This is a genomic window from Sulfurimonas sp. HSL-1656, from assembly GCF_039645585.1.
Lineage (GTDB): Bacteria > Campylobacterota > Campylobacteria > Campylobacterales > Sulfurimonadaceae > Thiomicrolovo > Thiomicrolovo subterrani.
In genome coordinates this window covers 2214124-2271794 of the sequence record NZ_CP147915.1, presented here as the reverse complement: position 1 = coordinate 2271794, position 57671 = coordinate 2214124, and the positions used below count along the sequence as shown (strand labels likewise).

Below are 57671 nucleotides of genomic sequence, written 5' to 3'. Positions count from 1 at the left end.
TGAGAATGTCCATTTCTGCCTTGAAATGGGGGCAATGGATTCATTTTTACACATGGTCTATGCGGATTTGCTGATTACGAGCAAGAGCTCGTTTTCGTACAAACCGGCGCTGCTCTCAAACGGCATCAAGGTATGCCCCGACAACTTCTGGCATGGCTATCCTAATTCGGAAGATTGGATTTTGGCGGATGACAACGGAAAGTTTGACGGTGGCCGTTTGCGCGAAGTCGTCGGAGAAAAGCAATGTTGAAAAAGAGGCGTGCGGAGTACGATCGGGACTTAATAGAATTTGATGTTTGGGGAATTTCATATTGTTCGACCAGGAAGGACTTGCAGTGGGATTTCTGAGACTCTTTTTGGCCATAAGTGTCGTTGTAGCTCATGCGGGGCCGTTGATGGGTTATACGTTTATCGGCGGGGTGGCCTCCGTTCAAATTTTTTTTATTATTTCTGGATTCTATATGACGCTGGTGCTAAACAAAAAATATGTCGGTGTTAGGAGTAATTACCTGTTCTTTTCAAACCGTTTTTTGCGATTGTTTCCGATCTATATCATTGTTTTGCTTCTGTCGCTTCTGGCGTCACTTTTATCAGGAACACTTTTTGGCAAATGGGTCTTCCTGAAAGCGTATGTAAACTACTTTGATGTCATAAATGGCTACACATTTTTGTATCTTATTGCAACGAATATTTTAATCTTCGGGCAGGACGTCGTAATGTTTATGGGGTTTGACCCATTAACTGGTGCAATGTTTTTTACGGAAAACTTCAAAAATTCAATACCGCAAATGCATAGTTTTCTTATCATACCGCAGGCTTGGAGTATTGGAGTGGAACTGCTATTTTATCTGGTTGCACCCTTCCTCCTTAGAAAGAAATTGCGTTATATTCTGATTTTTTTGATAGCAAGTTTATTTTTAAGGGGAGTAATCTATTACTGTCTTGACTGGATGAATGATCCATGGTTATATAGGTTTTTCCCTACCGAATTGGCATTGTTTTTGTTGGGGAGCATTTCATTTCATTTTTATGAATACCTAACTAATAATCAAAAATGGATCGGATTGCAGAATTATTTTATTTTCTCTTATCTACTTTTAATCCTCTCATATCCACTTATATCGACAGAGACAATTGATTTAATACAGATAAAAAACTGGACATTATATATTTGTACAGTGGTCGTAATTCCGTATCTGTTCACGGCGACAAAAAGTTCAAAGATTGACAATTTTATCGGGGAATTGTCATATCCTGTTTATCTCATCCATGTTCTAATGATTTTTATGCTGAGGGCGTTAAAACTAGAGGCATCTTTAGTGCCGTTTGCCGTAGTGTTGTCAGTAATAGGTGGAATAGTACTGGTGAAATACATTGATATGCCGATAGAAAAATATAGGCAATCTCGTGTTAGTGCAATAAAATGAAAACATTTATGCAACAAAGAAATTATAGCGGTACAAACTTCGTGACTGGGTTGAGATTTATTGCAGTTTTTTTAGTATTTCTTATTCATTCTGGTGGTGCTGGATTAAGAGAATATTCTTTGTGGACGAGTGATTTTGTAAGTTATGGACAAAATGGTGTTGAGGTATTTTTTGTCATTTCAGGATTCACTATTTTTTATCAGATTTTTGAAAAAAATTACGAATTCAAGAAGTTTCTACAAGTTCGAATTATTCGTATCAGTTTGGTTTATTTTCCAATATTACTTTTTCTATATGTAGTTTACAAAACAACTGGAGTAATAGTTAGTGATTTGTCGTATAAATTAAATAACGGTGTGATTTCGCTAGAGAATTTATTAGTGCACATGGTTTATTTGGGTTTTCTTGATGTCAAGTATGCGAATACGATTATTGGTGTAGAATGGACTCTGAATGTTGAAGTTTTTTATTACATTCTATTAGGTTATTTGATTTACAAAGGTCTATTAAGAGGTGAAATAAAAAATACGGTTTATTATTTAGTGGTTTTTTTACTCTTATCTTTTATCGTTGCAATTATTTCGTATAAGCATATGATTGACCCACTTTGGGTTAATTGGATGCCCTTCTATTACGGTTATATGTTCATTCTGGGAGGTTTCGCATACTCATTAAGAAAGCATATTACTGAATCTTTTAATTCTACTAATCTATCCTTGATATCAAATTCTGCTACTGCTATCGCCATTATTTTATGGTTGGGTCTTGCATTAAACCATACTTATTTTCCGGCAAAGGTCTCAGGGGGGTTGACAGCATTAATAGTTTTTATTCTGCTGCTATTTACTAGAGATAACAGTGTTTTTTCTTTCCTTTTAAACAACAAAGTTTTTATTTTTATCGGCTCATTGAGTTATTCGTTCTACTTATTACATATGATATGTATATATGTTGTGAAAGAGTTTATCATTGAACCTTTCGGAGTTTTTTTGGTTAGTTTTATGATGACATTGTTTGTTTCCTATATTTCATATGAGTTACTTGAAATAAAGGCATATATAAAACTAAAATCATTTGTTTTAAAGAAAAGATGATTATGTTATTGGCAAATATAAAGGAAAACATTGAATAAGTTAACGATTCTATTGTTGAAAGCTTTAAGAAGAATATACCTTTCTTTGAAGAACTTGTGTTATCCCAACACTCTATCGAATTGTGAAAGAGATCCTGAAACAGCAACAACGCTTATATATAACACATTACGAGCTGATGCTCCTTGTATGATAGCCCGTTTTGGAGGTTTTGAATTAGCATCTATAGTCAATTACATTGGCGTATCACAAGGTAAAAAAAACTTTATTAAGTATATCAAGGGAGATGAAGGCGATTGGGAATGGAATTATTCTTTAATTTCTTCCATGAATACCAATGCCGGTTTCTTTCCTCCTGAAATTGAAAAAGTTGAACGGTTTTGTCAATTAATGCTTAATGACATGTTAGAGGTAGATATTCTGGGATCATGGTTAGCTGATGAGAAAAAAATTGAAAATCATATGGGATCTGTAACGAAAGTGTACTTGCTTCTATTAGATCCATATTGGGTTAAGGAGCCTTGGACAAGAGCCTTGGAAGGTAAAAATATTTTAGTTGTGCATCCTTTCAAAAATACTATAGAGAGCCAATATGAAAAAAGAGAATTTTTGTTTCAAAATAAGGGCATTCTACCTAAATTTAAATCTTTAACCGTCATAAAAGCGGTACAAAGCCTTGGTGGTGAAAACACTGAATTTAGAGATTGGTTCGAAGCGTTGGATTTCATGAAGGCGGAAATTGACAAAGTCGACTATGATATTTGTTTAATTGGTGCAGGAGCTTATGGATTCCCTTTGGCGGCACATGTAAAAAGACAAGGTAAAAAAGCCGTACATTTAGGTGGTAGTTTACAATTGTTATTTGGTATCAAAGGAAAAAGATGGGAAGACCCCACTTATAATCCAACTTATAATTATTCATCTCTTATGAATGAATATTGGGTTCGACCATCAGAAGAAGAAACTCCTACCAAGTCAAGTAATATTGAAAGTGGATGTTATTGGTAAAAAAATTATCTAATCAAACAAGAAAAAGAATGCATATACTCATATTGTCACCATCAGATAGATCTTATATACATAAGTTTTTGCCAAATATAAAATATGACAATTTACCGGAAGGTTATTCTGGAGCTATATTTATTGGAACAATCATTGAAGAGTTATTAGCCAGGGGACATAGAGTAACAGCGATTACAACAACCAGAGCTGTAGATGGAGACTATGAAATAAAAAAATTTCATTATCAGAATTTTACATGGATAGTTGTTCCGTATAGACCTCATTCTTTTAGGTTTAACAATTGGATGCTAGGAAGAATTCTAGATTTCTATTCTTATGAAACAAAAAAGATAGTAAGTGAAATTAATAAATTAACCCCAGATATTATCCATGCACATTGGTCTTATGAATTCGCAAAATCTGCTTTAAAAACAAAATATAAAAGCTTAATTACTATTCATGACAATGCGTATAAAGTTCTAAAGTATACAAGAAGTATATACAGGTTTTTCAGATTGATTATGTCTGAACTAAATTTTAGAAACATTCAATATGCTTCAACAGTCTCTCCTTATATGCTTGAATATGCACAAAAAAGGATTGACAATGTTAGGGTTATTCCAAACCCTGTTCCAATCAAATACACTGAGGAACAAATATCATCATTTATAAAATTAAGAATTAATAATATGGATAAACTAAAAATTATAATGATAAATAATGGTTGGAATAGCCTGAAAAATGTAATGGAAGGAGTGAAATCATTTGAAATTTTTCACAAAAAATTTCCTCAAGCAGAATTACATTTAATTGGAAGTGGCTATGAAGAAAACGGCATTGCACATAAGAGTATTTCATCTTTGAAAATAGAAAACATATATTTTCATGGGAAATTGACTACTGAAGAGTTGTTGCATGAATTGGAAAGCGCACACTTACTTCTTCATACAGCAAGAGAAGAATCTTTTGGTGTAGTTTTAACAGAGGCCATGTCTTTAGGAGTGCCAGTCATTGGAGGGACAACATCTGGTGCCGTTCCATGGGTAATCAATGAAACTCGTCTTTTGGTAGATATAAATAATCCTGTTGACATTAGCGATAAAATGACTGAGGTATTCTCAGACAAAAATCTATATACACATTTGTCTGAAAAATGCTATAAGCATGTTGTCGAGCAGTTTTCATCAAAAAGTGTTGTTGATGGCTATTTGGATTATTATTACGAAATAATAAACCAGGAATCAATATGAAAATAATTTATAAAGCTATATATTTTTTGATAAACAAAGTTATTAATGCTTTGTCAAAAGTGGTTGTACCTATATATTTTCGTTTGAATGGAATTTGTTTTTCTGAAGGATTAGACTGTAAAGGTTTGCCTTATTTAAGCATTCAAGGGCAATTCAATATTGGCAAAAACTTTAAAAATAATAACCGGTTGTCTTCAAATCCAATAGGCGGCACATACAGATCTTTGTTTGTAGTCAGAAAAAATGGGGTATTGATAATAGGTGAAAATACAGGATTGTCAGGAGTTTCGATTGTTTGCCATAGCAAAATTACAATAGGTGACAATGTCAAAATAGGCGGTAATACATGTATCTATGATACAGATTTTCATTCTCTGGATATGAAGACGAGAAGAGACCCCTTTCATGATAAGCAAGGTGTCAAATCAGCTGAAATTTTCATAAGTGATGATGTCTTTATAGGGGCTCATTCATTGATATTAAAGGGTGTAAACATTGGGAAAGGCTCCATAGTTGGAGCAGGTTCGGTTGTAACTACAAGTATACCTGGGAATGAAGTGTGGGCAGGAAATCCTGCAAAGTTCATCCGAAAGATTAGTGATCAATATGACGATTAGCTACGCGCAACTTTTTTCTTATTTGTTCGCTTTTGTAACTTTTGAATCAATCCTGCAATGGAGTATTACTCCTAGTTTACCACTTCTTTTTTGGTGGGGTTTTAATAGCATTTTTTTAGCAGTAGCATTCATGTCAAAATCTATATATTACCAAAAGGCAAAAGATAGAACACCGTTGTTAATTGTAAAAGTATTTATGATGTGGTGCTTTTTAAGTTTTCTACGTGGTCTTTTTATAGCGGATAACTATTGGGAATGGAAAAACCTATTTAGTATTGCATTTGTTTATTCAATACCTCTATTTGTTTTTCTATTTATTAATGACAAATTATTAAAACAAATCATCTCTTTTTGGCTTAAATATATGCTAATAATTTTTTTGCTTTTTATACCGTTCATAGTAGATACAACTTTTATTGGCCAATACTTATCGCCATTATTACTTTTGCTATTGCTTCTGCCTGTCATACCATATAGGTGGAGGGTCTTTATTGTTATTATTACATTTTGTGTGATTATTTTCAGTTTGGAATCTAGAAGTACAGTAATTAAATTTAGCACTGCTTTCTTATTCGGTTCTATGTATTATGCGAGATTTTTTCAAATAGAAAAATTTTTTAAAATCATGCATATTAGCTTAATCATTGCTCCTATAATACTGTTTTTTCTAGCACTTACCAATACTTTTAATGTTTTTCATATGAAGGATTATTTGGGTGGCTATACTATTAATACTTCTAAAACTTCCGACGCCTCTCAGGGAGATTTGACAGCAGATACAAGAACATTTATCTATGTTGAAACTATTAGTTCGGCGATAAAGCATGACTATATAATCCAAGGCAGAACACCAGCTCGAGGTTATGATTCGGTATATTTCGGTGATTATCTGGAATACGAATTAGGTACAGGTAAAAAGGAGAGATTCGCTTCAGAAGTTTCTATATTGAATGTCTTTACATGGTTTGGACTTATCGGAGTATTTTTATATTTTCTTGTATTTTTCTATAGTTCATATTTGGCAGTTTATAGGTCAAATAATTACTTCATAAGGATTGTTGGCTTATTTGTGGCGTTTAGGTGGGCATTTTCTTTTGTAGAAGATCCTTCATCATTTGGAATACAAACTATTGTCTTGTGGATTTTTATTTCTATGTGTTTATCAAGCAGTTTTAGGAAGATGACAAATAATGAGTTTAGGTTCTGGATAAATGATTTATTGAATAGAGCAAAACTATTAAGATTGAGGACTTGAGCATGATATACATAGTAACTCCTGTATTCAACAGGAAAAAATTTACCAGAAATTACTTAGAAGCTTTATCGATTCAAACATGCAAAGATTTTAAAGTAGTCATTGTTGATGATGGCTCGACAGATGGTACAAAAGAGATGATCCTAAAAAATTTTCCTGAAGTCCATTACATTGAAGGCGATGGGAACCTATGGTGGGCTGAGGGAACAAATGTTGGTGTGAAATATGCGTTGGAACAGGGGGCCACTTATATTATGACACTGAATGACGATACGATCCCAGAATCAGACTATATGGAAAAAATGATGTATTGGTCTCAGAACAAGCCAGATGCACTTTTGGGTGCGTTGGCAATAGATCAGAAAACCGGAGATGTTGTCTACGGCGGTGAAAAGAGAAATTGGCGGACAGGAAGAGGGATTCCAATCATTGATAGTTTATCTCCAGCACAACAAAAAGGACTGCATGAAGTGGATTTATTTCCTGGACGAGGTCTGTTGATACCTGCCCAGGTTTTTGACGAAATTGGTTTTTATGATTCGAAGCATTTCCCTCAAACGATTGCTGATTTAGATTTTACCTATAGAGCCAAGAGGGCAGGATTTGGGATTTTTTGTAATTACGATGCAAAAATTGCAATTTATCCGGAAGAAAGCGGTGGGGTCGCGTTTCGCAAAAACAAAAGTTGGAAAAATTACTTTCAACACTTGTTCGGTATCAGAGGTGGAGGAAATCTTAAGTGGTTTGTCGTTTGTGCATTAAAAAATTGCCCAATAAAGTACAGATTCCAGTTTATTTTTATTGGCGTCATAAGACGAATATTTGGATATTGGATTAAATAAAAGGATTTGATTTATGCGGAATGAAAAGATTTTGGAGCTAATAAAAAAAACAGTGATATACAGGTGGGTGAGAGATAAACTGTATAAAGTCAAACCTAAAGATTACAATCAGCCGATACTAAGCGCTGCCGATACTGTTGATTATATTAAAGAGTTACTAGAAAGCAGTAACCCTTGTATGATTTCTAGACTGGGCAGTACTGAATTGAAAGTGCTGAAAACAAACTTCTCTAAAAGAATGTACAATGCAAATCTTAAGCATATAATTAAAGACTATTCGGGTGTATTCCCCGTGGATGACAACAGTTTAAATGAGTTTTCTGAATTATATTTTGATGAGATTGGTGAAATCGATCTTTTGGGAATTTGGTTCAATCCATTTGAAAATGTCATTGCCAATAGATTTTGTCCGAATGCAAAATTAACAAAACTAAGGAACTTGGAACCTTACTTCTCTGCACGTCCATGGTCATATTATTTAAAAGGCAAGAAGGTACTTGTTATTCATCCTTTTGCCAGGAGCATTGAACATCAGTATCTTAAGCGGGAGCAATTGTTTAATGACAACAGGGTACTTCCTGATTTTGAACTGGTCACCTATGCTGCAGTGCAGTCATTGGGGGGGGAGTCAAATTTCAAGTCATGGTTTGATGCATTGAACTATATGCAAAAAGAGATATCTTTGATTGACTTTGATATTGCAATTATCGGCGCAGGAGCGTATGGTTTGCCATTAGCAGCACATGTTAAAAAGATGGGGAAAAAAGCAATCCATTTAGGTGGATCGACGCAAATGCTATTTGGTATCTATGGAAGAAGATGGGAACTCAATCCTGACTTTAAAAATATAATCAATGCACAGTGGATTAGACCGTCGGAAGATGAAAAGCCCTCTAGTGCACAAAAGGTTGAAAATTCATGTTATTGGTAATTGATGCAAGTGAATAACAAACGCGCGCCGGTACTCCTTTTTGCATATAACAGATTAGATCATTTGAAAAGTACAACTCAAAAACTCCTGTTGAACAAGCTCGCTGATCAGTCAGAGATATTCATATTTTCCGACGCACCTAGGCAAAATAAAGATGAAGTCAAAGTACAGGAAGTAAGGTCTTATTTACGCGACTTGTCTGGTTTTAAAACGATCAACATTATAGAGCGGGAAGAAAATTATGGACTGGCGAAAAATATTATTGAGGGTGTTACAGAAATAATAAATAAATATGGCAAGGTAATTGTTCTTGAAGATGATCTTATTACAAGTACAAACTTTCTTTGCTATATGAATTCAGCTTTGGACTATTATAAAGACAGAAAAGACATCTTTGCAATTTCAGGCTATTCACCGAATTTAAAGTCTCTGATATGCTATGAGAATGAGACTTATCTTACATATAGACCATCGTCTTGGGGTTGGGCAACCTGGTTAGATCAATGGGAAAGTATTGATTGGGATTTGTCGGATTATGAAGATTTTATAAAAGACTGGAAATCCGTGAGAGCATTTAATCGCGGTGGCATTGATATGACACGCATGCTAAAGCACTACAAAGAAGGAAAAAATAATTCCTGGGCCATCCGATGGTCGTACGCCATGTACAAACAAGGGAAATATGCTGTTTTTGCAAAAAGTTCCAAAGTACAAAATATAGGTTTTGGATCAGAAGCAACCCATTGTTCTAATACGAATATTTATGAAACAGTATTGGACACAACTTCCAAATGTGATTTTGATTTTACAGATGAAATATTGCCTAATTCAAAGATAGCAAAAGAATTCAAATTTCAAGTCAGTTATACCAATAAGCTTATTAAAAAGTCTATTGCTTTTTTGAAGGGTTTCAAAAAATGAAATTTAAAACAAGAGTGAAATGATGAAGCTATGGAATGAAGTTTTAGAAGACGTACAAAATAACGACAATTTCAAAGGTAGAATCATTGTTGTCAGTTATAGAATAGCAAGCTTTTTCCGCAAAAAAATGACAGGTAGATTCACATATCTACTTTTTGCACCGATCATTCTTCTATACAAATTAGTTACTGATTTAGTATTGGGGTGCGAAATCCCGGTATCTACGAAAATTGGCAGAGGATTTATTATCCATCATGGGCGGGCACTAGTTCTTAATGCGAATGTAGTAATTGGTAATAATGTGACATTGAAACATAATACGACAATTGGCAATAAGCAGGGGCCTGATGGGAAAGATTTGGGATCACCTATTATTGAAGACAATGTTGTGATAGGACCGAACAGTGTTTTAATTGGGCCGATAAGAATTGGTAAGAACTCGATTGTTGGTGCAGGTTCTGTAGTGACGAAGGATGTTAAACCCAATAGTGTTGTTGCTGGTAATCCCGCAAAACTCATTAAGAAAATTTGCCTCGCTAATTGTGATGAAGAAGCTTAACTTACTCTGTATTCTTCACCTGTCGCCGCCTACACATGGAGCAGCAAAGGTCGGTGATTTTATTCATGAGAGCAGCTTGCTGAAGGATACTTTTGAATGTCGGTTTATTCCTATACGTTCATCCGAGACCATAGGCGAAATCGGTAAGGTGAATGTTAAAAAGTTCTGGTATTTCGTGGAACTCTTTTTCAAAGTGCTCTGGTCGTTGATCGTATTTCGGCCGGAGAAGATCTACTTTACGGCATCCGTAAAGGGGTTTGCTTTTTATCGAGACCTGCTGCTTTCGCCGCTGTGGAAAGTTTATAGCGCTATGACGAAATGTGAAATCTTCTATCATTACCATACCAAGGGAGTCGACGCTTTCGTCTCCGATTCGACGCGTAACCTCCAGCTGACCCGTTTTTTCCTAAAGGGGGTCAATCTCATACTACTTAGCCCTCTGCTGGAAAAGGATTTTGAACACGTTGCAACGTACAAGGGTGTCGCCTTTTTGCCGAACGGGGTGGAAGATCTGGCGGAGCCGAAAGGTTTCGAAACGCTTCTGCAGCACAAGTACGCCTCTATTGATGAAGTGCAGCTCCTTTACCTGTCGAATATGATCAAGGAGAAGGGGTACGTCGAAGTCCTGAAACTTGCCGATGTGACCAAAGGGGAGAAGATTCATTTCCATTTTGCCGGCGGATGGCAAAACGATGAGGACGAAAAAGAGTTTTTCGAGTTCATAAACGAAAAAGGGCTGCAGGAGCGGGTGACGTTTCACGGGTTTATGAAAGGCGATGATAAAGCATTTCTTCTACAAAATGCACATTTATTGTTGTTCCCGACTCGGTATAAAGCAGAAACTTTTGGGTTGGTAATCATTGAAGCGATGTCATTTGGTGTACCTACTATTTCCACAGATGAAGGTTCCATTCCCAATATTCTTGATGAAAAATGCGGAATTGTTTTGCATGACAATGCCGAACTATACAACTCATTACAGATTGCGAAGCAAAAGCTTTTAAACCCTGAAACAGCCAGGTATTGCCGTCAGCGGTATCTGGAAAATTTTACATTGGAGAAATTTGAACACAACCTTATCGGGATATTGCAGGGTGAAAAGTAGGATGCAAAAAAAGAGTGTAATTTCAACGTCGGTTAGTACCGGGCGGTACGGGGAGTTCATAGACAATCTCATGACACTGTCATCGGAGAAAAAGTCGAGCTATGTCTGTGTCGTGAACGTTCATATGACCATGGAAGCTCATCGCGATGCCGCATTTGGAGCCGTGGTCAACAATGCGGATATCGCCACGCCGGATGGGATGCCGATTGCCAAAGCGATGAAACTACTGTACGGCATCGAGCAGGACAGGGTGGCAGGCATGGACCTGCTGCCCGACCTCATGGGCGAATGCGAGAAGCGTGGGAAGTCAGTCTTTTTGTATGGATCGACCGATGAAATTCTCGAGAAGATCGTTGTGCGGGCCAAACAGGAACTGCCGAATCTCACTATAGACGCCTATTCACCACCGTTCAGGACACTGTCACCGGAGGAAAAAGAGGAAATAGTGTCGAGGATCAATGCGAAAAACCCCGGCTTCGTCTTTGTCGCCCTCGGGTGCCCCAAACAGGAGAAATGGATGGCGGAGCACCTGGGCAGTATCGATAGCTGCATGATCGGTCTGGGAGGTTCTTTCGAAGTCTATGCCGGGGTGAAAACGAGGGCACCCGATTGGATGCAGAAGTATTCGCTAGAGTGGCTGTACAGATTGATACAGGAGCCGGGGCGTTTGTGGAAGCGCTATTTGACGACGAATATCCCGTTTATTCTGCTGCTGATTAAACAATGGGCGCATATTTGACTGTTAAAAAAAGAGTCTTAACCAAAACGACTGCTTGTATTGGAATGTTTGTAGCTTTTTCGCAAACAATTCTGTTTGTCATGGAGGCTTAATTGTGGTAGGTGATCTAACATAAAATACACTGAATTTTTTCAAAAATGAATTGCAGATTCTGATGTAATTTGATAGGAGCGGAAATGGGAGTTGGTTATTACACTATGGTGACATTGTCGTACGTGATTTTGCCTGTTCTGATACTAAGCGGTATCAGGAGGAAGAAAAATACGGATGAGTTTATGTCCAGAGATATTTCTGATATTCTTAAGGGAGTTAGTATTGTTGTCATCATGTTACACCATATGTCGCAGACTTTTTCCCCGCCGGGCTTATTGGCACCCTATCAAAGTTTTGGCTACCTTGGGGTATCCATTTTTATTTTTCTTTCTGGTTATGGTTTGAGTAGTAGTTATTTGCAAAAAAAACACCTGGACCATTTTTTAAGAAAAAGGGTTTTCAGAGTCTATGTACCATTTTTTATTGTCTCACTTTTTTATGTTATCTTAAAGTTTATGTTCGGAAGTGGAATGGACTTGCGAGATGCATTTTTAGTGTCTTCTGGAATACGACTTGTTAGCGGGTCATATTGGTTCGTTATATTTATAATGATTGCCTATATATTTTTTTATTTTTCATTTAAAAAGTTTGAGCCTAAAAATGCGCTCTTGTCTGTGACATTACTTATTTCCTTATATTGGATTACTTGTTTGCTACTTGGATTAGGTAAATGGTGGTACACAACGTCATTCGCTTTTCCACTTGGAATATTGTTCGCAATCTACAAAGATGTATTAATTCCCCATATTTTTCAAAGACGTTTTATGTATTTAACGGGGATAATTATTGCACTCGGTATATCAACCGTAGTTGCATTGGCACCGTTTCCCCTATTCCCCAGCATTGGCAAAACATTCTCTTCTACAACTTTTGTTTTATTGATTGTTTTTATAAGTATATTTGCAAATATCCATTCAAAGATACTTAAATTGATAGGTGTTTATGCATATGAAATATATCTTTCACATGTGGTGTTAATAGTATTCTTACGCGATTTTAATTCGATAGAACATGTTGCCATATTTTTATTATTAGTGGCTGTTACAGCCTTTGGCCTTCACAAAATAACCGCAAGAATTAAGTTCTAAAATAATTGTTTGAAAGTAGCTGAGTAAAATGTTTGAGAGTGAAACGATAAAGGACTTGCAAGGTTAACTGAGTTGTTGGCGTGTGCTGCAAAGTGACATATTTTGATGTTACTCACTGGTCTTCAACCTGATGCGGACATCGCTTAAGTGGAGAATTCGCTGTGCTCTGGGAAGAGGCCTGATTCTGGAAAAGGCTACGCCTTAACGACGTGCTGGATACGGTCACTACAACATCGGGCTCAGACAGTGAAATAAGTTGTTACTTACCGGAGGGAATGTATTTGTAGGTGACCCCAATAGGCTTGAGAAAAGGTAATAATGTCAGAGAAGATGGCCGGGGAAAGAGTTGGTAGTAGTCCTTGATATACTGAAATATGTCGCCAGTAGATGCCTGGTTTTTTGGAGGTAGTATTGAGAATATCTATTTGGTAAAGACAGGGATGGCTTTGTATTTTCCGTAACCATCCTGTCGATATCGCAGGTCCATTTAAGTCGTTCCCAGGCATGTTTGGAACCGTGGAGGTAGAGGTAGACTAGCAGCATCTTCGTAGAGAGTGTGGCGGGGATGGACTTGCTGCCCGATCCATCTCATACGCGAATGAGAAAAACAGGGGAAATCCATCTTTTTATATGGCTCTACCGACGAGATCCTTGAAAAAATTGATGTAAAAGCCAGATAGGAGCTGACAAAGCTCACGATAGACACGTATTTAGCCCGTTTTTGCGCTGTCATCGGATGAAAAGGATGAAATTGTCTCGATGAAAAATGAGAAAAATCCCGATTTTTTCTTTGTCGCCTTTGGGTGCACAAACAGGAAAAGTGGATGGCGGAGCATCTTGGCAGGATTGCAAGCTGTATGATTGGTCTGGGTGGTGCTTTCGAAGTTTATGCCGGTGTGAAAAGCCGGGCACCCGAATGGATGCAGGATTTTTCATTGGAATGGGCATATAGGCTTATGCAGGAACCACGCCGATTGTGGAAACGATATCTAACGACGAATATTCCATTTATTTTGTTACTGATGAAACAATGGGCGCTAATACGGCTTCTTAAAAAAGATATTTGAGCTATAATTCAAATAATTTTATATTGTTAGGATTTATTGTGAGTTTTGTAATAGCTTTTCTACAATCTTTAATATATCAATATGTGACGATCAGAATAGAAAATAGATTCGGCTTCTTTACAGATTCTGATTTCAAAACTCACGCGGTTCACACAACTCCTACGCCAAGGGTTGGAGGGCTCGGTGTGTTTATTGCCTTCGCAATAACGGTGCTGTATGTGTTGCCAGAATATTGGTGGCTTGTGGCCGGTGGAGCCGTTGTCTTCGGTTTTGGACTTTTTGAAGACTGGCACGGTGATACCAAGAAAGAATATCGTCTCGGAGCGATGGCACTGGGTACCTTAATGGCCGTATATTTTGGCGGTTATGTGGCAGACAACAGTGAATTTTTCATCCTGCCATATTGGATAGCCGTCTTTTTTACTATTTTTGCAGTTGTGGGGTTAAGCAGCGCTATAAACTTCATAGATGGTTTGAATGGCCTGGCCAGCGGCATCAGTATCATAACCCTTCTGTTTTTTGCACTGCTGTCCTATCTGTATGATGACAATGCTCTTCTAGGACTATCACTGATCGGCATTGCTGCAACACTTGGCTTTTTTTTATGGAACTATCCTCACGGGAAAATTTTTCTCGGTGATGGAGGGGCATATTTTCTGGGATTCCTCTTGGCTATTCTTTCGATCATGTTGTCTGAACGTCATGCAGAAATCCCGCTTTGGTACCCGTTGGCAGCGCTCTCTTATCCCATTATTGAAACCTTCGTGACAATAGAACGGAGGATCAAGCGCAGGAAGAAAAAGGGTGTGCCGTTTTTTGAAGCGGAAAAGGTACATTTGCACACCTTGAAGTTTCGGCGAAAAGTGAGAAAGAATTACGGTGCAACCAATAGCCTGTTGCTTTTCCATATATTGATCAACATGCTCGCTTTTTCATGCTATCAAAATGTTTATGCTCTAATGCTTGTGATTGTATTCGCCTATGCAGTATATATTTTCAAATACCGCAGGATCATTCTTTTTGGCAGGAGAACGATTAAACGGTGTATCTCTTGTTTCTACAAGAGCTTTTTTTAGCCGTTTCATTTCCCGTAACGAAGGTATTTGTAGGCGATTCTCACGGGTTTAATGAAAATATATAGGAACTTCAGCGCCGATGGTAGCGGGTATTGCTGGCAGTCATTTCTTGAGATACTGAAATAGGTTGCTAGAAGGTGTTGCAGTTTTTTTGTCCTTGTATTTAGCAGTGCCATCTGGTACAAGTGGATCGTATTATATTTGGAATATCCCTCTTTCTTACACAAAGAATCCAGTAGTTTGTACGTTTGCTCGGTCAATTCAGCAATACGATTTTGATGCGTCATTGTCAAGAAAGATTCCGTTAGTGGAGTATTGAAAAGTTCATGGCAAAGATTGAGCCCGAGATACAGAGTAGTTGAAGTGTCCATGGCCTCTGCGATAGTACGTGTAATTTCCCAGTCGATGGGCTGCATGCGTATAAGTCTGTCGATATCACAGAGCCATTCCAAACGTTCCCAGGCATGCTTAGAACCGTGCAAGCAGAGATAGACCAGCAGCATCTCCGGCGATAGTGTTGCTATGGAAATACCGGAGATCACGGCGGAATGAGTGTGTTTGCTGATCTGCTCAAAATCGAGATGCTGACCGATCTTCTCCCTGAATAGACGCCAGTGAAGTTCTAGAAACACGTTGACGGAAGTATGTCTAAACCCGAGGTCGTTGATGACACCCCTGCAGGTTGCATTTTCGAGAATCTTTATAGAATATTCCGCTTGGTAACCGTATTCTGATAAAACGGTACCGGCAGGGACAATCTGTGTTTCGTTCACCAGGATGTCCAGATCCCCAAATTGCCGAAGCGTGATATCTCCGTAAGCAAGTTGTGCCAGCGTCGGCCCTTTGAACGCCAACGCCTTGATACCGTTTTCTTCCAACATTTTCATAATTCGCGAGAGTTCGGCAGTCATGAGCATATTGCGGCGGGCGATCTGCAGATAGGCATCTTTACAAGTAGTTAGCACTATATGTTTACTGTCGAGAAGGCCATCGTCAGCCAGTTTTTTCAGTGCCTTGTAGACGAGGGGAATGACACCATGGGCGCCTGCCAGTTCCAGCAGTGGTGGAAGGACTGAACCAGCTTTATGTTGGAAGGAAAGGATGAAGTCGAGATCCTCTTGGGATGGTTCCGTTTGGCAGCAGGCAATGAGGAATTGTAGATCAGGGGAAAGAAGTGGTACTGATGAGGACGGAAGGGCTTGACTCTTTTGCATGGAGTATTTTAGCGATTTTGTCCGATTTTGCTAAAAAGGCGAAGCATGAGCGTTTTCAGAGAGTACGACATCAGGGTATCATGCCGGGGGGAGCTGAACGAGACGACGGTGACGAAGATTGGGTTTGCATTCTCCGATATACCGTGGGGCCATGAAGACGATGACGGGGTTTGTGCTTAAGTAGGCTGGGCTCACGCTAAAGAGTTGTTAAAGTTTCTTTGGGCTAGCATCACTGTTACTTATACCTACTTAAAGGCCATGCATGAAAAAGAAGCAACCAAAGAATGTTGAAAGCGCTATAGATACGGCGAAGGAAGATTGTCACTCTTCCAGAAAACCTTACAATAAACCTGAACTTGTGGAGATGGGATCGATGGTCGATACTACGAAAGGTTCGATTGGCTTGGGCTCCGATCTGATTTTGTTACAGTCTTAAAAAGCAAAAATAGGACAGTGGAATTAGTATTTCTGGCGAAAGGATCGCGGTTCGATAATCGTGACGAACTGTGCCGTGATCTTTCCCTTGAAATTTCACAGACAAGTGATGAAACACTACTTGTAAAAGCAAAGGCACTCTGGGGGACTTCATGTCTTGAACGCATGACAGGTGATTTTGCTTTTGTTCTTTATGATAAATCAGAAGAGCGTTTTTTTTGTGCCCGGGATTCTTTGGGGATTAAGCCTCTTTACTACACATTGCAAGATAATCATTACCATTTTTCGGGTGATTTGGAACTGCTTTTTGAAAAATCGGGCATGAAAAAAAATCCCAACAACAGGGCAATCAGGTCATTGTTGGAACATGGCGTAATTGATTACATGGACACAATGTATGAAGGTGTTTTCCGTTTGCCGCCCGGCTGCTGGATGGTGATTGAAAAAAACGACAAGAGAATAACTCGATATTGGCATCCTGAGACGATAGCGATCAACTATGGGATCACACAGTACGAGGCAGTTGAACGCTTTCGAGAACTTTTTGAACAAGCGATCCATTCCCGTATTGATGACTATGAGACGACGGCTTTTGAGCTTAGCGGAGGACTAGACTCATCTGCTATTGTCTCTTCTCTGTGCTTTAGAAAAAAAAGACAGCCTCTTAATATCTATTCTATGCGATTTGGCGATCTCTCTTGTGATGAGGGAGAATACATAGACTCAATGGCATCGAAGTACGACATTCTTCCTAAATTCCTTCACATTGATCAAACTGATTATTCCAAAGATTATGATATGGCGTTTAGTTATAAGGTTAACCCCCATTGGCCCTTATTGGTTACTTTCACGCTGATGTTCCCGGCTGTTCATCAGATGAAATGTGATGGTATCGCGACGATCATTACGGGGCAGGGGGGTGACCATGTTATGGCAGGAAGTCCATATACGTTGACGCAATTGTTTAAGCAGATGCGCTTTTTGAGGCTTGCGTACGAGCTACGGCATATAGAGAATCGAAAGGCTGTAGTGAAAAGGTACCTTCTGGCTCCATTCATTAATAAAAGGACAAAGTACTACATAAAAAAGTTGTTAGGTAGTGATGTGGAAACACCCCGACAAAAGAAGCGCTCTTTTAGAAGTATTGTAGAGAAGCATCCACATCTTCCAAACGCATTTGCTTTGGATTTGGAGCGTGTATCGGGGCCAGTACAGGCAATGATGATGGATGCGGCTGCATTCCACGTGATTGAAAAATATTTTGGCGTAGAGTATCGTCACCCGTTTTTTGATGTCAAACTGGTGGAGTTTATGCTTTCTTTACCGCCGGAATTCAAATTTGGGCGAGGGCGTACGAAAAACCTGCTGCGATTGGCTATGAAGGGCATTCTCCCCGACAAGATACGCACACGCCAGGATAAAGCGGAGTTTTCCAGTGTATTGCAGCAGCAGATCGACGCCATCGACCTGCCGCCGCTCCTAGATGATCCACTGATTGTCCGTACGGGGTGGATTGACAAAGAGAAGATCGATGTGCTGTACGGAAAGTATAGTAATCGTCGGATTTCGCCCGCCGAAACCGTCACTTTCTGGCGCTACATCAATGTCGAGTACTGGTACCGGCGCACTTTCGCGCCGGATAAGTTCAGTGCTTAACGGTGTGTTCGCTAAAATGGCGCAAACGAAAAAAAGGCTATAAATGAGCATTTTCAGGGAGTACGATATCCGGGGCATTGTACCGGGGGAACTGAACGAGGAGACGGTGACGAAGATCGGGTTCGCGCTGGCCGGGAAGATCGACGGTGAGTACGTGGCCGTAGGCTATGATGCGCGGATGCATTCGCCGGAACTGTTCGGTTACCTGGCTGCAGGGCTCAATGCCGGGGGGAAGACGGTGCTTGCCATGGATCTCGTGCCGACACCGGTGAACTACTTTGCCAATTATCAAAGCTTTGAGGGGAAAACACCGTCTGCTTCCGTCATGATCACGGGCTCGCACAATCCCAGCGAATACAATGGCTTCAAGATCACTGTCGCCAAGGCCCCCTTTTTCGGGGAACAGATCTACGCCCTGGGCGATGAGGTCGCCGCGATGGGGCTGCCGCCAAAGGCGGAAACGCGGATCATCGAGGTCGATGTGAAAGCGCGCTATATCGACTACATGGTCGAGCAGTTTTCCCACCTCAAGGGGATGAAAGAGAAGATCGTCTATGACTGCGGCAACGGGGCGGCCGGCGTCGTCGTGCCGGAGATATTTTCCCGCCTGGAGCTGGATGCCAGAGGCCTCTATGTCGATCCTGACGGTACTTTCCCCAACCACCACCCGGACCCTTCCGTCGAGAAGAACCTGGCCGACGTCAAGGCGGCCCTGGCAGCGGAAGGCGATATCGCCTTCGCCTACGACGGTGACGCCGACCGCATCGCCGTACTGACGAAGAAGTACAATATCAAGGGCGACCAGATGGCGCTGCTCTTTTCCATGGGGATGGAGAACCCCACCGTTATCGGGGAGGTGAAGTGCTCGCAGGTGATGTACGACACCCTCAAAGCGCGGGGTGCTACCCCGGTAATGTACAAGACCGGCCACTCCAACCTCAAGGTGAAGATCAAAGAGCTCAATGCCGACCTGGCCTGCGAAGTGAGCGGGCATGTCTTTTTTAACGACCGCTACTTCGGTTATGACGACGCCATCTACGGCACCCTGCGGATGCTGGAACTGGTGCACGAAGGCATCGACCTCGACGCGGAACTGGACAAGCTGCCGCCGGTCTTTTCCACCGAGGAGATCAAGGTCGAGACGACCGAGCAGGAGAAGTTTCCGCTGATGGCGAAACTGGGGGAGATGCTGCAAAACCCGCCGGCGGACTTTCCGGCAATAAGCGAGATCATCACGGTCGACGGTGTCCGGGTCATCTTTGAAAACGGCTGGGGATTAGTGCGCGCGTCGAACACAACCCCGGTTCTCGTCACCCGGTTCGAGTCGCCGGACCTTGAAGATGCGAAGCGGTACGAAAAGGCGCTCAATGACCTGATCGCGGAGGCGAAAAAGGCGTTGAACGAGTAGTGTTACGTGCTATGTGCTACGTGCTACGATTTTTTATGGTTTTTTGAAGGTTGGAGAGCATGGATAGGATGTGGTCCGACTTTTCGAGCCATTGGCGGGCTTCATATTTGTCAAGATAGAGCCTACATCCATGCCGATAGAAACTTGCGTAGCGAATTCGGCTGCAGAACCTTTGGCAATTTCGAGAAAACGCAACTGCTCTTTGACGGATTCTTTTTCCATCCCCTCCGCGATATTACTGGGAATGGAGAGCCCGCGCGTGTAAGCTGGTCCTTAAATCCGTAATCTTTGCAAGGACGCAGTGCCTTGTAAACATCCGCGGAAAGTCGAGTGCTTTGTTTCCAAACATCAAGTTTTTCACATTTCATTGTTTTCTCCAATCATCGTAACACGTAGTACGTAGCACGTAGCACGTAGCACGGCGACAGCGCAACCGCGCTACGACCGCTCCGCGAGCAGCGCGTAGATATCCGCGATATGCCCTTTGAGACGGTAAATGCCGTTGATGTCTCCTGTCTGCAGGACATTGTTGAGGAGTGTGAGCATCTCCTGCAACTTTGCTTCGACCGTACCGGTCGGCGGGGGAGTGGCTGCCTTTTCCGGCACCGTCTGCTGTTCAGGTGACTCTGCCTTCAGCCGCTGCAGTTCCGCTTCGAACTCCTCTTTGATCCGCTCGATGTCGTAACGGTAGTAGGGCTCCCCGGTACGGCCCGTGTAGGCTTTGGCGATCCCGTGGACGACAGCCTGTTCATAAGGGAACCCTTTTTGCTCCGGATGTTCCGGATCACGGATCTTCAGCAGGTAAAGGATCTTGCCGACGCTCTTGGCGTCAACACCGTAGGTTCTGCCGATCTGGGTCATTGTCTGATACATAAGCCCGCTCCTAATATCAAGATGTTTCAAAATGCACAATACCTATAAAAAACATAAAATAATTGTAATATTGCATATTGAAATATATATAGTTAAAATATATTTAAAACTATTTTAGTACGATTACGGAAGGGTACCTGGAATTTTTGAGTAAAAAGGAGTTCTAATGGGATTCGTGAAAAGAACGGCAGCCGTGTTGGCTGCCTTGGTGATGAGTATGCCGCTGCTTGCCGGTGTCAACCTCAATACGGCGACGGCTGAAGAGCTGGAAAGTCTCAAAGGTATCGGCCCGTCGACGGCGGCGAAGATCATCGAATACCGGAACGAACACAGGTTCAACAGCATCGAGGACATTATGAATGTCAAAGGCGTCGGCGAAAAAACGTTTTTGCAGATCAAGGACGAACTCGAGGTCTGACCCTCCCTTTGCCGGGATCAGCCCGGCAGATGGCTTACAGGCAATTGTGAAAACCCTGTGCGGTGTGCGAGGGCATGGCCGGCGGAACCGTTCTCCCCACCGGCCCTTGCCAGCCAACCTCCGCACCGTGCAGGGTTTTCAGAGCGGCCCCTTTTCCTGCACAGCCACCTACAACCACAGACCATTCACCCCAATCACTAATCACTTTCCTTGTCATGACCGGCGGCTTCGGCATGCCGAAGCTCCTTCTTTCCTGTTAGCTTCGGTCACCAGAAGCGCATTCAATCAAATCAAGCATTGGCCCTGAGCGCTCCTTGTAAGCCGCCCTGGAGGCCTAAAGCCGGGAGGGGCGAGCGATTCGTGAAGGGCCGCTTTTTGCGTTACTTTTTCTAAAAAAGTGGCAAAGAAATACATTTCTCTATCTTTTCTTTTTCATAAGAAAAGAAACAAAAGAAAATCGTCGTTGCGCGAATCGCTCGCTGCTCCCGGCTTTGGGCCTCCGCAGCGGCTTTCAAGGCACGCTTAACGACCATCTGCCTATTGATCAATGCGCTTCGGCGTGCCGAAGCTCTGTTCAGGAATCATGAATCACGAAGCATTTTCACGATACGGCCATGCCCGAAATCGGTATAATTCGGTTCAGTTTGATAGGGAGAGAACCATGGTCAAGGTTGCCGCAGTACAGATGCGAATGGGTGAGGATCAAGAGGTTAACAGAAGCCGGGCGGAAGCGCTGGTACGCGCTGCGGCGGCAGAAGGGGCGCAGATCGTACTGCTGCCGGAACTTTTCGAAGGGCTCTATTTCTGCAAGGATATGGACGCCAAGTATTTCGATTGGGCGCGTGCGCGCGACGGCCATCCGATGATTGAGCGTTTCTCGGCGCTCGCCAAGGAGCTCGGCGTCGTACTGCCGCTGAGTTATTTCGAACGCGACGGCGAGCGCTATTTTAACTCCCTGGTGATGATCGACGCGGACGGGTCGGTGCTGGAGAACTACCGTAAGACCCACATCCCTTCCGGTCCGGGCTATGAAGAGAAGTTCTACTTTGTGCCGGGGGATACCGGGTTCAAAGTGTGGCAGACGCGTTTCGGCAAGCTCGGCGTCGGCATCTGCTGGGACCAGTGGTTCCCGGAGACGGCGCGCTCGCTCGCACTGATGGGTGCCGAACTGATCTTCTACCCTACTGCGATCGGCAGTGAACCGGAAATAAACGTCGATTCCAAAGCGCACTGGCAGCGGGTCCAGCAGGGGCACAGTGCCGCCAATACCGTCCCGGTCATCGCGGCCAACCGCATCGGCGAGGAGGCGGGGGAGAGCTGTACACTCACCTTTTACGGCTCTTCGTTCGCGACGGACTATACCGGCAGGAAGATCGCCGAAGCCGACAGGGAGAGCGAAGGCGTCATTTATGCCGAATACGACCTTGACGAGATTGCCAGACAGCGCGACTACTGGGCGCTCTTCGCCGACCGCCGCCCGGAGATGTATGGGCGGATCTGCGGGGAGTAGTATTGAGCGCGTAGCAAGTAGCGCGCAAGCCTGCTTCGTGAGTTGATTGGATGCGCTTCGACGTGTCGAGGCTCTTTGCTTTTCAGTTAGCTTCAGTTCCTGAAGCGCATAAAATCGATAGACGAAAGGTCGTTAAGCGTGCCGTGAAAGCCGCCCCGAAGGCACAAAGCCGAGAAGGGCGAGCGATTCGCGCAACGACGATTTTCTTTTGGTTCTTTTCTTATGAAAAAGAAAAGAATGAACTCCTGTATATCTCCTAGGCACTGATTTTTTATGAATGACCGATCATGGCACACTGTATGCGTATGTGCTATAATCCCCCCATGCTGACCGAGGTCCCGAATTGCTGCTGAACCAACTGCGCCGTTTCTACAATGAGACGTTTCCCGAATCGATGGAGATTCTCATTGCGTACTTTGCCGTATTCGGCGAGAGCGGCATCGAGATCGACACGACCGTACCGCTTCCCGAACTGATCGAAACGAAGATCCTGGACCACTACGGCGAACACTACAACCGCATTCATACCGGATTTCTCGAGGACAAGCAGGTCATCGCACTGCTGCAGGCCGTGGCCAAGGGGGACCGCCGCATCCACTCCGCCTGCCGCCGGGCACACATCAGCGAAGCGAAGGGGGGCGAGATCGTCGACCACCTGCGTACCATCGGCATCCTCGACCTGGAGGCGTCCCGCGAAGCGCCCCCGAAAAAGGAGTACCCGAAACAGAAGCTCAAGCGCGAGGTCGCCCGCCACCGTATCTCGCACAAGCTGCGCTTCCGATCGCCCTTTCTGCGCTTCTGGTTCCGGTTCGTCTCCCCGCAGCATCGGCGCATCGAGAAGGGTGATTATGAAAGCGTCCTGTCGCGTTTTGAGGAGCAGGACACGGCGTTTACAGGACTGGTTTTCGAAGAGATTTCGCAGCTCTACCTGCGGCGGCAGCTGGGCGACGACCCCTACCTGCGCTGCGGCAGCTACTGGGACCGGGTGATCGAGCTCGACATTTTGGCCCGTGCCCCCGGCGGCGGGTTCATCGTCGGCGAGTGTAAATGGACCAATACCAACGTCAACAAAGGCGAACTGCAGAAACTGCAGGAGAAGTGCGCCCTTGTCGGGCTCGAGCCGGAGCAGATCTGGCTCTTTGCGAAGCGGGGCTTTTCCAACGAACTCGAGGCGATGCGCAGCGATACGCTGGTGCTTGTCTGCGCGGAAGAGATGAAAGTGATGCTGGAATAGCGCTAAGCGTTAAGCATTAATAACCAAGTAAGAGATAAGGATGGCGTGTCATTCTTCGCTTAACGCATTTAGGAGGAAAAAAGATGCAATACCGCTATATCGGCCGAAGCGGCCTGCGGGTCAGCCCCATCTGTCTGGGGACGATGACCTTCCCCGGGCAGTGCGACGAGAAGAGCGCCTTCGCCATCATGGACAAGGCGTATGCGGCGGGGGTGAACTTCTATGATACCGCCGAGCTCTACCCGGTCCCGCCGCGCAGCGACCTGGCGGGGCAGACCGAGGAGATCGTCGGCCGCTGGCTCAAAACCAAACCGCGGGAGAGCATCATTCTGGCCACCAAAGTCGCCGGGGCGGCCTCGGGCTGGTTCGTGCCCCCCGTGCGCCACGGGCTGACGGCCATGGACCGCTTTCATATCGAACGGGCGGTCGAAGGCTCGTTGAAGCGGCTGGGGACGGACTATATCGACCTCTACCAGATGCACTGGCCCGATACCGTCGTGCCCGTCGAGGAGACGATGGAGGCTTTCGACCGCCTGGTACAGAGCGGCAAGGTGCGCTACATCGGTACCTCCAACGACACGGCCTACGGGACGGCGAAGGCCCTGGCCGCCAGCCACTACAGGGGGCTGGCGCGGTTCGAGTCGATCCAAAACAACTTCTCCCTGCTCAACCGCCGTTTCATGGATGAGCTCTCCACCCTCTGCGAGCGTGAGCAGATCTCCCTGCTGCCGTACTCGCCGCTGGGCGGCGGGGTCCTCAGCGGCAAATACAACCAGGCCAAGATAGACGAAGGGCGTTTTGCGGATTATTTCAAATCTCCCAACGCCCGCCAGCGCCTAATGGCTGCACGCTTTGTCAACGACAAGACCCTGGCTTCTACGCAGCGCTACCTCAAGATCGCCGCCGACGCGGGGCTGGACCCGGTAACGATGGCGGCGGCCTGGAGCAAGCAGCACGACTTTGTCGCCTCGACGATCATCGGGGCGACCCGTCCCGAGCAGCTCGACGCGTCGCTCGCGGCCATGGAGCTGACCCTCTCTTCAGAGGTGATGGCGGCCTGCGACGCGGTGCATGCCGATATCCTCTACCCGATGGGCTGACAGGGCGGTGCAAGGATGAGGCGTGGCACAGTGCGGCAACTGGGAGGGCTGGGCATCGCAATACTGCTGCTCGCCGGCTGTTCCACACGCTATGCCGACCGCAGGCCGCTCCCGGCTCCGGTTCTCCACGTCGCCGACAGGACCTTTGCGGCCTTACCGCCGACAGAAGAGGTATGGCTGCTGCAGGGGGGGGAGACAACCTCGCAACCGCAACCTCTGGCAGAGGATCCGATCCTCTCCAAGCTCTACCCGTTCCAGGAGCAGTGGCACCATACCCCCTACCGCTACGGGGGCACCGGGCCCCGGGGGATGGACTGTTCCGCGTTCGTGCAGCGCGCCTACCGGGACCTTTTCGGCATCGCACTGCCCCGGACAACCCGGCAGCAGGCTAACTGCGGCAGTGCCGTGGACAGGCAGGAGCTGCAGGCCGGGGACCTCGTCTTTTTCCGTACGAGCGGGCGGGACCGCCATGTCGGTATCTATCTTGAGTCGGGGAAGTTCATGCATGTTTCCACCAGGTACGGGGTGATGATCTCGAGCATGGATAAACCCTACTGGAAACGGCACTACTGGACGACGAGAAGGATCAGATGAGCATGACAACGTTGCGGTCGTGGCTTTTCGCCGCGCTTGTGGCCGTCCTCTTCGGCGGCTGCACCATGAAAAAACCCCCGGAGACGGAGGCCTACGTCGTCGTGTTCAAAACGCCGCAGTGGCGCTTTGCCGACACGGGCTATATCCGCAAGGGCGACGGCGTGGCGGAGCTGGAAGTCTTCGAGGCGGGCCAGCGCATCCTGCGGCTTCAGGTTGAAACCCTGGTCTGTACGGAGGGCGAGGGGTGTCTTTCCAAGTCGGCTTTCAATGCCAAATACCTCAGCGCCGACTACCCCGACGACCTCTTCTATCACCTGCTGCGCGGCGAGGCGATCATGGAGCGCAAGAATCTTGTGCATACCGACGCGGGCTTTGAACAGAACATCGGGGGGATCGTCTACAGGGTCACGCCGGAGCAGATCTATTTCAAAGATTTCGAGCACGGGATCCTGATCAAGTTCAAACGGTTGCAGTAAACCAACAGTGCTGTGAGCTTCGGTTCCCGAAGCGCATAAAATCGATAGGCGACCTGTCGTTAAGCGTGCCTTGAAAGCCGTCCTGAAGGCATAAAGCCGAGAAGGGCGTGCGATTCGCGCAACGACGATTTTCTTTTGTTTCTTTTCTTTGTAAAAAGAAAAGATAGAGAAGAATGTTCATGCCACTTTTTTAGAAAAAGTAGCGCAAAAAGCGGCCTTTCGCGAATCGCTCATCCCTCCCGGCTTTATGCCTCCGGGATGGCTTATAAGGATCGCGCTCAAGGCCCAAGGGTCTATTTTATTGATGCGCTTCGGTTCCCGAAGCGTGCCGTTTCTTAATTAGTTATTGAGATATCACCAATGGCACTTAGCCCCTGATACTACCTGCACCCCTTTCGTCTGGTTTAACGCGTGATTGGTTATGCTTCTGCCCAAAAACAGGAATTTTTATCATGAGCAATAAATTTGTCGGTGCACATACGTCGGCCTCGGGCGGGGTTTACAACGCTATTACGAATGCCGAGGCGATCGGGGCGCAGGCCTTCGCTCTCTTTACCAAGAATCAGCGCCAATGGAACGCGAAAGCGCTGGATACGGAGACGATTGACACTTTCAAGCGCCTGCTCGACGAGAGCGGGATCGCGCCCAAGCACGTGCTGCCGCACGACTCATACCTGATCAACCTGGGCCACCCTGAAGAGGAGAAGCGCCAGAAATCCTTCGACGCCTTCGTCGATGAAGTCGAGCGCTGTATGCAGCTGGGGCTTGACCGGCTCAATTTCCACCCGGGTTCGCACCTCAAGCAGATCAGCGAAGAGGCGTGCCTGGACCGGATCGCCGAGAGTATGAACCGGACACTCGACGTGACCAGCGGTGTGACGCTCGTGCTGGAGAATACGGCGGGACAGGGGAGCAATCTCGGCTGGAAGTTCGAGCACCTCGCCCACATCATCGACAAGGTCGAGGACAAGTCCCGCGTCGGCGTCTGCATCGACACCTGCCACATGTTCACGGCGGGCTACGACATCCGCACCAAGGAGGCCTATGACGTCTCCATGGCGGAGTTCGAGAACATCGTCGGCTTCAAATACCTGCGCGGGATGCACCTCAACGACTCCAAGCCGGATCTCGGCAGCCATGTCGACCGCCACGACAGTATCGGCAAAGGCAAGATCGGGCTTGAGGCGTTCCGCTGCATTATGAACGACCCGCGCATGGACGATATTCCGCTCATCCTCGAGACGATCGACGAGACGATCTGGGCGGAGGAGATCAAGCTGCTTTATTCCCTGGAAGAGCGCTGACGTCAATCGTCAGTGTCATTCTCCCTATACCTCCTTTGCCACTTTTTTAGAAAAAGTAGCGCAAATCGCGAATCGCTCATTATGCCTCCGGGATGGCTTATAAGGATCACGCCCAAGGCCCAAGGGTCTATTTTATTGATGCGCTTCGACGTGTCGAAGCTCTCTTCCTTTTACTAGCTTCGATTTATCGAAGCGCATGAATCAATAGGCACCCTGTCGTTAAGCGTGCCGTGAAAGCCGCTGCGGAGGCAAAGAGCCGGGAGCAGCGAGCGATTCGCGCAACGACGATTTTCTTTTAGTTCTTTTCTTGGTAAAAAGAAAAGAATGAACAGGATGTTTTATTGCCATTCTATTTGTTTGAAGAAGCATGAGGTTTTGTTCCCTTTCTTCTTTGTTCGCACAAAGAAGAAACCGAACCCGAAAGAAGAAAGTGCGAAAGGCTGCCGCTTGCGGGAGCTTCCATTCATCACAAATCCGCCTGACACGCTAAATACCGTTTCGGACTTGACAGAAGAAGCGGAACCCGACATCCTTCACTTAGCACTTAGCACTTAGCACTTAGCACTTAGCACTTAGCACTTAGCACTTAGCACTTAGCACTTAGCACTTAGCACGGCCAGGCGGCCGCTGCTACTTGATGATCGCAGGGTTGTTGACCTGGATCGCCGTACCGTTGCTGTAGATGAAAGAGATCAGCTCGGTGTGGTACTCGAAAAAGGCGTCGAGGCTGTACTGCGGGTCAAGCGGGGAGCGGTGCTCGCCTTCGGTGACCCGGGTGACGGTCCTGCTCGTATCGGGCAGGTAGATGTTGCCCGGAAGCAGGGCGCTGGTGTTGAGATCTTTCGCCTGCGTAAAGGCGATGAAAGGGCTGCCGCCGGCCAGCGGGTAACCCGCTACGACGGCCGGGATATGCTGGTCGCCGCTCCCCTCGGTGCCGTCGCCGATCGCCTGCATTTCGAGGATAGGGAAGGTGTTGGCTGCACCGATGCCTGCCGCGTAGTTCGCCGGGTCCGCATCGTCGATCATGGTCTGCGTCGCGAGCATAAAGGCCGCGTATTCTTCCGTACCCGGCATGATGCCGTAGACGGCCAGGCCTGCATTGATCTCCGGTGCAAAGACGGGCGAGTTGATCAGGAAGGGGATCATCTGCTGACCGGGCATCATCATGACGGCGCTTTGCAGCGCATCGGTCTGGTTGAGGTAGCCGATGGAGGCGATGTTACCCAGGGAGTGGGAGAGGAAACTGATGCGCGAACCGTCGAGGTTCGAGAGCGTCGCATTCAGCTCAAAAACGACGGCAGATGCGATGCTGTTCGTCAGTTCGATGAGGTCTGAAGTCGTCTGCTGCAGATTGTCCCTTGTGGTTGTGACGTTGGCGAGGTTCATGAAGTGGATCCCCGTCGAGTCGATCACGCCGTCGGGGGCATAACCTGTAACGGTGCCGTAGGGGTTCTCCGTGACCAGGTCCACGTTGAAGGTGCGCTCCAGCGCTCCCATGTAAAAGGGGTTGAGCGTCGTATTGGACTCCGTGACACCGTGCAGGGGAAGGTCGATGGCGACACCGACGTAGCAGGCCGAGGCCAGCGTTTCACCGTAGACAAAGAGGTCGGTACGCACGCGGGTGATGCCGTGCTGGTAGATCACGACCGGCCAGCCGGCTGCGGGTTTCGTACATCCCGACGCCGCACTCGGAACCGTCGCGACGACCGGTACGGTGACGTTGGCTTCGATAATCGGCGTAAACGGTGCGCTGTAGCTGAACTCACCTGCCAGGATAGGCAGGGGGTTCATCGGCGATCCCTGCGGCATATATTGCGGGAGGTTGGAGAGGGTCCCGGCATAGATCTCGGCGCTGCCCGACATCAGGCTGGTATCCATCCCCAGTTGTGCGAAAAGGGCTTTGGTCGTGACATTGACATCCTGGATCGCCAGGGCGGCGTTGGTGTCGTTTTGCGCATACAGGGCGATGCTGTTTTGCACGGCACCGATCATCTGGGTACGGAAGGTCCAGACCTGCACCGTTTTGGTCGGGTCCTTGCCGGTCATGGCCAGGGCGTAGAGCATGGCCTGGTTGCCCTGGCGGATCGCTTCGAGCGCGGCGGCCGTCGCTTCGTCCAGGGCGCCGCCGGCCTCGACCGGGTTCGGTGAGAGGGTCAGGGCCGTCGCATAGTCCGGGGCGAGGATGCGGCCCTCGCTGTCGTTAAGGTCATTGGTGAGGACGGCCATGTAGTTCGTCAGCGGCTCCAGCGGTTTCATCGGCACGATGGCGACCTTGCTGCCGCTCTGGGCGACGGCAAAATCGACACCGTACTGAAGGGTCGCGTTGATGTCGGTCACATAGCCGCTGGCATTGACGTCGACCTTGTAGAGCTGCACGCCGACGGGCAGGGAGGTGGCGTCGAGCGTTACCCCGTCGCTGATCGGCGCGGTAATCGGCATGGTCGTCGAGAAGCCCGTCAGGGTATTGAGCTGGCGCTTGACGTTGGCGTCGGCGTCCGTGGGCTCGTAGGGGATGTTGAGCGTCTGGCCGAAGTCGTAATCGTTCGTCGAACTGCTGTTGGGGGCGAACAGGATGTTGTTGGGATAGGGGATCGTTCCCGTCGTCGGGTCGAACAGGGTATAGCCGGCGATGAGATCGTCAACCGTGTTGCCGTTCAGGCTGTCCTGCAGGTCCGTGCTTTTGTCGCCGTTACAGCCGCCGAACGTCAGTGCCAGTACCGCGGCGGCCGCGGTGAGGGTAAGGTGATGATAGCGCATGGTGGCCTCCTAAAATTTCATGCTCAGCTGGGCGCTGAGGATGTCTACGCTGGAATTGTAGGTTCCCTTGAGGGTGTGGTTGAGTTCCGGAAGACCGGATTCAAAGGTATTCTCGATCTTCGTGGTTGCGACGAAGAGGTGGCTGTAGGCCGCGTCGATGCTGAGCATGCCGTTTACGGCATACCCCGCACCCAGCGAAAGCCAGAAACGGTCGTTGTCCGGGATGCGCGGGGTACGGCGGTAACGGTTCTTGACGGCCTTCTGGTCATAGGCGATCCCCGTCCGGAGTACGAGCTTCTCGCTGACATGAATGCGCTCGCCGATTGCGACACGCCACTGATCCTGGTAATCCTCTGTCGTGACGGAATCGGGCTGGGCCGGGTTGTCGTACTTGATACGAAGCTCTTCGAATGTGCTCCACTGCGTCCAGGTGACGTCGGCCATCAGGTCAAGGACCCCGAAACTGTGAAAGAGGCTCAGCGAGGCGGAGGCCGGCAGGGTGACGTCGGCGCTGAGGGTCGTATCGGTAAAAGCGCCGGTACTGACGATGGGGGCGGCCGCCGCGGGGACGCGGAAGTCGGCGTCGCCCTCGACATGCTGGTCGATAGCGGAACGGTAGGCGAGGGCAATCCGGGTATGTTCATCGACATTGTAGAGTACCCCGACGTTCCAGCCGAAGGCCAGGTCGTTGTAATTGTCGCCGGTCAGGTTTGCAAATCCGTCCGCGCTGCCGGGGCTCCCGAGCAGGGCACCGAAGTCGACGGCGCTGGTGAGGGTAATGTCGAGCAGCTGGAGGCTGACCCCGGCGCCGACGCTCCAATGTTCGTCGATCCGGTAGGCGACTGCAGGGTTGATGTTGACGGTTTTGAGGTCCGATTCGACGGCGTGGTAGCGTCCGATCCAGTCGTCGTCATACTTTGTCACCAGCCCGAAGGGGGCGTTGATGCTGATCCCGGCGAAGAGCTGCTCACTGACCTGGCCGCTGTAGTAAAAGGTCGGGATCACGGCCGGGGTGTTGCTGTTCGCATCGGGACCGCCGAGAGCGCTGCCGTCGGCAAAGGTGGAACCGGTGTTACTGAAATCGGCCGTCGGGAAGATGGCGTTGATCGCCCCGACGACGTTCTGGCCCTTCAGCAGGGTCATCGAGGCGGGGTTGAACCAGACGGTCGAGGCATCCTCGCCTGCCGCCCCGCCCGAAGCATAGGCCACACCCATGCCTGAGGCTGAATTCTCGATGATGCCGAACCCGGCACCGTGTGCGCCCGCCGCGGCGAGCAGCAGCGCCGCGGCGCTGTAAAACGGATGAAGACGCAAGCTTCCCATAGGTCATTCCCTCTCTTCGTTGTTAGTGCAGCTGTTACTATAGAGGAGATCGCTATAAAATGAGATTAAACGTATCGGAACAGCTACCCACGATTGATGGCGGCACGCCACGGTATTATGACAATTCTAGGCGTCAATTGGATACCATAAGCCTATAGATAGACTCTGTGGATCAGGAGAGAGATAGATGAAGAGAGCGCTTCTGCTGGCGACGGCGGCTACGGCATTGACGGCCGGGGGATACCGCATCCCCGAAAACTCAATCAACAGCCTGGCACTGGCTGCGGCCTATGCCGCCAATGCCAACGGGGCGGATGCCACCTATTACAACCCGGCGAACATGGTCTTCGGCGATGCCGCGCAGAAGGCGGAGGCGGCCCTGACCTATATCGGGCTGACCGGGGTGCATTTCAACGGGTCCGCGCCGCAGGCCGGGGTTGTCGGGACGGATACGAGCGGCTCCGATGCGGAGCCCGAGCACTTTCTCGTCCCGACGCTGCATTACGTCTCCCCGGCTTTCGGCGACTGGCGCTTCGGTGCTTCCATGCTCTCTCCCGGCGGCCTCTCCAAACGCTGGAACGACCAGCCGGCGCGAAGCTACGCATGGGAAGTGACCGTGCAGACCATCGAGTTCAATCCGACGGTGGCCTACCGCATTACGCCGGAGCTCTCCGTCGGGGGCGGCCTGCGGGCGCTCTACGTGCAGGGCGTTGTCAAAAGCGGCTCCATCGGCTCACGGGATATGGCGGGCGACGGGTTCGCGTTCGGGTACAATCTGGCACTGAGCTACCGTCCGACACCGGCGCTGAAACTGGCGGCAACCTACCGCAGCAGCGTTGAATTCGATATCGAAGGGGATGCAAAACTCTACTTCCCCGATGACGGCGCCTACAACGGTACGCTGCTTTACGATGTGGGCGGTTCGGTCGGCCTGCCGCTGCCGGCGGTGCTGCAGGTGGCTGCGGCGTACACCTTCAATGAGGGAACGGCGCAGTCGACGACGGTCGAATTCATGTACGAAAAAGATTACTGGTCTGTCTTCAAGGACCTCGATTTCGATTACGACACCGATATCGGGGCACTGGCCATGTATTTTGACGACCCGATCCCGAAGAACTGGAAGGATACGAACGTCTACCGCCTGGGCGTGACGCAGGGGCTTGACGAATGGACGCTGATGGCGGGTATCGCGATCGACGAGACCCCGGTGCCGGAGAAGACGCTCAATTTCGAGCTCCCCGACGCCGATGCGATCATCTTCTCCGCCGGGGCGCGCTATCGTCTGGACGAGGCGTGGAACTTCGGCGGCGGGCTCCTCTATGACCGTAAAGAGGACCGCAGAATCGACGGCACCGTCAATGACAATGAAATCGACGGGATCTTCAAGAATACGGCCGCCATCCTGGTGACACTGGGTGCGGAGTACCGTTTCTAGGCCCCGAGCAATACAAAGGAAGTGACTGAAGTGAAATATCTGGTGGAGTTCGTTGAACGCGGGGAGGTGGAGCAAAGCACCATCTTCGCCCAGCTCAAGTGCGGTGTTGAAGAGGCAAAGATCCTTCAGGCGATGGCGCGCCGCTATATTACCGGGCAGGAGGACAGCGGGGTGCTGGAGCTGCTGCAGGAGCTTTTCGGGGAGGAGGAGTACGGTTTTCTTGCCCACCTTGATCAGATCAAGAACCTGCTGGAGCTCGGCTGGATCGCCCAGCAGAGCTTCACGCCGCTGAAAGTCAGCGAGGCGTGCAACCTGGAACTGCTCAATACGTCGGTGGCGCTCAGCACCCCGTTCCTGCGGCTGCTGGAGCTGGGGTCGCTGGAGATGACGCTGCCGGAGATCAAACCCTACGAAGATCACCTGGAGTACCTTCAGGACCAGTTCTTCCGCATCGAGCTCTACCAGAAGATCAGTACCGTCCGCCACCAGGGAAATGAACAGTCGCTCTCCATCCACCGTCTGCAGAACAAGCTGGAGATCCTGGAGAAACGGATCGGGGAGCGGATCGCCCAGACGACGTCGGAGATCGCCCTGGAGAAGTACATCCGTACCAGCGAACTCGAAGGCAAGGAGGAGGTGATCTTCCTGGCCCTGCTCAAAGAGGAGTACAGCGCCGGGGACAACTCCCTGCGTGAAATGACGGCGCTGATCGACCTGATCAGCAGCGACGAGTACGACCGTATCCGCAACCGCTCCCTCCTCGAAGAGGGCTCCAAGCTGCTGACCGAGGAGATCATCGACTACGAGGAGATGCTCAACCCCTTCGGCGGGATCGCCCGCGCTTTCTACATCGTCGACGAGGTGCTGCAGAACATCATGCATCCCCAGAAAAAGAAGAAGGTGCACAAGCTCAAACTCGACATGCTTATCAAGGAGCAGGAGATCTTCGAACTGGTGGACCCCACGACATCCCTCGATGACGTCGTGCTCAACCCTTCGACGCGGCGGGTGCTTGACAACCTGATGCACCAGATGGACAAGCGGGTCGTACAGCGGCTCGTGGAGTGGGGTGTCAAGAGCAAAAAACAGGGTGTCGACGCGCGTATCATCTTTTACGGCCCTCCCGGCACCGGCAAGACGATGACGGCCTACTCGCTCTCCAAGTCTCTGAAGCGGCAGGTGCTCAGCTTCGACTGTTCGAAGATTCTCTCCATGTACGTGGGCGAGAGCGAGAAGAACGTCCGGAAGATCTTCGATACCTATAAAGAGCTGACGGAGAAGACGAAGACGGAACCGGTGCTGCTGCTCAACGAGGCCGACCAGTTCCTGAGCGCGCGCTCCTCCGGGACGGGCAGCAGCGCCGAGCAGATGCACAACCAGATGCAGAACATCTTCCTCGAGCAGATCGAGGCGTTCAAGGGGATCCTGATCGCGACGACGAACCTGCTCGAGAACATCGACAGCGCCTTCTCGCGCCGTTTCAACTACAAGATCGAGTTCAAACGCCCCGACCGCGAACAGCGCCGCACGCTGTGGGAGAAGATGCTTCCCGTAAAAGCGCCCTATGCCGCGGATTTCGACATCGAGAAACTCGCCGGGTACGACCTGAGCGGCGGGCAGATCAGCCTCGTGATCAAGAATACCGCCTTCAACGTCGCGACGATGGAGGAGCCGCTTTTTACCCTGGAAGCCTTCGTCGAGGAGATCGAAAAAGAGAAACGGGGTACCTTCGATACCGAAAAAGCGATGGGATTCCTCCAGGGGTGAATATTTCAGCAACCCCCTGCTTTTCTTTGCTACAAAATGAAACAACGCCTCCTGCACCCTCATTTTTGACCTGTTTCCATCGGTGACATGCTCCCCAATTGGGAAGGCCGAATTTAGGGGTTTTAATGACCTTTTCGCTATATTGCTATCAACTGTTTTTATATTGAATCTCGCCTGGAGAAAGCCCCGAAATTCTGGGATTTCCCCGGTCTGATACCACTAAAAAAGGTAAGATGCATGGAACATGTAGATGTTGCTCACCCCTATTTCGGGGTCTTTATCCTCTTCGTGCTGACCTTCGGCGCCTTCTACGGCACGACGGTTCTGGCACGATGGGCCAGCCGCGCTATGGCGGCAAAAGATACGGAAAAGATCAAACTTTCCATCTACGAGTGTGGACCGGAAGTGACCAAACAGCCCAACAGAATCTCGCCGCAGTTTTACCTGTTCGCGCTGCTGTTCTTGCTGTTTGACGTGGAGATCGTTTTCATGTTCCCGTGGGCAATCGACTTCAAACTGCTCGGTTGGTTCGGTTTTGCGGAGATGATGCTTTTCATCCTGCTGCTGGCCATCGGTTTCGTGTACGCTTGGAAGAAAGGAGCACTTGAATGGCACAACATCAAGTAAATTTCATGCAAGACGGCGGGCTTCCCGTCGCACTGACGACCGTCGACAAGGTGGTCAACTGGGGGCGCTCGAACTCGCTTTGGGCCCTGACATACGGTCTGGCCTGCTGCGGGATCGAGATGATGGCTTCGGGGGCTTCCCGTTACGACTTCGACCGTTTCGGTACGATCTTCCGCGCGTCGCCGCGCCAGTCGGAAGTCATGATCGTCGCGGGAACGCTGACGAAGAAGCATGCCGAGTTTATTCGCCGTCTGTACGACCAGATGACGGAACCCAAATGGGTTATCTCCATGGGCTCCTGCGCGAATACGGGCGGGATGTTCAATACCTACGCCACCGTGCAGGGGTGTGACCGTGTTATTCCGGTCGACCTCTACCTGCCGGGCTGTGCCCCGCGTCCGGAGACCCTGCAGTACGCGGTCCTGATGCTGCAGAAGAAGATCCGCAGCGAAAAGGCGATCAAAGCCCAGAAACCGAAAAGGCTGCTGTAATGAGACGCTATACCCCGAAAGACGACGTACAGGCTAAACCTTACTATACGGACCGCTACTGGGTCGCACCGCAGGTCGCGAAAACCGACGTCAGCGAAGACGAGATCTTCGCGGCGGACCTCGCAGCGATCAAAGCGAAATTCGATGTCAGCGAGGCCTACATCCAGGTCGAGCAGATGGTCGTTTACATCAAGTCTGAGGATAACTACGGCGTCCTGGAACTCCTGCGCGACGAGCTGGGCTACACGCAGCTCTCCGAGCTGAGCGCCATCGACTGGCTCGCGGAAAAAGGGCAGTTCGAGGTCTTCTACCAGATGCTCAGCATGTCCAAGCGCAAACGCCTCCGCATCAAGATGTTCATCGATGAGAACGAAGCGGTCAACAGCGTCGAGAAGCTCTTCCGCAGTGCCGACTGGAGCGAGCGCGAGATGTTCGACATGTTCGGCATTAAACTGAACAACCACCCGTTCCCCAAACGCATCCTCATGCCGGACGACTGGGAAGGCTGGCCGCTGCGCAAGACCTACCCGCTGCAGGGCGACGAGTTTGCCGCATGGTACGAAGTCGACAAGATCTTCGGCAAAGAGTACCGCGACATCATCGGGCCGGAGCTGCGCGACCCGGCGGAAGTCAACCGCTACGATACGACACGTTTTGCACGCCTGGGCCACGAAGTGCCGAAGGGTACGGATATCTCCGAGGGCGAAACGAAGAAGGATCTCGATTACCAGGAAGAGGGCGGCGTCTTCATGATTTCGAAATTCCACGAAGAAAAATCTGTCGTTATTGAAGACAGAGACAGATAAGGCGAGCTATGCAACAGACGAACCGATTACGACCGTTTTTTGAAAATATCACCTTTGAGCGTGACGACAACGAACTCGTGCTCAACTTCGGACCGCAGCACCCCTCCGCGCACGGCCAGCTGAGACTGATGCTGCACCTCCAGCAGGAGCAGATCGTCAAGGCGCACCCGGATGTCGGCTACCTGCACCGCGGGATGGAGAAGATGGCGGAGAACATGATCTACAACGAGTTCATGCCGACGACAGACCGTATGGACTATATCGCGTCCTCTTCCAACAACTACGGCTTCGCCCTGGCGGTTGAGAAGCTCATCGGCCTCGAAGTGCCGCGCCGCGCGAAAGTCATCCGTATGATGCTGCTCGAGGTCAACCGCCTGATGTCCCACCTCTTCTGGCTGGCGACGACGGCACTCGACATCGGGGCCATGACGGTCTTCCTCTACGCTTTCCGCGAACGCGAATACCTGATGGACCTCGTCGAGGATTACTGCGGGGCGCGCCTGACGCACGCGGCGATCCGCATCGGCGGCGTGCCGCTCGACATCCCGGACAACTTCCTAGGCGACCTGAAGAAGTTCCTGGACAAGCTCCCGCAGAACATCAAGGACTACGAGGACCTGCTCGACCAGAACCGTATCTGGAAGATGCGTATGGAAAACGTCGGGACGATTTCGACGGAAATGGCCCTCTCCTGGGGCTGTACCGGGCCGATGCTGCGTGCTTCCGGTGTCCAGTGGGATATCCGTAAAGAGGAGCCGTACGAACTTTACGACGAAGTCGAGTTCGACATCCCGTGGTCCGACAAGGGCGACAACTACGCGCGTTACAAGATCTACATGGCCGAGATGCGCGAGTCCGCGAAGATCCTCTACCAGACGATCGATATGTACGAGGAGACGGTCAAGAACAACCAGACCGAACTGATGGCCCACGCGCCGCAGTACATCTCCGCGCCGAAGCTCGACATCATGACGCAGAACTACGCGCTGATGCAGCACTTCGTCCTCGTCACGCAGGGGATGCGCCCGCCGGTCGGCGAGGTGTACGTCCCGACCGAGTCTCCGAAGGGGGAACTGGGCTATTTCATCAACAGCCAGGGCGGCGCATACCCGTACCGCCTTAAGCTGCGCGCGCCGTCGTTCTGGCACACGGGGATCCTCACGGATCTTCTCCCGGGCCACTACATCCCGGACGTCGTCTCCATCATTGGAACGACCAATATCGTCTTCGGCGAAGTCGACCGTTAATAAGGAGCGCATGAATGTTACGTTACGACCTTAGACATCTGCACAATGAGTTTGATGGCCGCATGATGGAGATCATGCAAACGGCTCCTGCGGGCGAAGTGATCATCTTCCTGTTCGAAGTGGGTGATTTCTCGCCGGTACAGCGCAGTGCCGACCTGATGAAAGAGCAGGGATACGAACTGCTCAATTCGTTGAAGTTCAACGAAGTCGACTGGACCCTTGTTGTCCGCAAATAAGAGGAAGAAAAGTTGAGTAAAGTCTATTTCTCCACGTGGAAATCGGAGCAGATTAACAATATCGGCAAATCCGAAGAGGCGTGGGAAGAGAGTGCATACAAGCTGCCGATGCAGTACAACGAGCACAGCGACGCCAAGGCCTTTATCGGCTGGGACGGCGTTGCGCTGTACGATCCCGAGGTGGATGTTGTACGCCTGGCAACCGAGTATGCCGCGCAGTATCAGGTCTACTCCGAGGCGTGCGGGCGCTGTGCCCCCGGACGCTGGGGCGGACGGATCCTGTACGACCTTCTGGACAAGATCGCCCGGGGCGAAGGTGCGCTCAGTGACATGGATCACCTCAAAGAGGTTGCGCGCAATATGCAGCTGACGTCCAAATGCGAGATCGGTAAAACCGTACCGAACCCGCTCTTGGACCTGATGACGCATTTCGAAGCGGACTTCCGTGCCTGCATCGATGAGCAGAAGCCTTCGAAGCACTACAACGAGGAAGTCGGATACATCGCCAAGATCACGGCGCCGTGTACGGACGCCTGTCCGGCGCACGTCGACATCCCGGCCTACATCGAGGGTGTCCGCGACCTCCGTTTCGACGACTCCCTGATGGCAACGCGCCAGACGATGCCGCTGGCGCATACCTGCGGCCGCGTCTGTCCGCATCCGTGCGAGGACGAGTGCCGCCGTACGAACCTGGACGAGCCGATCTCCATTATGGCGCTCAAGCGCCTCGGTGCCGACTACGAGACCGACCACGGTTTCGGCTTCTTCCATCCGGAGGAACAGAAACCTTCCACCGGCAAAAAAGTCGCCATCGTCGGTGCGGGCCCTGCTGGCCTTACGACGGCGTACTACCTGGCCCTCGAAGGGGTCCACTGCGACGTCTACGAAGAGCTGCCGGTCCTCGGCGGCGAAGTCACCGTCGGCGTCCCGGAGTACCGCATGCCGTGGGACAAGTATGAGAAGGATATCGAGGCCGTCAAGGACCTCGGCGTCAACTTCATCCTGAACACCCGCGTCACGGCGGATATGATGCGCCAGTTCGAAACAGACTATGACGCCGTCATGATCGCCTCGGGCACGCGGATCTCCAAGAAGGTCTACTGTGACAACGAGCGTCCGGAGATCACCGGTTACTGGGGTGCGATCGACTTCCTCGACCGCGTCAACCTCTACGTCAAGTTCGGGATCACCCTCACCGAAGAGCAGAAAAAAGAGTATGCCATCGACTGCGACTACGTCGACCTGACGGGCAAGACCGTCGTCTGTGTCGGGGGCGGTTTCACCTCGATGGACGTCGTACGCTGCTCCATCCGTGCCGGTGCGAAGCGTGTCGTCATGCTCTACCGCCGCGACGAGAAGACGATCATCCGCAACACCACCTACGAAGAGTACCACGAGGCCGTCGAAGAGGGCGTCGAGTTCATCTTCCACTCCGCGGTGCAGAAGATGAATGACGAGGATGACATCCTCAAGTCCCTCACCGTCGACAAGTTTGAACTGGTACCCGATCCGGACGGCGGGCGTCCGCAGCTCGTCAAGATCGAAGGGGCTTCCTTCGAGATGGAGTGCGATTACCTGATCCCGGCGGTCTCCCAGAGCGCGGACCTGAAGTTCCTCCCCGAAGAGTGGGAACTGGAGATGACCTCCTGGGCGACGCTGAAGACGAACGGCAAGGACTATATGACCTCGCGCAAGGGCATCTTCGCTTCCGGCGACTGCGAATACGGTCCGATGACCATCGTCAACGCCGTCGGGCAGGCGAAACGCGCCGCCTCCGTCATGGCACGCTACGTTCAAACGGGCGAAGTGACGCTGAGCGACGACGAGGTCATGGAAGACCAGCTGCGCAAGATGCGGGTCTACGACAAGAACGAGAAGGTCACGGGGTGGCTGCCGGGTCTGCCGCGCCAGCACAGTGAAGTTCTCGACGTCGATATCCGCAAGGTAAACAACATGGAGGTCAACTTCGGTCTGACCCAGGAGCAGGCGATCGCCGAGGCGGAACGCTGCATGCGCTGTTACTACATCGCGATGGTCGCGCAATAAGGAGGCCGGATGAGTGAAATGATCAACTTTACGATTGACGGCCGCAAAGTCAGCGCGAAAAAGGGCGAAACCATTCTCAAGGTTGCCCGCCGCGAAGGGATCTATATCCCGACGATGTGTTACCTGGAGAAAACGAACCCGGCGGCGTCATGCCGTCTGTGTGTCGTGGAAGCCGAGGGCGTCGACGGGATGGTCCTGAGCTGCCAGACACCCCCGACCGAGGGACTGGCCGTCATTACCAACAACAACGTCCTGCACGAAGAGCGTACGAACATCATGCGCCTTTACGACGTCAACCACCCGCTCGAGTGCGGGGTCTGCGACAAATCCGGTGCCTGCGACCTGCAGAACAAAACGCTGGAGTTTAATGTCGGTGCCCAGCACTTTACGGCGAAGGAGCAGTCGCGCAAGATCGAGCACTGGGGGCTGATCAACTACGATCCGAACCTCTGTATCATGTGCGAGAAGTGTACGCACGTCTGTAACGAAGTGATCGGCGATGATGCCATCGAACTCAAGTTCGGCGGTTACAAATCGACGATCATCCCGAAAAACAGCGAGCAGCTCGACTGTACGTTCTGCGGCGAGTGTATCGCCGTCTGTCCGGTCGGCGCGCTGGTGAGTGCGGATTTCCAGTACAAGGCCAACGCCTGGGAACTGGAGCGCATCCCCTCCACCTGTGCCCACTGTTCCGCGGGCTGTGCGCTGGAGTACGAAGTAAAGACCTCCGGTGCCGCCAAGCCGGGCGAAGAGCGGATCTTCCGTGTCACGAACAACTTCGAGTTCGCTTCCCTGTGCGGGGCGGGGCGTTTCGGCTTCGACTTCGACGTGAAAGGCGAAAAGAACGGCAAAGCGTTCGTCGCTGCCCTTGACGCTATCAAAGGCGCCGAAGCGATCCGCTTCTCCTCCGTCATCACCAACGAAGAGGCGCTCATCCTGCAGCGCCTCAAGGAAAAGACGGGCCTCAAGCTCTATAACGAAGATGCCCGCCGTTACGGCGCCTTCGTCGACGCCTTCGGCTCTACGGCCGACGGCAAGGCGGAACTGGCAACCATGGCCGACCTCAAGGCCAGCGACGGCATCGTCGTGATCGGCAGCCGCATCGGGACCGACAACCCTGCGCTGCGCTATGCGATGACGACGGCAGCCCGCCACCGCGGGGCGAAGATCGTCTACATGCATCCGCTCGAGGATGCGCTGATGCAGAATGTCGTGACGCAGTTCATCAAGTACGAAGTCGGGACCGAAGAGGGTGTCATGGCGCTGCTGGTGCAGGCACTCCTTGCAGGCGTCGAAACGAACAAGACGACCGAAGCGTTCCTCGAAGCGCTCGACGACGGCTACCTCAGCGCGGAGAGCAACGTCGGCGAAGAGGAGCTGGCCCTGATCGGCAAGCAGTTCAAACGCGCCAAGGCGAAAACCCTCGTCCTGGGAAGCGATCTCTTCGCCCACCCGCGCGCGGAAAACATCGCGAAACTGGCCGGGCTCCTGGCACGCTTCGGCGGCTATAAAGTCGTTGTCGCCGCCAGCGAAGTCAATACGGTCGGGGTCTCCCTGGTCTGCGACCTCGATGCGGACAGCGGCAGCAATGCCGGCGTCGTGGGCTACAACGCCGCCGGCGGTTTCGTCATCGCCGCGGACGCCGATGCGGATCTGACCGTGGCGGCAATGAACCAGCAGGAGGGGACGGTGGTCAACCTCGACCGCCAGCTCCTGCCGATGAACGTCGCCGTAGGCTTCGAGGGGTACGTCCTCAACGACCTGGCGAACGCCCTGGGTGTCGGCAAGCGCTACACCATCGACTTCACGCCGGAACTTCCGGCCGAAAGAGGCTTTAAGCCGGTCGCCTTCGACGCCCTGGAGAATTTCTACTCCCCGTTGGGCGAGGACAAGCGCGGCTACCGCCTGGAGAAGGCCAAAAAGCCCGCGGCGCAGAAGTGCGACGAAGTCGAGGAGCTGCCGGAGTTCAACGGGACGGTTGTTTACGCCTGCAACCCGGTCCTGCAGTTCAACCGCTTTACCGCGCGTACGGCACAGCTGGAGAAAAACGATGAACTGCGCGGCAGCGAACAGTTCGCCGTGGCGGCGCGCCTGGGCGACGGCGACCTTGTCGTCATCGGCAGCGGCGACGCGGCCCGCGAACGCCGTTTTGTCATCGATCCGAGCCTGAAAGGGACCATTGCCCTTGAACCGACCTTCGACCGCGGTCTTTCCGTCGACCCGGGGGCGTACAGGTTTGAGAAAGTCAATATTATGAAAGCGAGTAACGATGAGTAAAATCACTATCACCATCGACGGCCGGCCGATCGAGTGCGAAGAGGGCGAATACATCCTCAACGCGGCGCGGGCCAACGGCATTTTCATTCCTGCCATCTGTTACCTGACGCGCTGTAGCCCGACGCTGGCGTGCCGTATCTGTCTGGTAGAGGCCGACGGCAAGCAGGTGTACGCCTGTAACGCCAAGACCAAGGACGGGATGGATATTACGACGACGACGGACAACATCGCGACGGAACGCCGTGCGATCATGGAAGTCTACGACGTCAACCACCCGCTGCAGTGCGGGGTCTGCGACCAGTCCGGCGAGTGTGAACTGCAGAACTACACCCTGGAACTGGGTGTCGATTCGCAGAGCTACTCCATCGCCGACGTCGAGCGTCCCATCAAAGACTGGGGACACCTCCACTACGATCCGGGCCTCTGTATCGTCTGTGAACGCTGTGTCACCGTCTGTAAGGATATGATCGGCGACAACTCGCTCAAAACCGTTCCCCGCGGCGGCGACGCGATCGATGCGGAATTCAAAGAGACGATGCCCAAAGACGCCTACGCGATGTGGAACAAGCTCAACAAATCCGTTATCGGTCTGACTTCCGGCGAAGAGATGCTTGACTGTACCTCCTGCGGCGAGTGTGCGGCGGTCTGTCCGGTCGGCGCCCTGGTCGACACGGACTTCGTCTACACGACAAACGCGTGGGAACAGCAGAAGGTCCCGGCAACCTGTTCGCACTGTTCGGCGGGCTGCCAGCTCAACTACGAAGTGAAGCACACCTCCGTTGACAGCAATGAAGAGAAGATCTACCGTACGAGCAACGAGTGGAACTACGTCTCCCTCTGCGGTGCGGGACGCTACGGCTACGACTTCGAGAACCGCGGTGTCGAAAAAGACGAAGCGGCCTTCGGCGCGGCGATCGCAGCCTTCGATAAGGCAGATACGATCCGCTTTACGAGCACGATCAGCAACGAAGAGGCGCTGATGCTGCAGAAGCTGAAGGAACTCAAAGGGTACCGCCTCATCAACGAGGAAGCGCGTACGTTCAAAACGTTCCTCGACGACTATGCAGCGGTCAGCGGCCAGCAGCTCTACGGCGGCGACCTGAAGATGGCGCACGATGCGAACTTCGTCGTCTCCGTCGGTACGGCGCTCAAATCGGACAACCCGAACGCACGCTACGCCTTCAACAACGCCATCAAGATGAACAAGGGCGCGGGGATCTATTTCCACCCGCTGGCCGACCCGGTCATCGAAGGGATCGGCAAGGGGGTCTTTACGGCCTACCACAAACCGCTGCGCGAAGAGGCGGCACTCTATCTGATCCTCGACCTTTTCGGGGACAAAGAGAAGCTTCCTGCCGACGTCACGGAGTACCTGGCATCCTTCCACACGCTCAAAACGATTACGGTCGAAGAGACGATCAAAGAGAAGGTCGTCGAGAAGGTGATGGTCAAAAAGGTCAACGAGGAGACGGGCGAAGAGGAAGAGGTCGAGGAAGAGAAGACGACCATGGTTCCCAAGAAGGTCTCCAAAGAGGTCGAAGTCGACGAGAACCGCCTGCTTGAGCTGCTCGATATCGACACGAAGGCGTGGGACGACTTCCTGGACAAAAACCTGAAGAAAAAAGATGCCTTCGCCCTTATCGCGGGTCCGGACCTCTATACGCACCCGAACGCGAAGAACCTGGCGCGCCTCTGTGCGCTCGTCGAGAAGTACACGGACTTCAGCCTCACGATGATTCCGCCGCTCAGCAATACGCTCGGCGTGGCGCTCATCTGCGACCTCGACAGCGAAGCGGGCGACTACAGCATCGGCTACAACACGAAGGGCGACTTTACCCTCAGCGCGTTGGGAGGAGGCGACCTCGATATGCCGGCGATGAACCAGCAGGAGGGGACGCTGACCGGCATCGAGAAGCGTGTCAACCCGACCAACGCGGCGCTGCCGTACGGCGGCTATGAACTCAACGACATCGCCAATGCCCTCGGGTTGAATGCGAAGTACGCCATCAACTATACGGCGCAGCTTCCGGTTGCGTGCGGATTCGAGGCGCGCGAGTTCGACAGCCTGCCGAACCGTTTCGAGAACGACGGCACGGAAGTCCGCGGCTACGCGCTGAACAACGTTGCCGTTGCAACGGGTGACGAAGCGGTTGAAAAGATCGATGAAGCCCTGGCACTCGAAGGCGAAAACGTGATCTACGCGGCAAACCCGGTACGCCAGTTCACGGCCTTCACGATGAAGCCGCACCAGCTGAACGAAGAGAGCGGTATTTACCTCTCTCCGGCACAGCTTGCAGCGATGGGCGTGGCTGCAGGCGACACGGTCCGCGTCAAAACGGCTGCGGGCGAACAGAGCCTGAAAGTGGTCGAAGACAACAAGATCGACGGCAGCGTTATGTGCGTCACGACGTTCGATCCAAACATCAAAACAGAGGAGCTGTTCGGCGCATACCGCTTTGCGACAGCATCCATTCATAAGGAGGGGTAAATGGATACAGCATTTATTATCGAGACGCTCGTCAAGATCGTCGTGGTACTGCTGGTCTTCTCGGCACTGGCCGGCTTCGGAACCTATTTCGAACGTAAAGTGCTCGCGTTTATGCAGCGCCGTCTGGGGCCGATGCACGTCGGTCCGTACGGCCTGCTGCAGATCGCAGCCGACGGGATCAAGCTCTTTACCAAAGAGGACATCGTTCCGTCCGGCGTCGTCGGGCCGATCTTCAAGATCGCACCGGTCATTACGGCGGCAACGGCATTCATGGCGGCAGCGGCGATCCCGTTCCTGCCGGAGTTCACGCTCTTCGGCTACACGGTGCACCCGATCATCGCCGACGTCAACATCGGGATCCTTTATATCCTGGGCGTAATGGCCATCGGCCTCTATGGCCCGCTGCTGGGGGGTATGGCGTCGAACAACAAATGGTCGCTTATCTCCGCGGCGCGCGGTGCGGCGATCTTCATCTCCTACGAGGTGGTCACGGGGCTGGCGCTGCTGGTACCGCTGATGATCATCGGGTCGCTCTCCTTGCTGGACTTCAACGAGTACCAGGCGGCGAACGGCTGGATGGCCTTCGCGCACCCGATGGGCTTCATCTCCTTTATCCTCTTCTGGATCGCGGCGTTTGCCGAGACGGGACGTACGCCGTTCCACCTCGTCGCCAACGACCACGAGATCATCGACGGTTTCGGTACGGAGTATTCGGGCATGCGCTGGGGTCTCTTCTTTATCGGGGAGTATGCGAACATGTTCTTCATCTCCTTCGTGATGGCGATCGTCTTCCTCGGCGGATACGGTGACGGTACGGTGATGGGCGCACTGGGCCTCCTGCTCAAAGTGGCGTTCTTCTTCTTCTTTTTCCTCTGGACACGTGCGGCATGGCCGGATGTCCGTCCGGACCAACTGATGTGGCTCTGCTGGAAAGTGCTGATGCCGCTCGCGGTTATCAATGTCGTTGTTACCGGCATTGTGATGATGTTTTAAGGGGTCGTGATGAGTCTGGAACAATTTACTGACAGAAACGTGCAGCAGCACTACTTCAAGGTCGATATCGAGGACTATCCGGAAACGGGATGGGACCGGTTCAAACAGGTGGTCAAGCGGGCGGCGAGCGGCGAGCTTTTCGTCGGCCTCTGGGTCGTCATGCGCGAGATGATCAAATTTGACATCCATACCGTGCAGTACCCGAAAGAGAAGCTGCCGATCGGGCCGCGCTACCGCGCCGTTCACGAGATGCAGCGCCTCTTCGAATCCGGTACGGAACGCTGTATCGGCTGCGGGCTTTGCGAGAAGATCTGTATCTCGGATTGTATCCGCATGGACACGCGCATCGACGAGAACAGCCGCAAAGCGGTGACGGAGTATACGATCAACCTCGGCCGCTGTATCTTCTGCGGCTACTGCGCCGAAGTCTGCCCGGAGCTGGCGATCGTCCACGGGCCGCGCTACGAGAACACCTCCGAGCAGCGCGAACACTTCATCCTGTTCGAGGATATGCTGACCCCGATCGATATGGCGATCAAGGGCGAGCAGAAAGAGTACCCGGGATTCGGTGCCGTTACCCCGAACGAAGATGCGCGCGTCACGAAGACGCCGCTGGCGTATTAAGGAGCCTGAATGGAAGCTATTGCATTTTACCTTTTCGCGGTCCTGACCATCGCGATGTTCTCCTACACCGTGATGAGCAGCCAGGCCCTCTACGCCCTGAGCTCCATGGCGGCGGGGATGATCATGATCTCGGCGTTCTTCTTCCTGCTGAACGCGGACTTCCTGGGGGTCGTCCAGATCATCGTCTATACCGGTGCGGTCATGGCCCTGTACGCCTTCGGTATGATGTTCTTCGATACGACGCGCGCGGTCAAAGAACATAACACCTCCAAGGTGATCGTCCTGACGCTGAGCGTCCTGGCGACCCTGCTCGTTATCGCGATCTTTACCATGCCGATCGCGGCCGAGAACATCAGTGCGGCCTTCCCGGAACCGGCGGATGTCGAGAACCCGAAAGCGGTCGGTATCGTCCTCTTTACGAAGTACCTCGTCCCCTTCGAGGTCGCTGCCGTGATGCTGCTGGTCGCCATGATCGCCGGTATCGTCATGGCCGGTAAGAAGATGGACCGCAGCCTCACGAAAATGAAAGAAGAGGAGATCGCGATGATGCATCAAGAAGAGACTCAGCAGAAGGTGACATTATGATGGAAATCGGACTGACACACTACCTGGTACTTTCTACGGTACTGTTCGCGATCGGTCTCGTCGGCGTCATGCGCCGCAAGAACCTCCTGATGCTCTTTATGGCGTCGGAGATTCTGCTCAACGCCGTCAACGTCGCGTTTGCCGCCATCGGCCACTACTACGGTGACCTGACGGGACAGATGTTCGCGTTCTTCGTCATCGCCATCGCGGCGTCCGAAGTCGCGGTCGGCCTCGGCCTGCTGATCATCTGGTACAAGCGTACCGGTACGATCGATCTTGATACTATGACATCGATGCGAGGGTAATAAGAATGGAAATGTATCTCTATATTGCACTGTTCGCACCGTTTGTCGGCTCGCTTTTCGCGGCGCTGTTCGGTGCGTCACCGAAAACGCTCTGGACGGGGGTTGTCACCTCGGCGCTGCTCTTTGCATCGTTCGTCTCAAGCGTCACACTGTTTGTTTACCTGCTCCAGGGCGGTGAACCGATCCATACGGAACTGATGACATGGATGGAGACGGGAAGCCTCTACATCCCGTTCGGCTTCGTCGTCGACCAGGTGAGCGCAACGATGATGATCGTCGTCACGACGGTCTCCACGGTCGTTCACGTCTACGCGATCGGCTACATGGACCACGACAAGGCGTTCAACCGCTTCTTCGCATGGCTCTCGGCGTTCGTTTTCTCCATGATGATCCTCGTCATGAGCGACAACTTCGCCGGCCTCTTTATCGGTTGGGAAGGCGTCGGCCTCTGTTCCTGGGCCCTGATCGGTTTCTGGTACCACAAAGAGTCTGCAACATGGGCGGCGAACGAAGCGTTCATCATGAACCGTATCGCCGACCTGGGCATGCTGATCGGTATCTTCCTGCTCTACTGGCACACAGGCAGCCTGCAGTATGACGTCGTCTTCCCGGCCCTTCCGGCACTCGACACTTCCGTACTGACACTGATGGGAATTTTCCTTTTCATCGGTGCGATGGGTAAATCGGCGCAGTTCCCGCTGCACACCTGGCTGGCCGACGCGATGGAAGGTCCGACACCGGTCTCCGCGCTGATCCACGCGGCAACGATGGTTACGGCGGGGGTCTACCTCGTCGTCCGCGCCAACCCGCTCTACAGCCTGATCCCGGAAGTCGGCTACTTCATCGCCGGCCTCGGTGCCTTTGTTGCAATGTTCGCGGCTACGATGGCACTGGTCAACCGCGACATCAAGCGTATCATCGCCTACTCGACGCTGTCACAGCTGGGTTACATGTTCGTTGCGGCGGGCCTCGGTGCCTACTGGGTTGCATTGTTCCACCTGATGGCGCACGCCTTCTTCAAGGCGCTCCTCTTCCTCGGTGCGGGTAACGTCATGCACGCGATGAGCGACGAGCTCGACCCGTTCAAGATGGGCGGGCTCTACAAGGTGATGAAGTGGACGGCGATCCTGATGATCCTCGCTTCCGTCGCCCTGGCCGGTATCTGGCCGCTGGCGGGCTTCTTCTCCAAGGACAAGATCCTCGAAGTCGCCTTCAGCAGCGAGCACTACATCATCTGGGCGGTCCTCTGGATCACGGCGGGTCTGACGGCGTTCTACTCTTTCCGTCTGATCATGCTGACCTTCTTCTCCGGTGAAGAGCGATACAAAGAGCACGGTTTCCACCCGCACGAGGCGTACAAGTTCATGCTCTGGGCGATGGCGCCGTTGGCGGTCCTGGCCGTCATTGCCGGATGGTTCGAGCACCAGTTCGTCCACTTCGTCACGGAGCTGCTGCCGACGTTTGAGTTCCATACGCACCACGTCGAGATGATGCTGATTGCCGTCACGTCACTGATGGCAGTAGGCGGTATCGTCGTTGCGGTGCTGCTCTACCGCAAAGGTCTGCTCAACCCGAAACTGCAGCAGACGGCGGTCTATAAACTGCTGTTCAACCAGTACTATATTCCGAAGTTCTACGACGAGTTCTTCTCCAAGCCGTATGCGGAACTCTCCAGAGTCTTCTGGAAACAGATCGATCTCAAAGTCGTTGACGCCACTGTCGACTTCATTGCGACGACGATCTACAAAACAGGTGAGGGGACGCACACGATGCAGAACGGGAACCTCTCATCCATGCTGCGCTGGATGGTCATCGGTACCGTTGGCCTCCTCGTGCTTGCAGTCCTCTACGTCAAACGCTATGACATTCTGGCGCTGATGCAGATGGTATTCCCAGGTTTAGGAGCTTAACCGATGTTTGATCATATTCTTTCGATTCTGATTTTCTTCCCGGCACTGGCCGGTATGCTGGGCTTTATCGTGTCCAAAGAGAGCATCCGCGCCTACGGGATCACGGTCAGCGCCATCGAGTTCGTGCTCTCCCTGGTACTGTGGTATGCCTACGACCCGGCGGTTGCGGGTATGCAGTTCATGGAACAGTTCGCCCTCGTCCCTGCCTTCGGCATCAACTACCTCCTGGGAGTTGACGGGATTTCACTGTTCATTATCATCCTTGCCGCGTTCTTTACGCTGATCGGTATCGCCTCCCTGACGGAGACCCGCCGCGTCAAGGACATGATTATCACCCTGCTGTTCCTGCAGATGACGATGGTCGGTGTTTTCGCAGCGCTTGATGCGATCGTCTTCTACGTCTTCTGGGAACTCTCCCTTGTTCCGATGCTCTATATCATCGGTGCCTGGGGCGGGCCGCTGCGTATCTACGCCTCGATCAAGTTCTTCCTGTACACCTTTACAGGTTCACTGGTGATGCTCGTCGGTATGCTCTTCATGGCGTACTTCTACTTCCAGGCGACAGGCCAGTGGAGCTTCTCGATCCTTGAGTGGTACCGCCTGGTCCTGCCGGAGAACCTGCAGCTGTGGCTCTTCGTGGCTTTCTTCATTGGTTTCGCGATCAAGGTCCCGATGTTCCCGTTCCACACCTGGCTGCCGTACGCCCACGGGCAGGCGCCGACGATCGGTTCGGTCATCCTGGCGGCGATCCTGCTGAAAATGGGAACCTACGCGTTTGTCCGTTTCTCCCTGCCGATGTTCCCGGACGCTTCCGTCTTCTTCATGGTCCCGGTCGCGGTGCTCGCGATCATCATGATCATCTATACGGCGATGGTCGCCTATGCGCAGGAAGATATCAAACAGGTCGTTGCGTATAGCTCCATCTCCCACATGGGTGTCATCATCCTCGGTACCTTCGCAATGAACGTCGAGGGGATCAGCGGTTCGGTCTTCCTGATGATCGGGCACGGGGTCGTCTCCGGCGCGCTCTTCCTGCTCGTCGGCGTCATCTACGACCGCCGCCATACGAAGCTGATGAGCGAGTTCGGCGGCCTGGCGCAGGTGATGCCGCGCTACGCGACGATCTTCGGAATCATGGTCATGGCTTCCGTCGGCCTGCCGCTCACGATCAACTTCGTCGGCGAGTTCCTGAGCCTGCTCGGCTTCTACTCCCAGTCGCATGTGATGACGCTGCTCGCCGGTACGGCGATCATCGTCGGTGCGATCTATATGCTTTCGGCGTATAAGAAAGCGTTCTTCGGGGATGTGACCAAAGAGGAGAACAAGACCCTCAAAGACGTCAACAAAAAAGAGCTGGTCGCGCTGATCCCGCTGGTCATCCTTGCGGTCTGGCTCGGGGTCTACCCGAAACCGGTCCTGACGCCGATCAACAACTCGGTCGAATCCATCGTCCAGCTGATGCATGAGAAGGCGATTACGCCGGAGGCTAAAGCGGCGATCCCGAACCCGGCCGAAACAAAAATCGCCATGGCTTCCGTCTCGGAAGTCGAAGTGGACGTTGAAAGGGAGGCAGAATAATGTTGGAAGCTGTCAATGTATCTTTGGGTGAGCTGAACATTGCCACCCTCGCCCCGATGCTCATCGCGATCACGGGTGCGCTTTCGATCCTGGTCGTCGACCTGGCCAAGAGCGGGCTGCACAAGTCCTTCTACGTCATGGTCTCCCTGCTGTTCCTGCTGCTGGACTTCGGCTCCCTCGTCGATTTCGCCGGTATTTTCACGGAAAACGGCACGATGCTCGGATTCTTCAATGTCATGCTGATGGACGGGATCTCCATCCTTTCGCAGCTGATCATCGTCGGGGCTTCCATGCTCTTCATCCCGCTGGCCCTGACGTCGAAGCGTTTCCACGAGTACAACTACCCGGAGTACTTCTCGCTGTTCCTGTTCATGATCGCGGGCTTCCAGTTCATGGTCGCGACGGACAACCTGATCCTCGTCTTCGTAGGGCTTGAGACGGCGTCGCTGGCGCTTTATACGCTCATCGCCCTGCACAACCGCTCCAAGTCCTTTGAAGCGGCGGTCAAGTACTTTACGATGGGGGCGCTTGCTGCCGGCTTCTACGCCTTCGGCGCGATGATCTTTTACGCGATCAGCGGTTCCGTTGAGATCCATACGATCGCCGAAGTGATGGCGGCGGACGGTTTCAGCAACATCGGTTATGCCAGCATCGGCAGCGTTTTCATGCTCGCAGCCCTCGGTTTCAAGGTCTCCCTCGTTCCGTTCCATACCTGGACACCGGACGTTTATGAAGGTTCCAGCGCGGCACTGGCGGGCTACATGTCCATCGTACCGAAGATCGCGGGCTTCGTCGTCGTCATGCGTCTGTTCGAATTCATGGTCCACAGCGAAGTCGTCTGGCTGCAGGTTATCCTCTACGGCGGTGTCGTCGTGACGATGACGGCGGCGAACATCTGGGCCCTGGTGCAGACCGATGTCAAGCGGATGCTCGCGTACAGCTCCATCTCGCACGCCGGTTTCGTCCTCGCGGCGATCCTGATCGGGACGACACAGGCCAATACGGCCCTGTTCCTTTACTGGGTCCTCTTCAGCTTCACGAACCTCGGTGCCTTTACGATGCTGTGGGTTAACCGCCAGAAGCACCTGCTCCCGGGCCAGAGCTCGGATCACCCGTACGAGAAGTTCGCCGGTATGGTCAAGATCATGCCGTTTGCAGCGGTCCTGATGGGTCTGTTCATGCTCTCGCTGGCGGGTATCCCGCCGTTCGGCCTCTTCTGGGGTAAACTCTATATGATCAGTTCCGCGGTCACCGGCGGCTACACGGTACTGGCACTTATCATGGCGCTCAACTCCGCCATTGCCGGGTACTACTACTTGAAACTGATCATCTTTATGTTCATGAAAGAGCCGGTCATCCATGGCGTACACGAGTACTACATGATGAACGCCTCCCTTTCGCTCAAGACGATCATCGGTATCGCGGCGTTCGCAACGATCTTCGCGGTCATCACGGTTAATCCGCTGATCGAATTCATCGCGACTCTCGTCTACAATTCCGGGTACTGATCCCGGGGCGGCCTTGTGCCGCCTTTGCTACTTTCTCAGCGTTTCACCGTTCTCTTCCCGTTTACTACCGATTTTATTAAAGTGCTACAATGATGCCATAAGGCTCTGAAGATGCGATGGGCATGCTTGGGGCAACCGGAATTCCTGAAAAGGAGCTACGATGGATACGCAGACGCCCGACTCACTACAGCGCGGCCTGAGCAGTGAAGAGGCCGAAGCACGCCTTTCACAGTTCGGACCCAATTCGATCGAGGAGAAGCAGGTCTCCTGGGCGGCCCGCCTCTTCAAACGCTTCTGGGGCCCTATCCCCTGGATGATCGAAACCGCCGCCGTGCTGTCGCTGAGCGTGCAGCGGTGGGAAGAGTTCACCATCATCATGGTGATGCTTCTTGTCAATGCGGCAGTGGACTTCTACCAGGAGTCGAAAGCACTCAACGCGATAGAAGTGCTCAAGAAGAAGCTGGCCCGCAAAGCGCTGGTGCTGCGGGACGCGGCCTGGCAAACCGTCGACGCCTCACACCTCGTCCCCGACGACATCATCAAGATCAAAATCGGCGATATCATCCCGGCTGATGCGAAACTGCTCAGCGGAAGCGACTATATCCAGGTCGACCAGTCCGCATTGACAGGGGAGTCCCTGCCCGTCGATAAAAAGGTTGGTGACGACCTCTACGCCAACGCGATCATCCGGCAGGGGGAGCTGATCGCCCACGTTACGGGCACCGGGTCACACACCTATTTCGGAAAAACGGTCGGGCTTGTTGCCAAGGCGGAGCGCGAAGGGCGGAGCCATTTCCAGAAAATGGTCGTGCGTGTCGGGAATTTCCTCATTCTGCTGACACTGGCGATGATCACCGTCATCATCTACCACGGTGTGCAGAACAACGAACCGACGGTCGAACTGCTGATCTTTTCGCTGGTGCTGACAATCTCTGCCATTCCCGTCGCCATGCCTGCCGTCCTTGCGGTGACGATGGCGATAGGGGCGCACGTCTTGGCGCTGAAAGAGGCCATTGTCAGCCGTCTGGCCGCGATCGAGGAGCTCGCCGGTATGGATGTACTCTGCTCGGACAAGACGGGGACGCTGACGCAGAACCGCATGAGCCTGGCCGACCCCTACATCGCCGACGGTTTCGACGAAGAGGCGCTCTACGTCTATGCCGCCCTGGCAAGCAGTGAGGAGAACGGCGACCCCATTGAACGCCCTATTTTCGACATGATCGACACGCGCGGGCTGCGGAAGCGGCTGACGCCGTGGCAGCTCAAGAAATTTCTCCCGTTCGATCCCGTCCATAAACGCACCGAGGGGATCTATGACGGCGGGGAGTGTGAGCTGATCGTCACCAAGGGGGCACCGCAGATCATTATCGAGCAGAGCGATGCGCATGAGTTTGACCGCCAAAAGGCGAATGAACAGGTACAACAGTTCGCGGACAAGGGGTTCCGCACCCTGGGGGTTGCCTACCGTAAATGTGAAGAGGATGTCTACCACTTCGTGGGACTGCTCCCCTTTTTCGACCCGCCCCGGAGCGACTCGAAACTGGCCGTCACGGAGGCGGAGGCGAACGGGGTTGATGTCAAGATGGTGACGGGGGACAACATCGCCGTCGCGACCTATATCGCCCGGCTGCTTTCGATCGGGGAACAGATCGAGGACGTCCGCGCCCTGAAGGGCGAATCGATCGAAGAGTACATCTACCTCTCGAAGGTATTGACCTCGGCCATCACCGAGGCGGTGATGCCGCATGCAGCCCCGGCCGAGGTGGATGCGAAAGTGCGGGAGATCCTGCAGAAGGTGCAGCGCGAGCTCTACAACATGCCGATACCGAAGGGCGTGGTGAAGAAGCACGAATCGGAGATCATCGCACTGATCGAGGCGGCGCACGGGTTCGCCCAGGTCTACCCGGAAGACAAGTACTTTATCGTCGACGAGCTGCAGAAGGCGGACCATATCGTGGGGATGACCGGCGACGGGGTCAACGACGCCCCGGCACTGAAGAAGGCGGACTGCGGCATCGCGGTCGACGGGGCGACGGATGCGGCGCGCGCGGCGGCCGATATCGTGCTGACGGCGCCGGGCCTGCACGTAATCGTTGATGCGATAAAGGAGGCAAGACAGATCTTCGAGCGGATGAAAAGCTATACGATCTTCCGCATCGCCGAGACGATCCGCGTCATCATCTTTATGACGCTGGCCATCGTGCTCTACGACTTCTACCCGGTGACGGCGCTGATGATCATCATCCTGGCGCTGCTCAACGACATCCCGATCATGACCATCGCCTACGACAATACCAAAGTAAGGCAGAGACCGGTACGGTGGGATATGCGGGAGGTGTTCGTCCTGGCGACCTGGCTGGGGATTGCCGGAGTGCTCTCCTCGTTCACCCTTTTCTGGATCACGATGTCGCTCATGCACCTGCCGCTCGATTTCGTGCAGTCGCTCTTTTTCGTCAAGCTCATTGTCGCCGGCCACGGCACGATTTTCAATACGCGTATCGATGAGTGGTTCTTCCGTCGTCCTCTCCCCTCGGCAAGGCTGTTGGCGGCATCGCTGCTCAGCGCCGCCGCCGGGATCATTATCGGTGTTTACGGTTTGGGGGTGATGGTACCGATCGGATGGGGTGCCGCTGCAGCCGTCGGGGCATACGCTTTCATCTGGTTCATCTTTAACGATGTCGTCAAAATGGCGGTTTTGCGCTATTATCGTAAACGGTTCGGCATCGCGGTGATCTGAGGGGTCAAGAGGCGAAAGACATGACGATGCTTTTTTGAGGAGTCAAGTGATGGAACAGTATTTTGACAGCCGGCTGGCACATTTCGCCCTGACGGCGATGTTCAGTTTCCTGATCGGCCTGGAGATCAAGACCTACCGGCTCCGGTTCCACCCCACCGACCAGGAACATACGTTCGGTTCGGCACGGACCTATACGTTTCTCGGCATCCTCGGCTATCTCTGCTGGCTGCTCGGTACGGCCCCCTATCTGGTCGCGATGGGAGGGGTCACCCTGCTTTTTGCGCTTTTTTACGTCCAGCAGCTCAACAAGGGGCGTCCCTCCATTCTCTTCTACCTCGCGGCGCTGCTCGTTTATACCATCGGGCCGCTGTCGGAGCTTTTCGCGATCTGGCTCCCCTCCCTGGTTTTTGTCCTGATGATCTTCCTGCTCAACGCCAAGCCGCGTCTGCAGGAACTCTCCAAGAGCCTCAACGCCGAGGAGCTGGAAACGGTCGGCAAGATGGTACTGCTCTCGGCCGTCATCCTGCCGCTCCTGCCGCATCAGCCTATCGGTACATTTCTGCCCCTGTCGCCCTTTGAACTCTGGAGCGCGGTCGTGATCGTATCATCGATCTCCTACGGCGGTTATCTGGCCCAAAAATACATTTTCCGCCAGCGGGGGTACCTGATCGCCGGGCTGATCGGCGGGCTCTACTCCAGTACCGCGACGACGGTCGTGCTCTCGCGCAAGGCCGCCGAGATCGGGAACCGGCGCCTGATGACGGGGGCCATCGTCGCTGCCTCGGCCATGATGTACCTGCGCCTGATCGTGATCGCCGTGATTTTCACCCCGGAAGTGGCCGAGGCGCTTCTGCTCCCATTTATGCTCTTTGCCCTGGCGGCCTTTGCGATCGCGGCACCGTATGCCCTGCGGCAAAGCGGGGAGACGGTACCGGTGGAAGGGAGTGTTGATACGAATCCGCTGGAACTGGGGACGGCGTTCCTTTTTGCCATCTTGTTTGTCGTGATGATGGCGGTGACGCAGCTTGTGACGGCCCATTTCGGCACGGGCGGGCTGCAGCTGCTCTCGTTTGCCGTCGGCTTCACCGATATCGACCCTTTTGTCCTGTCGCTGCTGACGGGCCATGAGGGGTTGAAAACGCCGGTGATCGTCTCATCGGTGATGATCGCGGCGGGCAGCAATAACCTGCTCAAGGCGATTTATGCCGTCTGGTTCGGGGGCTTTGCCGCGGGCCGGATCGCCGCGCTCTGGCTGCTGCTGCTCGGGCTGTCGACCATAGGGGTCGCTTTTATCATCTAGGACGCTGATATGTTTGAAACGCTGGTGATGACGTACGGTTACGCGATGATCGCCGCGGGCACTTTTTTGGAAGGGGAGACGGTCCTAGTGATCGGCGGCTACCTTGCCCATGCAGGCTACCTGGAGCTTCCGTGGGTGATCGTTTCCGCCTTTGCAGGCAGCTTTGCCGGGGACCAGTTGTACTTTTTCATCGGGCGAAGGCGAGGGATCGCCCTGCTGGAAAAACGTCCCCGGTGGCAGGCGAAGTCCGAACGGGTACGTTCGCTGCTGCATCGCCGCCAGAACAGCGTGATCGTCGGTTTCCGTTTCCTCTACGGGCTGCGGACGGTCACCCCCTTCCTGCTCGGAGCGAGCGGGATCAGCCCGGCAAAGTTCATACTGCTCAACGCCGCCGGTGCGGCGCTTTGGGCTGTTGCTATTGCGCTGGCGGGTTACCTGCTGGGGCACACTGTGACGCTCTTTTTCGCGGAGGCACACCGCTATGCCCTCTACGGTGCCCTCGCCGTTGCCCTTGGTGCAGCGGCGGTATGGGGATGGCGTATCGCTAGACGGAAGTGATGACGCGGTTCCGTCCCGCCGCTTTGGCTTCGTAAAGTGCGGCATCGGCCCGCCGGATGACGGTTTCATAGTCCGGGTCGCCGTCTACTGTTTCAGCAACGCCGAAACTGACAGTCACGACGCCGGTGCCGGGTGAGCTCTTATGGGGGATTTTCAACGCTTCGATATGATGACGCAGCGCTTCTGCAAAACGTGTAGCGTTGGCGATGGGGGTATTGGGAAGCATGATGATGAACTCCTCGCCCCCATACCTGGCAATGCAGTCGCCGGGGCGTTTTAGGGCCTTTTGCATGGTATGGGAAATCTTCTGCAGGCAGCGGTCCCCTTCGATATGTCCGTAGGTGTCGTTATAAGCTTTGAAAGAGTCAATATCAGCCATGATCAGCGCAAGGGGCTGCTTTTCGCGTCGTTCACGCTGGTACTCCTCGTTCAGGCGCTTCATAAAGTGGCGCCGGTTTGCGATACCGGTGAGCGGATCGATCATACTCTGTTCCTCGAGCGCCCGGTAGGCACGCCGGAGGCGCCAGCCCACCAGCAGAATGACGACAAGCCCGATCAGGGCGATAAGAAGATGCCCGCCACCCAGCGGAAGCAGGGGAATCTTGACATGGGGGATAGTGACACTGATCGCGCCGCGGATATCACCGACCTCGTACCCTTGCTCTCCGTGGCACTGAAGGCAGCTTTTCCTGGTATAGAGCGGTGCCATGTAACGGTACCCGTCATCGAAAAATGCCCCGTACTCTTTTTCCCCCCGGTAAAAGGCAGCAAGCACTTTTCGCTCCCAG

At 52.0% G+C, this 57671-nt stretch carries 51 protein-coding genes and 2 pseudogenes (2 of these 53 only partly in view); 46 read left to right on the top strand and 7 right to left on the bottom strand.

The window, feature by feature from the left end; all coding sequences use genetic code 11:
- From WCX49_RS11655 to WCX49_RS11580, 16 genes and pseudogenes are all read left to right on the top strand, one after another.
- Positions 1-250, top strand: the 3' portion of a protein-coding gene (locus tag WCX49_RS11655; RefSeq protein ID WP_345985251.1) for a hypothetical protein. It extends 767 nt beyond the left edge of the window; 250 of the gene's 1017 nt are visible here — the last part of the coding sequence; its start codon lies off the left edge, out of view; it ends in the stop codon at positions 248-250.
- Between the two features lie 61 nt (positions 251-311).
- Positions 312-1427: an acyltransferase gene (locus WCX49_RS11650; protein WP_345985250.1), complete on the top strand. Its 1116-nt coding sequence runs from the start codon at positions 312-314 to the stop codon at positions 1425-1427.
- A gap of 8 nt (positions 1428-1435) precedes the next feature.
- Positions 1436-2521 (top strand): acyltransferase, encoded by a 1086-nt coding sequence (locus WCX49_RS11645; protein ID WP_345985249.1) that lies wholly within the window; start codon positions 1436-1438, stop codon positions 2519-2521.
- A gap of 30 nt (positions 2522-2551) precedes the next feature.
- A complete protein-coding gene (locus tag WCX49_RS11640; protein ID WP_345985248.1) occupies positions 2552-3526 on the top strand; it encodes a hypothetical protein in 975 nt (324 codons plus the stop codon).
- Between the two features lie 80 nt (positions 3527-3606).
- Complete coding sequence (locus tag WCX49_RS11635) at positions 3607-4770, top strand: glycosyltransferase family 4 protein (RefSeq protein WP_345985247.1); 1164 nt, start codon at positions 3607-3609, stop codon at positions 4768-4770.
- A complete protein-coding gene (locus tag WCX49_RS11630; protein ID WP_345985246.1) occupies positions 4767-5387 on the top strand; it encodes an acyltransferase in 621 nt (206 codons plus the stop codon). The genes WCX49_RS11635 and WCX49_RS11630 overlap by 4 nt, the downstream gene beginning before the upstream one ends.
- Positions 5377-6642: a hypothetical protein gene (locus WCX49_RS11625; RefSeq protein ID WP_345985245.1), complete on the top strand. Its 1266-nt coding sequence runs from the start codon at positions 5377-5379 to the stop codon at positions 6640-6642. The genes WCX49_RS11630 and WCX49_RS11625 overlap by 11 nt, the downstream gene beginning before the upstream one ends.
- Before the next feature lie 2 nt (positions 6643-6644).
- Entirely contained in the window at positions 6645-7484 is an 840-nt protein-coding gene (locus WCX49_RS11620; protein ID WP_345985244.1) for a glycosyltransferase family 2 protein, read from the top strand.
- A 13-nt stretch (positions 7485-7497) separates the two neighbouring features.
- Positions 7498-8415 (top strand): hypothetical protein, encoded by a 918-nt coding sequence (locus WCX49_RS11615; protein WP_345985243.1) that lies wholly within the window; start codon positions 7498-7500, stop codon positions 8413-8415.
- Between the two features lie 3 nt (positions 8416-8418).
- The gene (locus tag WCX49_RS11610) at positions 8419-9336 is read left to right on the top strand and encodes a hypothetical protein (protein WP_345985242.1); all 918 of its coding nucleotides are present in this window, start codon (positions 8419-8421) and stop codon (positions 9334-9336) included.
- Positions 9337-9355: 19 nt separating this feature from the next.
- Entirely contained in the window at positions 9356-9895 is a 540-nt protein-coding gene (locus WCX49_RS11605) for a DapH/DapD/GlmU-related protein (protein ID WP_345985241.1), read from the top strand.
- Positions 9882-11000 (top strand): glycosyltransferase family 4 protein, encoded by a 1119-nt coding sequence (locus WCX49_RS11600; protein ID WP_345986812.1) that lies wholly within the window; start codon positions 9882-9884, stop codon positions 10998-11000. Before WCX49_RS11605 ends, WCX49_RS11600 begins: the two co-directional genes overlap by 14 nt.
- Before the next feature lie 70 nt (positions 11001-11070).
- Entirely contained in the window at positions 11071-11739 is a 669-nt protein-coding gene (locus WCX49_RS11595) for a WecB/TagA/CpsF family glycosyltransferase (RefSeq protein WP_345985240.1), read from the top strand.
- Between the two features lie 275 nt (positions 11740-12014).
- A complete protein-coding gene (locus tag WCX49_RS11590; protein WP_345985239.1) occupies positions 12015-12920 on the top strand; it encodes an acyltransferase in 906 nt (301 codons plus the stop codon).
- Between the two features lie 800 nt (positions 12921-13720).
- A pseudogene (locus tag WCX49_RS11585) lies at positions 13721-13987 on the top strand (WecB/TagA/CpsF family glycosyltransferase); the annotation flags it as partial.
- 83 nt (positions 13988-14070) lie between these two features.
- Positions 14071-15063: an MraY family glycosyltransferase gene (locus tag WCX49_RS11580; protein ID WP_345985238.1), complete on the top strand. Its 993-nt coding sequence runs from the start codon at positions 14071-14073 to the stop codon at positions 15061-15063.
- Between the two features lie 5 nt (positions 15064-15068).
- Here WCX49_RS11580 and WCX49_RS11575 read toward each other — a convergent pair whose 3' ends face one another.
- Entirely contained in the window at positions 15069-16277 is a 1209-nt protein-coding gene (locus WCX49_RS11575; RefSeq protein WP_345985237.1) for a nucleotidyltransferase family protein, read from the bottom strand.
- 45 nt (positions 16278-16322) lie between these two features.
- On the opposite strand from WCX49_RS11575, the gene WCX49_RS11570 reads away from it, so the two are divergent.
- From WCX49_RS11570 to WCX49_RS11560, 3 genes are all read left to right on the top strand, one after another.
- Positions 16323-16457 (top strand): hypothetical protein, encoded by a 135-nt coding sequence (locus WCX49_RS11570; RefSeq protein WP_345985236.1) that lies wholly within the window; start codon positions 16323-16325, stop codon positions 16455-16457.
- Between the two features lie 273 nt (positions 16458-16730).
- The gene (locus tag WCX49_RS11565; RefSeq protein ID WP_345985235.1) at positions 16731-18368 is read left to right on the top strand and encodes an asparagine synthase-related protein; all 1638 of its coding nucleotides are present in this window, start codon (positions 16731-16733) and stop codon (positions 18366-18368) included.
- 43 nt (positions 18369-18411) lie between these two features.
- Positions 18412-19776, top strand: coding sequence for a phosphomannomutase/phosphoglucomutase (locus WCX49_RS11560; protein WP_345985234.1), 1365 nt, complete (start codon positions 18412-18414; stop codon positions 19774-19776).
- Positions 19777-19809: 33 nt separating this feature from the next.
- Here the strand turns inward: WCX49_RS11560 and WCX49_RS11555 are convergent.
- Together WCX49_RS11555 and WCX49_RS11550 are read right to left on the bottom strand one after the other, a co-directional pair.
- A pseudogene (locus tag WCX49_RS11555) lies at positions 19810-20144 on the bottom strand (four helix bundle protein).
- Positions 20145-20214: 70 nt separating this feature from the next.
- Entirely contained in the window at positions 20215-20649 is a 435-nt protein-coding gene (locus WCX49_RS11550) for a hypothetical protein (protein ID WP_345985233.1), read from the bottom strand.
- A gap of 211 nt (positions 20650-20860) precedes the next feature.
- Here WCX49_RS11550 and WCX49_RS11545 point away from each other — a divergent pair, with 211 nt between their 5' ends.
- Positions 20861-21067 (top strand): helix-hairpin-helix domain-containing protein, encoded by a 207-nt coding sequence (locus WCX49_RS11545; protein WP_345986811.1) that lies wholly within the window; start codon positions 20861-20863, stop codon positions 21065-21067.
- A gap of 389 nt (positions 21068-21456) precedes the next feature.
- Here the strand turns inward: WCX49_RS11545 and WCX49_RS11540 are convergent, their stop codons facing one another.
- Positions 21457-21600, bottom strand: a complete 144-nt coding sequence (locus tag WCX49_RS11540) for a hypothetical protein (protein WP_345985232.1) — start codon at positions 21598-21600, stop codon at positions 21457-21459.
- 128 nt (positions 21601-21728) lie between these two features.
- Between WCX49_RS11540 and aguB the strand changes: the two genes are divergently transcribed.
- The 6 genes from aguB to nfo all read left to right on the top strand — a co-directional run bounded on the left by aguB (position 21729) and on the right by nfo (position 27285).
- Positions 21729-22577 (top strand): N-carbamoylputrescine amidase, encoded by an 849-nt coding sequence (gene aguB, locus WCX49_RS11535; protein WP_345985231.1) that lies wholly within the window; start codon positions 21729-21731, stop codon positions 22575-22577.
- Between the two features lie 343 nt (positions 22578-22920).
- Positions 22921-23811: a DUF234 domain-containing protein gene (locus WCX49_RS11530; protein WP_345985230.1), complete on the top strand. Its 891-nt coding sequence runs from the start codon at positions 22921-22923 to the stop codon at positions 23809-23811.
- An 83-nt stretch (positions 23812-23894) separates the two neighbouring features.
- Positions 23895-24911 carry an aldo/keto reductase gene (locus WCX49_RS11525; RefSeq protein ID WP_345985229.1) on the top strand — a complete coding sequence of 339 codons (1017 nt, stop codon included), beginning with the start codon at positions 23895-23897 and terminating at the stop codon, positions 24909-24911.
- Positions 24912-24941: 30 nt separating this feature from the next.
- Positions 24942-25505, top strand: a complete 564-nt coding sequence (locus WCX49_RS11520) for an NlpC/P60 family protein (protein WP_345985228.1) — start codon at positions 24942-24944, stop codon at positions 25503-25505.
- 2 nt (positions 25506-25507) lie between these two features.
- Entirely contained in the window at positions 25508-25981 is a 474-nt protein-coding gene (locus tag WCX49_RS11515; protein WP_345985227.1) for a hypothetical protein, read from the top strand.
- Positions 25982-26433: 452 nt separating this feature from the next.
- The gene (gene nfo, locus WCX49_RS11510; RefSeq protein WP_345985226.1) at positions 26434-27285 is read left to right on the top strand and encodes a deoxyribonuclease IV; all 852 of its coding nucleotides are present in this window, start codon (positions 26434-26436) and stop codon (positions 27283-27285) included.
- Between the two features lie 630 nt (positions 27286-27915).
- Here the strand turns inward: nfo and WCX49_RS11505 are convergent.
- Both WCX49_RS11505 and WCX49_RS11500 read right to left on the bottom strand, forming a co-directional pair.
- On the bottom strand, positions 27916-30042 hold the full coding sequence (locus tag WCX49_RS11505; protein ID WP_345985225.1) for a hypothetical protein: 2127 nt from the start codon (positions 30040-30042) through the stop codon (positions 27916-27918).
- A 9-nt stretch (positions 30043-30051) separates the two neighbouring features.
- Complete coding sequence (locus WCX49_RS11500) at positions 30052-31365, bottom strand: outer membrane protein transport protein (protein ID WP_345985224.1); 1314 nt, start codon at positions 31363-31365, stop codon at positions 30052-30054.
- Between the two features lie 187 nt (positions 31366-31552).
- Between WCX49_RS11500 and WCX49_RS11495 the strand changes: the two genes are divergently transcribed.
- From WCX49_RS11495 to WCX49_RS11400, 20 genes are all read left to right on the top strand, one after another.
- Positions 31553-32800, top strand: coding sequence for an outer membrane protein transport protein (locus tag WCX49_RS11495; protein ID WP_345985223.1), 1248 nt, complete (start codon positions 31553-31555; stop codon positions 32798-32800).
- Positions 32801-32830: 30 nt separating this feature from the next.
- Positions 32831-34567, top strand: coding sequence for an ATP-binding protein (locus tag WCX49_RS11490; protein WP_345985222.1), 1737 nt, complete (start codon positions 32831-32833; stop codon positions 34565-34567).
- Positions 34568-34804: 237 nt separating this feature from the next.
- Positions 34805-35194, top strand: a complete 390-nt coding sequence (locus WCX49_RS11485) for an NAD(P)H-quinone oxidoreductase subunit 3 (protein ID WP_345985221.1) — start codon at positions 34805-34807, stop codon at positions 35192-35194.
- Complete coding sequence (locus WCX49_RS11480) at positions 35176-35685, top strand: NADH-quinone oxidoreductase subunit B family protein (RefSeq protein WP_345985220.1); 510 nt, start codon at positions 35176-35178, stop codon at positions 35683-35685. Before WCX49_RS11485 ends, WCX49_RS11480 begins: the two co-directional genes overlap by 19 nt.
- A complete protein-coding gene (locus WCX49_RS11475; protein WP_345985219.1) occupies positions 35685-36491 on the top strand; it encodes an NADH-quinone oxidoreductase subunit C in 807 nt (268 codons plus the stop codon). The genes WCX49_RS11480 and WCX49_RS11475 overlap by 1 nt, the downstream gene beginning before the upstream one ends.
- Positions 36492-36499: 8 nt before the next feature.
- A complete protein-coding gene (nuoD, locus tag WCX49_RS11470; protein ID WP_345985218.1) occupies positions 36500-37738 on the top strand; it encodes an NADH dehydrogenase (quinone) subunit D in 1239 nt (412 codons plus the stop codon).
- A gap of 14 nt (positions 37739-37752) precedes the next feature.
- Positions 37753-37974 (top strand): NADH-ubiquinone oxidoreductase subunit E family protein, encoded by a 222-nt coding sequence (locus tag WCX49_RS11465; protein ID WP_231019198.1) that lies wholly within the window; start codon positions 37753-37755, stop codon positions 37972-37974.
- 12 nt (positions 37975-37986) lie between these two features.
- Positions 37987-40020, top strand: a complete 2034-nt coding sequence (locus tag WCX49_RS11460) for an FAD-dependent oxidoreductase (RefSeq protein WP_345985217.1) — start codon at positions 37987-37989, stop codon at positions 40018-40020.
- Positions 40021-40029: 9 nt separating this feature from the next.
- A complete protein-coding gene (locus tag WCX49_RS11455) occupies positions 40030-42297 on the top strand; it encodes a 2Fe-2S iron-sulfur cluster-binding protein (protein WP_345985216.1) in 2268 nt (755 codons plus the stop codon).
- Entirely contained in the window at positions 42290-44785 is a 2496-nt protein-coding gene (locus WCX49_RS11450) for an NADH-quinone oxidoreductase subunit G (protein WP_345985215.1), read from the top strand. The genes WCX49_RS11455 and WCX49_RS11450 overlap by 8 nt, the downstream gene beginning before the upstream one ends.
- Positions 44786-45778, top strand: a complete 993-nt coding sequence (gene nuoH / locus WCX49_RS11445) for an NADH-quinone oxidoreductase subunit NuoH (protein ID WP_231019193.1) — start codon at positions 44786-44788, stop codon at positions 45776-45778. It begins immediately after the preceding gene.
- 9 nt (positions 45779-45787) lie between these two features.
- The gene (gene nuoI / locus WCX49_RS11440) at positions 45788-46402 is read left to right on the top strand and encodes an NADH-quinone oxidoreductase subunit NuoI (RefSeq protein WP_345985214.1); all 615 of its coding nucleotides are present in this window, start codon (positions 45788-45790) and stop codon (positions 46400-46402) included.
- A gap of 9 nt (positions 46403-46411) precedes the next feature.
- Positions 46412-46987, top strand: a complete 576-nt coding sequence (locus WCX49_RS11435) for an NADH-quinone oxidoreductase subunit J (RefSeq protein ID WP_345985213.1) — start codon at positions 46412-46414, stop codon at positions 46985-46987.
- The gene (gene nuoK / locus WCX49_RS11430; protein ID WP_345985212.1) at positions 46984-47292 is read left to right on the top strand and encodes an NADH-quinone oxidoreductase subunit NuoK; all 309 of its coding nucleotides are present in this window, start codon (positions 46984-46986) and stop codon (positions 47290-47292) included. Before WCX49_RS11435 ends, nuoK begins: the two co-directional genes overlap by 4 nt.
- A gap of 5 nt (positions 47293-47297) precedes the next feature.
- Positions 47298-49202, top strand: coding sequence for an NADH-quinone oxidoreductase subunit L (nuoL, locus tag WCX49_RS11425; RefSeq protein ID WP_345985211.1), 1905 nt, complete (start codon positions 47298-47300; stop codon positions 49200-49202).
- Between the two features lie 3 nt (positions 49203-49205).
- Positions 49206-50780 (top strand): NADH-quinone oxidoreductase subunit M, encoded by a 1575-nt coding sequence (locus WCX49_RS11420; protein ID WP_345985210.1) that lies wholly within the window; start codon positions 49206-49208, stop codon positions 50778-50780.
- The gene (gene nuoN, locus WCX49_RS11415; RefSeq protein ID WP_345985209.1) at positions 50780-52288 is read left to right on the top strand and encodes an NADH-quinone oxidoreductase subunit NuoN; all 1509 of its coding nucleotides are present in this window, start codon (positions 50780-50782) and stop codon (positions 52286-52288) included. The genes WCX49_RS11420 and nuoN overlap by 1 nt, the downstream gene beginning before the upstream one ends.
- A gap of 160 nt (positions 52289-52448) precedes the next feature.
- On the top strand, positions 52449-55025 hold the full coding sequence (locus tag WCX49_RS11410) for a plasma-membrane proton-efflux P-type ATPase (protein ID WP_345985208.1): 2577 nt from the start codon (positions 52449-52451) through the stop codon (positions 55023-55025).
- A gap of 49 nt (positions 55026-55074) precedes the next feature.
- Entirely contained in the window at positions 55075-56325 is a 1251-nt protein-coding gene (locus WCX49_RS11405; protein WP_345985207.1) for a DUF4010 domain-containing protein, read from the top strand.
- Between the two features lie 9 nt (positions 56326-56334).
- Positions 56335-56883, top strand: coding sequence for a DedA family protein (locus WCX49_RS11400; RefSeq protein WP_345985206.1), 549 nt, complete (start codon positions 56335-56337; stop codon positions 56881-56883).
- Here WCX49_RS11400 and WCX49_RS11395 read toward each other — a convergent pair.
- Positions 56870-57671: the 3' portion of a diguanylate cyclase gene (locus WCX49_RS11395; RefSeq protein WP_345985205.1), read on the bottom strand. Its footprint extends 383 nt past the window's final position; the window shows 802 of its 1185 coding nt (coding positions 384-1185); its start codon lies off the right edge, out of view — the gene reads right to left on this strand; its stop codon occupies positions 56870-56872. The two genes, WCX49_RS11400 and WCX49_RS11395, sit on opposite strands and share 14 nt — an antisense overlap.

Excerpts from the sequence above, each read along its gene's own strand:
- WCX49_RS11435 (WP_345985213.1), top strand. The coding sequence starts at position 46,412 with ATGGAAGCTATTGCATTTTACCTTTTCGCGGTCCTGACCATCGCGATG.
- WCX49_RS11610 (WP_345985242.1), top strand. The coding sequence starts at position 8,419 with ATGCAAGTGAATAACAAACGCGCGCCGGTACTCCTTTTTGCATATAAC.
- nuoL (WP_345985211.1), top strand. The coding sequence starts at position 47,298 with ATGGAAATGTATCTCTATATTGCACTGTTCGCACCGTTTGTCGGCTCG.
- WCX49_RS11455 (WP_345985216.1), top strand. The coding sequence starts at position 40,030 with ATGAGTGAAATGATCAACTTTACGATTGACGGCCGCAAAGTCAGCGCG.
- WCX49_RS11600 (WP_345986812.1), top strand. The coding sequence starts at position 9,882 with ATGAAGAAGCTTAACTTACTCTGTATTCTTCACCTGTCGCCGCCTACA.
- WCX49_RS11620 (WP_345985244.1), top strand. The coding sequence starts at position 6,645 with ATGATATACATAGTAACTCCTGTATTCAACAGGAAAAAATTTACCAGA.
- aguB (WP_345985231.1), top strand. The coding sequence starts at position 21,729 with ATGGTCAAGGTTGCCGCAGTACAGATGCGAATGGGTGAGGATCAAGAG.
- WCX49_RS11500 (WP_345985224.1), bottom strand. The coding sequence starts at position 31,365 with ATGGGAAGCTTGCGTCTTCATCCGTTTTACAGCGCCGCGGCGCTGCTG.
- WCX49_RS11495 (WP_345985223.1), top strand. The coding sequence starts at position 31,553 with ATGAAGAGAGCGCTTCTGCTGGCGACGGCGGCTACGGCATTGACGGCC.
- nfo (WP_345985226.1), top strand. The coding sequence starts at position 26,434 with ATGAGCAATAAATTTGTCGGTGCACATACGTCGGCCTCGGGCGGGGTT.
- WCX49_RS11625 (WP_345985245.1), top strand. The coding sequence starts at position 5,377 with ATGACGATTAGCTACGCGCAACTTTTTTCTTATTTGTTCGCTTTTGTA.
- WCX49_RS11545 (WP_345986811.1), top strand. The coding sequence starts at position 20,861 with ATGAGTATGCCGCTGCTTGCCGGTGTCAACCTCAATACGGCGACGGCT.
- nuoK (WP_345985212.1), top strand. The coding sequence starts at position 46,984 with ATGATGGAAATCGGACTGACACACTACCTGGTACTTTCTACGGTACTG.
- WCX49_RS11645 (WP_345985249.1), top strand. The coding sequence starts at position 1,436 with ATGCAACAAAGAAATTATAGCGGTACAAACTTCGTGACTGGGTTGAGA.
- nuoI (WP_345985214.1), top strand. The coding sequence starts at position 45,788 with ATGAGTCTGGAACAATTTACTGACAGAAACGTGCAGCAGCACTACTTC.
- WCX49_RS11630 (WP_345985246.1), top strand. The coding sequence starts at position 4,767 with ATGAAAATAATTTATAAAGCTATATATTTTTTGATAAACAAAGTTATT.
- WCX49_RS11505 (WP_345985225.1), bottom strand. The coding sequence starts at position 30,042 with ATGCGCTATCATCACCTTACCCTCACCGCGGCCGCCGCGGTACTGGCA.
- WCX49_RS11515 (WP_345985227.1), top strand. The coding sequence starts at position 25,508 with ATGACAACGTTGCGGTCGTGGCTTTTCGCCGCGCTTGTGGCCGTCCTC.
- WCX49_RS11400 (WP_345985206.1), top strand. The coding sequence starts at position 56,335 with ATGTTTGAAACGCTGGTGATGACGTACGGTTACGCGATGATCGCCGCG.
- WCX49_RS11485 (WP_345985221.1), top strand. The coding sequence starts at position 34,805 with ATGGAACATGTAGATGTTGCTCACCCCTATTTCGGGGTCTTTATCCTC.
- WCX49_RS11480 (WP_345985220.1), top strand. The coding sequence starts at position 35,176 with ATGGCACAACATCAAGTAAATTTCATGCAAGACGGCGGGCTTCCCGTC.
- WCX49_RS11605 (WP_345985241.1), top strand. The coding sequence starts at position 9,356 with ATGATGAAGCTATGGAATGAAGTTTTAGAAGACGTACAAAATAACGAC.
- WCX49_RS11575 (WP_345985237.1), bottom strand. The coding sequence starts at position 16,277 with ATGCAAAAGAGTCAAGCCCTTCCGTCCTCATCAGTACCACTTCTTTCC.
- WCX49_RS11595 (WP_345985240.1), top strand. The coding sequence starts at position 11,071 with ATGACACTGTCATCGGAGAAAAAGTCGAGCTATGTCTGTGTCGTGAAC.
- WCX49_RS11465 (WP_231019198.1), top strand. The coding sequence starts at position 37,753 with ATGTTACGTTACGACCTTAGACATCTGCACAATGAGTTTGATGGCCGC.
- WCX49_RS11590 (WP_345985239.1), top strand. The coding sequence starts at position 12,015 with ATGTCCAGAGATATTTCTGATATTCTTAAGGGAGTTAGTATTGTTGTC.
- WCX49_RS11525 (WP_345985229.1), top strand. The coding sequence starts at position 23,895 with ATGCAATACCGCTATATCGGCCGAAGCGGCCTGCGGGTCAGCCCCATC.
- WCX49_RS11450 (WP_345985215.1), top strand. The coding sequence starts at position 42,290 with ATGAGTAAAATCACTATCACCATCGACGGCCGGCCGATCGAGTGCGAA.
- WCX49_RS11420 (WP_345985210.1), top strand. The coding sequence starts at position 49,206 with ATGTTTGATCATATTCTTTCGATTCTGATTTTCTTCCCGGCACTGGCC.
- WCX49_RS11550 (WP_345985233.1), bottom strand. The coding sequence starts at position 20,649 with ATGTATCAGACAATGACCCAGATCGGCAGAACCTACGGTGTTGACGCC.
- WCX49_RS11410 (WP_345985208.1), top strand. The coding sequence starts at position 52,449 with ATGGATACGCAGACGCCCGACTCACTACAGCGCGGCCTGAGCAGTGAA.
- nuoH (WP_231019193.1), top strand. The coding sequence starts at position 44,786 with ATGGATACAGCATTTATTATCGAGACGCTCGTCAAGATCGTCGTGGTA.
- nuoD (WP_345985218.1), top strand. The coding sequence starts at position 36,500 with ATGCAACAGACGAACCGATTACGACCGTTTTTTGAAAATATCACCTTT.
- WCX49_RS11570 (WP_345985236.1), top strand. The coding sequence starts at position 16,323 with ATGAGCGTTTTCAGAGAGTACGACATCAGGGTATCATGCCGGGGGGAG.
- WCX49_RS11540 (WP_345985232.1), bottom strand. The coding sequence starts at position 21,600 with ATGGTCGTTAAGCGTGCCTTGAAAGCCGCTGCGGAGGCCCAAAGCCGG.
- WCX49_RS11615 (WP_345985243.1), top strand. The coding sequence starts at position 7,498 with ATGCGGAATGAAAAGATTTTGGAGCTAATAAAAAAAACAGTGATATAC.
- WCX49_RS11475 (WP_345985219.1), top strand. The coding sequence starts at position 35,685 with ATGAGACGCTATACCCCGAAAGACGACGTACAGGCTAAACCTTACTAT.
- WCX49_RS11405 (WP_345985207.1), top strand. The coding sequence starts at position 55,075 with ATGGAACAGTATTTTGACAGCCGGCTGGCACATTTCGCCCTGACGGCG.
- WCX49_RS11560 (WP_345985234.1), top strand. The coding sequence starts at position 18,412 with ATGAGCATTTTCAGGGAGTACGATATCCGGGGCATTGTACCGGGGGAA.
- nuoN (WP_345985209.1), top strand. The coding sequence starts at position 50,780 with ATGTTGGAAGCTGTCAATGTATCTTTGGGTGAGCTGAACATTGCCACC.